The sequence below is a fragment of the Pseudorhodoplanes sinuspersici genome (genome assembly GCF_002119765.1).
Taxonomy (GTDB): domain Bacteria; phylum Pseudomonadota; class Alphaproteobacteria; order Rhizobiales; family Xanthobacteraceae; genus Pseudorhodoplanes; species Pseudorhodoplanes sinuspersici.
Genome location: NZ_CP021112.1, coordinates 4,138,112 through 4,193,654 on the forward strand (window position 1 = coordinate 4,138,112; position 55,543 = coordinate 4,193,654).

Annotated in this window: 57 protein-coding genes (2 of these 57 cut by a window edge); 26 read left to right on the top strand and 31 right to left on the bottom strand. The window is 60.7% G+C overall.

Going from position 1 to position 55,543, the window contains the following annotated elements:
• From CAK95_RS20050 to CAK95_RS20060, 3 genes are all read left to right on the top strand, one after another.
• Nucleotides 1–38, top strand: partial view of a GNAT family N-acetyltransferase gene (locus tag CAK95_RS20050; protein WP_086089520.1) — the 3' end only. 484 nt of this gene lie to the left of the window's left edge; the window shows 38 of its 522 coding nt (coding positions 485–522); its start codon lies beyond the left edge, outside the window; its stop codon occupies nt 36–38.
• An 87-nt stretch (nt 39–125) separates the two neighbouring features.
• Entirely contained in the window at nt 126–1,721 is a 1,596-nt protein-coding gene (gene cimA, locus CAK95_RS20055) for a citramalate synthase (protein ID WP_086089521.1), read from the top strand.
• Between the two features lie 6 nt (nt 1,722–1,727).
• On the top strand, nt 1,728–2,102 hold the full coding sequence (locus CAK95_RS20060) for a VOC family protein (RefSeq protein ID WP_086089522.1): 375 nt from the start codon (nt 1,728–1,730) through the stop codon (nt 2,100–2,102).
• 60 nt (nt 2,103–2,162) lie between these two features.
• On the opposite strand, the gene CAK95_RS20065 is transcribed toward CAK95_RS20060, so the two are convergent.
• The gene (locus tag CAK95_RS20065; RefSeq protein ID WP_086089523.1) at nt 2,163–2,768 is read right to left on the bottom strand and encodes an LOG family protein; all 606 of its coding nucleotides are present in this window, start codon (nt 2,766–2,768) and stop codon (nt 2,163–2,165) included.
• A 285-nt stretch (nt 2,769–3,053) separates the two neighbouring features.
• Here CAK95_RS20065 and CAK95_RS20070 point away from each other — a divergent pair, with 285 nt between their 5' ends.
• The 5 genes from CAK95_RS20070 (at nt 3,054) to CAK95_RS20090 (ending at nt 8,261) form a co-directional block, all read left to right on the top strand.
• Nucleotides 3,054–4,967: an ABCB family ABC transporter ATP-binding protein/permease gene (locus tag CAK95_RS20070; protein ID WP_245303470.1), complete on the top strand. Its 1,914-nt coding sequence runs from the start codon at nt 3,054–3,056 to the stop codon at nt 4,965–4,967.
• A 2-nt stretch (nt 4,968–4,969) separates the two neighbouring features.
• Nucleotides 4,970–5,668: a phosphatidylserine decarboxylase gene (locus CAK95_RS20075; protein ID WP_086089525.1), complete on the top strand. Its 699-nt coding sequence runs from the start codon at nt 4,970–4,972 to the stop codon at nt 5,666–5,668.
• Between the two features lie 55 nt (nt 5,669–5,723).
• Complete coding sequence (locus CAK95_RS20080; RefSeq protein ID WP_086089526.1) at nt 5,724–6,617, top strand: CDP-alcohol phosphatidyltransferase family protein; 894 nt, start codon at nt 5,724–5,726, stop codon at nt 6,615–6,617.
• 24 nt (nt 6,618–6,641) lie between these two features.
• Nucleotides 6,642–7,088 carry an urease accessory protein UreE gene (locus CAK95_RS20085; RefSeq protein WP_086089527.1) on the top strand — a complete coding sequence of 149 codons (447 nt, stop codon included), beginning with the start codon at nt 6,642–6,644 and terminating at the stop codon, nt 7,086–7,088.
• A gap of 114 nt (nt 7,089–7,202) precedes the next feature.
• Nucleotides 7,203–8,261 (top strand): TRAP transporter substrate-binding protein, encoded by a 1,059-nt coding sequence (locus CAK95_RS20090; RefSeq protein ID WP_198343743.1) that lies wholly within the window; start codon nt 7,203–7,205, stop codon nt 8,259–8,261.
• Nucleotides 8,262–8,314: 53 nt separating this feature from the next.
• Here CAK95_RS20090 and CAK95_RS20095 read toward each other — a convergent pair whose 3' ends face one another.
• Both CAK95_RS20095 and CAK95_RS20100 read right to left on the bottom strand, forming a co-directional pair.
• Nucleotides 8,315–8,959 carry a glutathione S-transferase family protein gene (locus CAK95_RS20095; protein WP_086089529.1) on the bottom strand — a complete coding sequence of 215 codons (645 nt, stop codon included), beginning with the start codon at nt 8,957–8,959 and terminating at the stop codon, nt 8,315–8,317.
• Nucleotides 8,960–9,048: 89 nt separating this feature from the next.
• Nucleotides 9,049–10,545: a CoA-acylating methylmalonate-semialdehyde dehydrogenase gene (locus CAK95_RS20100; protein ID WP_086089530.1), complete on the bottom strand. Its 1,497-nt coding sequence runs from the start codon at nt 10,543–10,545 to the stop codon at nt 9,049–9,051.
• 394 nt (nt 10,546–10,939) lie between these two features.
• On the opposite strand from CAK95_RS20100, the gene CAK95_RS20105 reads away from it, so the two are divergent.
• The 4 genes from CAK95_RS20105 to CAK95_RS20120 all read left to right on the top strand — a co-directional run bounded on the left by CAK95_RS20105 (nt 10,940) and on the right by CAK95_RS20120 (nt 16,963).
• Complete coding sequence (locus CAK95_RS20105; protein WP_086089531.1) at nt 10,940–11,713, top strand: motility protein A; 774 nt, start codon at nt 10,940–10,942, stop codon at nt 11,711–11,713.
• Between the two features lie 20 nt (nt 11,714–11,733).
• Nucleotides 11,734–12,561 (top strand): OmpA/MotB family protein, encoded by an 828-nt coding sequence (locus CAK95_RS20110; RefSeq protein ID WP_086089532.1) that lies wholly within the window; start codon nt 11,734–11,736, stop codon nt 12,559–12,561.
• A gap of 121 nt (nt 12,562–12,682) precedes the next feature.
• Nucleotides 12,683–14,632, top strand: a complete 1,950-nt coding sequence (locus CAK95_RS20115) for a potassium transporter Kup (protein ID WP_086089533.1) — start codon at nt 12,683–12,685, stop codon at nt 14,630–14,632.
• A gap of 186 nt (nt 14,633–14,818) precedes the next feature.
• A complete protein-coding gene (locus tag CAK95_RS20120; protein ID WP_147413472.1) occupies nt 14,819–16,963 on the top strand; it encodes a carboxypeptidase-like regulatory domain-containing protein in 2,145 nt (714 codons plus the stop codon).
• Between the two features lie 113 nt (nt 16,964–17,076).
• Here the strand turns inward: CAK95_RS20120 and nikR are convergent, their stop codons facing one another.
• Nucleotides 17,077–17,514, bottom strand: a complete 438-nt coding sequence (nikR, locus tag CAK95_RS20125) for a nickel-responsive transcriptional regulator NikR (protein WP_086089535.1) — start codon at nt 17,512–17,514, stop codon at nt 17,077–17,079.
• 182 nt (nt 17,515–17,696) lie between these two features.
• On the opposite strand from nikR, the gene CAK95_RS20130 reads away from it, so the two are divergent.
• The 3 genes from CAK95_RS20130 (at nt 17,697) to CAK95_RS20140 (ending at nt 21,316) form a co-directional block, all read left to right on the top strand.
• The gene (locus CAK95_RS20130; RefSeq protein WP_425349711.1) at nt 17,697–19,754 is read left to right on the top strand and encodes a TonB-dependent receptor; all 2,058 of its coding nucleotides are present in this window, start codon (nt 17,697–17,699) and stop codon (nt 19,752–19,754) included.
• Between the two features lie 98 nt (nt 19,755–19,852).
• A complete protein-coding gene (locus CAK95_RS20135) occupies nt 19,853–20,194 on the top strand; it encodes a rhodanese-like domain-containing protein (RefSeq protein WP_086089537.1) in 342 nt (113 codons plus the stop codon).
• Between the two features lie 12 nt (nt 20,195–20,206).
• Complete coding sequence (locus tag CAK95_RS20140; protein WP_086089538.1) at nt 20,207–21,316, top strand: polyamine ABC transporter substrate-binding protein; 1,110 nt, start codon at nt 20,207–20,209, stop codon at nt 21,314–21,316.
• Between the two features lie 36 nt (nt 21,317–21,352).
• Here CAK95_RS20140 and CAK95_RS20145 read toward each other — a convergent pair whose 3' ends face one another.
• The 7 genes from CAK95_RS20145 to CAK95_RS20175 all read right to left on the bottom strand — a co-directional run bounded on the left by CAK95_RS20145 (nt 21,353) and on the right by CAK95_RS20175 (nt 28,303).
• Complete coding sequence (locus CAK95_RS20145) at nt 21,353–22,255, bottom strand: lipid A biosynthesis lauroyl acyltransferase (RefSeq protein ID WP_086089539.1); 903 nt, start codon at nt 22,253–22,255, stop codon at nt 21,353–21,355.
• 16 nt (nt 22,256–22,271) lie between these two features.
• Nucleotides 22,272–23,294 carry a zinc-binding dehydrogenase gene (locus CAK95_RS20150; protein WP_086089540.1) on the bottom strand — a complete coding sequence of 341 codons (1,023 nt, stop codon included), beginning with the start codon at nt 23,292–23,294 and terminating at the stop codon, nt 22,272–22,274.
• An 81-nt stretch (nt 23,295–23,375) separates the two neighbouring features.
• A complete protein-coding gene (locus CAK95_RS20155) occupies nt 23,376–24,620 on the bottom strand; it encodes an MFS transporter (RefSeq protein ID WP_086089541.1) in 1,245 nt (414 codons plus the stop codon).
• 342 nt (nt 24,621–24,962) lie between these two features.
• On the bottom strand, nt 24,963–26,237 hold the full coding sequence (locus CAK95_RS20160) for a beta-ketoacyl-ACP synthase (RefSeq protein WP_086089542.1): 1,275 nt from the start codon (nt 26,235–26,237) through the stop codon (nt 24,963–24,965).
• A 3-nt stretch (nt 26,238–26,240) separates the two neighbouring features.
• Nucleotides 26,241–27,428, bottom strand: a complete 1,188-nt coding sequence (locus CAK95_RS20165; RefSeq protein ID WP_086089543.1) for a beta-ketoacyl-ACP synthase — start codon at nt 27,426–27,428, stop codon at nt 26,241–26,243.
• A 43-nt stretch (nt 27,429–27,471) separates the two neighbouring features.
• Nucleotides 27,472–27,957, bottom strand: coding sequence for a 3-hydroxyacyl-ACP dehydratase FabZ family protein (locus CAK95_RS20170; RefSeq protein ID WP_086089544.1), 486 nt, complete (start codon nt 27,955–27,957; stop codon nt 27,472–27,474).
• Between the two features lie 61 nt (nt 27,958–28,018).
• Nucleotides 28,019–28,303 carry an acyl carrier protein gene (locus CAK95_RS20175; RefSeq protein ID WP_086089545.1) on the bottom strand — a complete coding sequence of 95 codons (285 nt, stop codon included), beginning with the start codon at nt 28,301–28,303 and terminating at the stop codon, nt 28,019–28,021.
• Nucleotides 28,304–28,509: 206 nt separating this feature from the next.
• Between CAK95_RS20175 and CAK95_RS20180 the strand changes: the two genes are divergently transcribed.
• The 4 genes from CAK95_RS20180 to CAK95_RS20195 all read left to right on the top strand — a co-directional run bounded on the left by CAK95_RS20180 (nt 28,510) and on the right by CAK95_RS20195 (nt 31,807).
• Nucleotides 28,510–29,757, top strand: a complete 1,248-nt coding sequence (locus CAK95_RS20180) for a hypothetical protein (protein ID WP_086089546.1) — start codon at nt 28,510–28,512, stop codon at nt 29,755–29,757.
• Complete coding sequence (locus CAK95_RS20185; RefSeq protein ID WP_086089547.1) at nt 29,754–30,338, top strand: protein-S-isoprenylcysteine O-methyltransferase; 585 nt, start codon at nt 29,754–29,756, stop codon at nt 30,336–30,338. The genes CAK95_RS20180 and CAK95_RS20185 overlap by 4 nt, the downstream gene beginning before the upstream one ends.
• Nucleotides 30,339–30,511: 173 nt before the next feature.
• Nucleotides 30,512–31,273 carry a hypothetical protein gene (locus tag CAK95_RS20190; protein ID WP_157699688.1) on the top strand — a complete coding sequence of 254 codons (762 nt, stop codon included), beginning with the start codon at nt 30,512–30,514 and terminating at the stop codon, nt 31,271–31,273.
• A gap of 180 nt (nt 31,274–31,453) precedes the next feature.
• Nucleotides 31,454–31,807 (top strand): septal ring lytic transglycosylase RlpA family protein, encoded by a 354-nt coding sequence (locus CAK95_RS20195; protein ID WP_086089549.1) that lies wholly within the window; start codon nt 31,454–31,456, stop codon nt 31,805–31,807.
• A gap of 39 nt (nt 31,808–31,846) precedes the next feature.
• Here CAK95_RS20195 and CAK95_RS20200 read toward each other — a convergent pair whose 3' ends face one another.
• From CAK95_RS20200 to rpe, 7 genes are all read right to left on the bottom strand, one after another.
• Nucleotides 31,847–32,155, bottom strand: a complete 309-nt coding sequence (locus CAK95_RS20200; protein WP_086089550.1) for a hypothetical protein — start codon at nt 32,153–32,155, stop codon at nt 31,847–31,849.
• A 211-nt stretch (nt 32,156–32,366) separates the two neighbouring features.
• A complete protein-coding gene (locus CAK95_RS20205; RefSeq protein WP_086089551.1) occupies nt 32,367–33,071 on the bottom strand; it encodes an aquaporin in 705 nt (234 codons plus the stop codon).
• Nucleotides 33,072–33,260: 189 nt separating this feature from the next.
• Nucleotides 33,261–33,875, bottom strand: coding sequence for a carboxymuconolactone decarboxylase family protein (locus CAK95_RS20210; protein WP_198343744.1), 615 nt, complete (start codon nt 33,873–33,875; stop codon nt 33,261–33,263).
• A gap of 92 nt (nt 33,876–33,967) precedes the next feature.
• On the bottom strand, nt 33,968–35,275 hold the full coding sequence (gene purB, locus CAK95_RS20215) for an adenylosuccinate lyase (protein WP_086091538.1): 1,308 nt from the start codon (nt 35,273–35,275) through the stop codon (nt 33,968–33,970).
• 116 nt (nt 35,276–35,391) lie between these two features.
• The gene (locus CAK95_RS20220) at nt 35,392–35,781 is read right to left on the bottom strand and encodes a DUF930 domain-containing protein (RefSeq protein WP_086089552.1); all 390 of its coding nucleotides are present in this window, start codon (nt 35,779–35,781) and stop codon (nt 35,392–35,394) included.
• Between the two features lie 53 nt (nt 35,782–35,834).
• Nucleotides 35,835–36,356, bottom strand: coding sequence for a hypothetical protein (locus CAK95_RS20225; RefSeq protein WP_086089553.1), 522 nt, complete (start codon nt 36,354–36,356; stop codon nt 35,835–35,837).
• Nucleotides 36,353–37,036, bottom strand: coding sequence for a ribulose-phosphate 3-epimerase (gene rpe / locus CAK95_RS20230; protein ID WP_086089554.1), 684 nt, complete (start codon nt 37,034–37,036; stop codon nt 36,353–36,355). Before rpe ends, CAK95_RS20225 begins: the two co-directional genes overlap by 4 nt.
• Nucleotides 37,037–37,303: 267 nt before the next feature.
• Here rpe and CAK95_RS20235 point away from each other — a divergent pair, with 267 nt between their 5' ends.
• Nucleotides 37,304–38,551 carry an NAD(P)/FAD-dependent oxidoreductase gene (locus tag CAK95_RS20235; protein ID WP_086089555.1) on the top strand — a complete coding sequence of 416 codons (1,248 nt, stop codon included), beginning with the start codon at nt 37,304–37,306 and terminating at the stop codon, nt 38,549–38,551.
• A 28-nt stretch (nt 38,552–38,579) separates the two neighbouring features.
• On the opposite strand, the gene CAK95_RS20240 is transcribed toward CAK95_RS20235, so the two are convergent.
• Together CAK95_RS20240 and CAK95_RS20245 are read right to left on the bottom strand one after the other, a co-directional pair.
• Entirely contained in the window at nt 38,580–38,837 is a 258-nt protein-coding gene (locus CAK95_RS20240; protein ID WP_086089556.1) for a KTSC domain-containing protein, read from the bottom strand.
• A gap of 106 nt (nt 38,838–38,943) precedes the next feature.
• On the bottom strand, nt 38,944–39,948 hold the full coding sequence (locus CAK95_RS20245) for a P1 family peptidase (protein WP_086089557.1): 1,005 nt from the start codon (nt 39,946–39,948) through the stop codon (nt 38,944–38,946).
• Nucleotides 39,949–40,179: 231 nt separating this feature from the next.
• On the opposite strand from CAK95_RS20245, the gene CAK95_RS20250 reads away from it, so the two are divergent.
• From CAK95_RS20250 to CAK95_RS20260, 3 genes are all read left to right on the top strand, one after another.
• Entirely contained in the window at nt 40,180–40,923 is a 744-nt protein-coding gene (locus CAK95_RS20250) for a cytochrome c biogenesis CcdA family protein (protein WP_245303472.1), read from the top strand.
• A 329-nt stretch (nt 40,924–41,252) separates the two neighbouring features.
• Nucleotides 41,253–41,777 (top strand): hypothetical protein, encoded by a 525-nt coding sequence (locus CAK95_RS20255; protein ID WP_086089558.1) that lies wholly within the window; start codon nt 41,253–41,255, stop codon nt 41,775–41,777.
• 273 nt (nt 41,778–42,050) lie between these two features.
• On the top strand, nt 42,051–42,848 hold the full coding sequence (locus tag CAK95_RS20260) for a class I SAM-dependent methyltransferase (RefSeq protein WP_086089559.1): 798 nt from the start codon (nt 42,051–42,053) through the stop codon (nt 42,846–42,848).
• 156 nt (nt 42,849–43,004) lie between these two features.
• Here the strand turns inward: CAK95_RS20260 and CAK95_RS20265 are convergent, their stop codons facing one another.
• Nucleotides 43,005–43,481, bottom strand: a complete 477-nt coding sequence (locus tag CAK95_RS20265; protein ID WP_245303473.1) for a MarR family winged helix-turn-helix transcriptional regulator — start codon at nt 43,479–43,481, stop codon at nt 43,005–43,007.
• Nucleotides 43,482–43,668: 187 nt separating this feature from the next.
• Here CAK95_RS20265 and CAK95_RS20270 point away from each other — a divergent pair, with 187 nt between their 5' ends.
• Nucleotides 43,669–44,208, top strand: a complete 540-nt coding sequence (locus tag CAK95_RS20270) for a VOC family protein (RefSeq protein WP_086091541.1) — start codon at nt 43,669–43,671, stop codon at nt 44,206–44,208.
• A 303-nt stretch (nt 44,209–44,511) separates the two neighbouring features.
• On the opposite strand, the gene CAK95_RS20275 is transcribed toward CAK95_RS20270, so the two are convergent.
• From CAK95_RS20275 to CAK95_RS29330, 9 genes are all read right to left on the bottom strand, one after another.
• Nucleotides 44,512–45,228 (bottom strand): class I SAM-dependent methyltransferase, encoded by a 717-nt coding sequence (locus tag CAK95_RS20275; protein WP_120265347.1) that lies wholly within the window; start codon nt 45,226–45,228, stop codon nt 44,512–44,514.
• A 57-nt stretch (nt 45,229–45,285) separates the two neighbouring features.
• The gene (locus tag CAK95_RS20280) at nt 45,286–46,416 is read right to left on the bottom strand and encodes an ATP-dependent DNA helicase (protein ID WP_086089561.1); all 1,131 of its coding nucleotides are present in this window, start codon (nt 46,414–46,416) and stop codon (nt 45,286–45,288) included.
• Between the two features lie 283 nt (nt 46,417–46,699).
• Complete coding sequence (locus CAK95_RS20285) at nt 46,700–47,845, bottom strand: branched-chain amino acid ABC transporter substrate-binding protein (protein ID WP_086089562.1); 1,146 nt, start codon at nt 47,843–47,845, stop codon at nt 46,700–46,702.
• 102 nt (nt 47,846–47,947) lie between these two features.
• Nucleotides 47,948–48,370, bottom strand: a complete 423-nt coding sequence (locus CAK95_RS20290; protein WP_425349622.1) for a DUF6867 family protein — start codon at nt 48,368–48,370, stop codon at nt 47,948–47,950.
• Entirely contained in the window at nt 48,371–49,123 is a 753-nt protein-coding gene (locus CAK95_RS20295) for an ABC transporter ATP-binding protein (RefSeq protein WP_086089563.1), read from the bottom strand.
• Nucleotides 49,124–49,262: 139 nt separating this feature from the next.
• Entirely contained in the window at nt 49,263–50,168 is a 906-nt protein-coding gene (locus CAK95_RS20300; RefSeq protein ID WP_086089564.1) for an ABC transporter ATP-binding protein, read from the bottom strand.
• Nucleotides 50,165–51,541 carry a high-affinity branched-chain amino acid ABC transporter permease LivM gene (gene livM, locus CAK95_RS20305; protein ID WP_086089565.1) on the bottom strand — a complete coding sequence of 459 codons (1,377 nt, stop codon included), beginning with the start codon at nt 51,539–51,541 and terminating at the stop codon, nt 50,165–50,167. The genes CAK95_RS20300 and livM overlap by 4 nt, the downstream gene beginning before the upstream one ends.
• A gap of 1 nt (nt 51,542) precedes the next feature.
• Nucleotides 51,543–52,463, bottom strand: a complete 921-nt coding sequence (locus CAK95_RS20310; protein WP_183044163.1) for an ABC transporter permease subunit — start codon at nt 52,461–52,463, stop codon at nt 51,543–51,545.
• Nucleotides 52,464–52,790: 327 nt separating this feature from the next.
• A complete protein-coding gene (locus tag CAK95_RS29330; protein ID WP_157699689.1) occupies nt 52,791–53,009 on the bottom strand; it encodes a hypothetical protein in 219 nt (72 codons plus the stop codon).
• Nucleotides 53,010–53,169: 160 nt separating this feature from the next.
• Between CAK95_RS29330 and CAK95_RS20315 the strand changes: the two genes are divergently transcribed.
• Complete coding sequence (locus tag CAK95_RS20315; RefSeq protein WP_086089566.1) at nt 53,170–54,057, top strand: helix-turn-helix domain-containing protein; 888 nt, start codon at nt 53,170–53,172, stop codon at nt 54,055–54,057.
• 115 nt (nt 54,058–54,172) lie between these two features.
• Complete coding sequence (locus tag CAK95_RS20320; RefSeq protein WP_086089567.1) at nt 54,173–54,835, top strand: hypothetical protein; 663 nt, start codon at nt 54,173–54,175, stop codon at nt 54,833–54,835.
• Between the two features lie 2 nt (nt 54,836–54,837).
• Here CAK95_RS20320 and CAK95_RS20325 read toward each other — a convergent pair whose 3' ends face one another.
• Nucleotides 54,838–55,543, bottom strand: the 3' portion of a protein-coding gene (locus CAK95_RS20325; protein ID WP_198343745.1) for a flavodoxin family protein. Its footprint extends 389 nt past the window's final position; 706 of the gene's 1,095 nt are visible here — the last part of the coding sequence; the start codon falls outside the window, past its right edge — the gene reads right to left on this strand; the stop codon is at nt 54,838–54,840.

Genomic DNA, 55,543 nt, shown 5'->3' on the forward strand with positions numbered 1-55,543 from the left:
GTGACGGAAAACCTGGCGAAAGGGAAACACTCCAATGAATCTGCAGCGGCACCACATCATCGTCGGCACTGTTGCCATCATCGTCGCTGTCGCACTCGCCGCCAATTTTTATCTCTGGTGATTTAATGGCGCGCGAACGGCTCTATCTGTTTGACACAACGCTGCGCGATGGCGCGCAGACCAACGGCGTCGATTTCACCCTGGACGACAAGCTGGTCGTGGCGAAGATGCTGGACGACCTCGGCATCGATTATGTCGAAGGCGGTTATCCCGGCGCCAACCCGACCGACACAGACCTGTTCGCGCAAGACCGCGATCTGAACACGACCTTCACCGCGTTCGGCATGACACGGCGTCCAGGGCGTTCGGTCTCCAACGATCCGGGGGTGGCAGCATTGCTCGATGCCAAGGCGGACGCGATCTGCTTTGTCGCGAAGTCGTGGGACTATCACGTGCGCGTTGCGCTCGAAACCACGCCTGAGGAAAATCTTGCCTCGATCCGCGACAGCGTCACGGCGGCGAAGACGAAAGGCCGCGAGGTACTGGTCGATTGCGAGCATTTCTTCGACGGCTACAAGGCCAACCCGGACTACGCGCTGTCCTGTGCCAAGGCAGCCTATGAATCCGGCGCCCGCTGGGTCGTGCTGTGTGACACCAACGGCGGCACGCTGCCGCACGAGATCGAGGAGATCGTCGGCGCGGTGACGACAGTCATTCCTGGCGATCACGTCGGCATTCATGCGCATAACGACACCGAGCAGGCGGTGGCCAATTCGCTCGCGGCCGTACGGGCCGGGGCCCGGCAAATCCAAGGCACGCTGAACGGTCTTGGCGAACGCTGCGGCAACGCCAATCTCGTCTCGATCATCCCGACGCTGAAATTGAAGGGCGAATTCAACAGCCGCTTCGAGATCAGTGTTTCTGACGATCAATTGAAGGCGCTGGCGGCGGCTTCACGCAAGCTCGACGACATGCTGAACCGCGCGCCGAACCGTCACGCGCCTTATGTCGGTGACAGTGCGTTCGCGACCAAGGCCGGCATTCATGCCTCTGCGATCCTGAAGGATCCTGTGACCTATGAGCACGTTGCGCCCGAGGCGGTGGGCAATCGTCGGCGCGTTCTGGTGTCGGATCAAGGCGGCCGTTCGAATGTGATGTCCGAACTCGAACGCATCGGCATGAGCGTGGACAAGAACGATCCACGTATCGCCCGGCTGCTGGAAGAGGTGAAGGAGCGCGAAGCGCTCGGCTACGCCTATGAAGGCGCCGATGCGTCGTTCGAACTGCTGGCGCGGCGTATCCTCGGCAAGGTGCCGGATTATTTCGATGTCGAGCAGTTCGATGTGAATGTCGAGCAGCGCTACAACGCCCTTGGCAAGCGGGTCACCGTTGCGATGGCTGTGGTGAAAGTGAAGGTTGATGGGCAGACGCTGATTTCGGCCGGCGAGGGTAACGGCCCTGTCAACGCGCTCGACGTCGCCTTGCGCAAGGATCTCGGCAAATATCAGAAATTCATCGATGGCCTGAAGCTGACCGATTACCGCGTGCGCATCCTCAATGCCGGTACGGAAGCGGTCACGCGCGTGCTGATCGAAAGTGAGGATGAGGAGGGTGAGCGCTGGACGACGGTCGGCGTGTCGCCCAACGTCATCGAATCCTCGTTCCAGGCACTGATGGATTCCGTCGTGTTCAAGCTGGTGAAATCCGGCGCGACGGCATGAACTGATATGATCGATCACGTGTCCATCGCGGTTCGCGATCTGCAACGTGCGGCCACGTTTTACGAAGCGGTCCTTGGCGCGCTCGGTTACACAAAGCTTGAAACCCGCCCAGCCACGATTGCCTTCGGCAAGAAATATTCAGAGTTCTGGATCAATCATCGCCCCAACATGCCTGTGGTGTCACACGACAGCGGGGCGCATATCGCTTTGCGAGCGGTGAGTCCGGTTATGGTCGATGCCTTCCACGCCGCTGCGCTCGCGCAAGGTGGCGCATCGGACGGTGAGCCGGGTCTACGGCCGCAGCACGGTGATGGGTATTACGCCGCGTTCATCCGCGATCCGGACGGCAATCGCATCGAGGCAGTAACATTTATGAAGTGATGCGGCTCGCTGTTCATTCCGGCGCAAGTGGGATCCAGCCCTTACGATGTGGTTCCGAAGTCACAACCGCTCCGCCGTGCCCGATTCCATCAGCTTCTCGGCTTCCGCTACCGGAGCCGCAGCCTCCAGCAGCTTCGGCAGGATATCGTCGACCTTTTCGGCCACCAGCAGGCTGACCGATTGGCCAGTCCGGATGAAAGCCAGGTTCTGCATGTGCTCGAGCAGCGCGCAAAGCGGATCCCAGAAGCCGCCGATATTGGCGGCCAGAATCGGCTTCTTGTGCCGGCCAAGCTGAGCCCAGGTGAGCTGCTCGACCAGTTCCTCCAGCGTACCGACGCCGCCTGGCAGGGCGACGAACGCATCCGAGCGCTCGAACATAATGCGTTTGCGCTCATGCATGTCGCGGGTAACGATCAATTCCTGCGCGTCGGAAAACGGCCGTTCGCGGTCGGTCAGGAATTCCGGGATGATGCCGGTTACCCGGCCGCCACCCGCCATGGTCGCCGCCGCCACCGCACCCATCAGCCCGACCGAGCCACCGCCATAGACGAGACCGATGCTGTTCTCAGCCAGGATGCTGCCAAAGGCATGCGCGGCCTTGATAAAACCTGGGTCGGTCCCGGGTCCGGAACCGCAATAGACGCAGATATTACGAATCGTGCTCATTCATTCACTGTCGCATTGGCGGGGAAAGGCCGTAAAGGCGGGTTGCTGGATTGATGTATGCCCCTGATCCGCCTATTCCAAGGCGGCCGCAAGTCCCACAACGGGGCAGGAACCTGTCAGTCTGGCTCGAACTGCCGTCATAACCGGTACCAATCGATCCGAAGCGACCCTATATCAGCCCGTAACCCCTTAACTCCACAGGCCCATTCCGAGCTCATGAGCGACCCATCCGTCACGACCCGCGAGCTTTCCAGAGCACGGGTCTCCGCGCAGAAGGGCGCACTCATGCGGACCCTGATCGCCCTCTGGCCCTATATCTGGCCGGGCGACCGGGCCGACCTGAAATGGCGGGTGGCGTGGGCCATGGTGCTGCTGCTGGTGGCCAAGGTGGCCACCATCATTGTGCCCTTTACCTTCAAATGGGCGACGGATGCGCTGTCCGGCCATCCGAGTGCTCCGGTCTTTGCGGCATCCTGGCTGGGATGGGTCGTCGCTGCGCCGGTGATGCTGACCATCGCCTATGGCGGCATGCGCATCCTGATGGCGGTGCTGACGCAGGTGCGCGACGGCATCTTTGCCAAGGTGGCGATGCACGCGGTGCGGCGCCTCGCGATCCTCACTTTCAAGCACATGCACGAATTGTCCTTACGCTTTCATCTGGAGCGCAAGACCGGCGGCTTGACACGTGTCCTGGAGCGCGGGCGCAACGGCATCGAAACCATCGTGCGGATGGTGATCCTGCAACTCATGCCGACCATCATCGAACTGGCGCTCATCGTCGGCGTGCTGTTTTGGCAATTTGACTGGCGCTATGTCGTCGTGATCCTCGGCACCGTCGCCGCCTACATGCTCTACACTTATTATGCGACCGAATGGCGGATCTCGATCCGGCGCAAGATGAACGAGAGCGATACCGAGGCGAACACCAAGGCCATCGATTCGCTTCTCAACTACGAAACCGTCAAATACTTCGTCGCCGAGGAGCGCGAAGCCAAGCGCTACGACCGCTCGATGGAGCGTTACGAGGACGCCAGCGTCAAAACCTATACCTCGCTCTCCGTGCTCAATGCCGGACAGGCCGCGATCTTCACGGCAGGTCTTGGCATCGCCATGGTGATGTGTGCGATCGGCGTGCGCAACGGCACCAACACGGTCGGCGATTTCGTTATGATCAATGCGATGATGATTCAGCTTTATCAGCCGCTGAATTTCATGGGCATGGTCTATCGCGAGATCAAGCAGGCGGTGATCGATATCGAGATGATGTTCTCGATCCTGCAGCGCGATGCCGAGATCAAGGACAAGCCGAATGCGCCGGCCTTGCAGGCGGGCAAAGGGGCCGTCCGTTTTGAGAACGTCGTTTTCTCCTATGAGCCTGCGCGGCCGATTCTGAAAGGCGTCAGCTTCGATGTGCCGGCAGGCCACACGGTCGCCATTGTCGGTCCCTCCGGCGCCGGCAAGTCCACGATCTCGCGGCTGCTGTTCCGTTTCTACGACGTCTCCAGCGGCCGTATCCTGATCGACAATCAGGATATCCGCGATGTGACGCAGGTCTCGTTGCGCTCGGCGATCGGCATGGTCCCGCAGGACACCGTGCTTTTCAACGATACGCTGCGTTACAACATCCGCTACGGCCGCTGGGATGCGACCGACGCCGAAGTCGAGGAGGCGGCCCGCCTCGCACAGATCGATGCGTTCATCCGTCTCAGCCCCAAAGGTTACGAAACGGAAGTCGGCGAGCGCGGACTGAAATTGTCCGGCGGCGAAAAGCAGCGCGTGGCCATCGCTCGCACGATCCTGAAAGCGCCGCCGATCCTTGTGCTCGACGAAGCGACTTCGGCCCTCGACAGCCACACTGAGAAGGAGATCCAGGATGCGCTTGACCGCGTGTCCAGAGGCCGCACCACACTGGTGATCGCGCACCGGCTCTCGACCATCGTGCATGCCGACGAGATTATCGTGTTGGAATCCGGCCGCATTGCCGAGCGCGGCACGCATCATCAATTGCTGGCGCGCAATGGCCTTTATGCCAGCATGTGGAATCGCCAGCGCGAAGCGCAAGAAGCGCGTGAGAAGCTCGCGCAGGCTGGTGAGGATGATCTCGCTCCGAACCGCAATCCGCCGAAGGTGAAGGAGGATGATATTTCGGACGAAGAGGATATCGCGCCGCGCACACCCGCGGACGCTCTGGGGGGATAAACATGTCTGTCGTTAAATCGATCCAGTCGCAGCTCGTACCGATTCATCCGCAAGGCTTGCCGTTCATCGGCGCCTTCGCGCTGGCCAGCCTGATCCTGTTCTGGATCTGGTCGCCGCTCGGCTGGATCGGCACCATTCTGACCGTCTGGTGCACTTATTTCTTCCGCGATCCGCCGCGCGTCACGCCGGTGCGTGACGGCATCGTCGTCTCACCAGCCGATGGCCGTGTCAGTCTTGTCGCCAATGTGGTGCCGCCTAAAGAACTCGATCTCGGCGATCGTCCGATCCCACGCATCTCGGTATTCATGAGCGTATTCGATTGCCATGTGAATCGCAGCCCGGTCACAGGGCGCGTCGAGCGCGTCGTCTATCGTGCGGGCACCTTCCTGAACGCTGATCTGGACAAGGCGAGTGAGGACAATGAGCGCAACGCGCTGGTGATCGCAACGACAAGCGGACGCATCGGCGTGGTGCAGATCGCCGGTCTCGTCGCGCGTCGTATTCTCTGCTTCGTGCGGGAGGGGGAAGCGCTCGGTGCCGGCGACCGTTTTGGCATGATCCGGTTTGGATCGCGGCTCGATGTCTATCTTCCGGAAGGGGCGCGGCCTATGGTCGCCGAAGGACAGACGGCGATTGCCGGCGAGACCATTTTGGCCGATCTGAAGGACGGGGAAGGCCCCCGCAACTTCAAGGTAGGTTAACTGTTCACGCCGGCGTGTGATGGCGGCGCGCTGGCGACTTTGATAAGGTGCAGGCATGATATTCACACCCGTCGATCCCGAAGGCTCCGAGCCGCGCCGCCGGCGCTTCCGCACCATTCCGGTCCGCCTTTTGCTGCCGAACATGATTACGCTGCTGTCGCTCTGCGCAGGGCTGACGGCGATCCGGCTCGCCATCGAAGGCCGGATCGAATGGGCTTTGGGTGCGATCGTTTTCGCCGCGGCGCTCGACGGCATCGATGGCCGTGTGGCGCGCATGCTGAAGGGCCAATCACGCTTCGGCGCTGAACTCGACAGCTTGGCCGACTTCGTGAATTTCGGCGTGGTGCCCGGTCTTATTCTCTATTTCTGGGGCCTGAACGAACTCGGTGCCATCGGCTGGATCGCCGCGCTTGTGTTCGCGATCTGCATGAGCCTGCGTCTTGCGCGCTTCAACGTTATGGCCGACGATCCCAATCGACCGGCCTGGATGGCGAATTTCTTCACTGGCGTCCCGGCGCCCGCCGGCGCGATCATTGTGCTGCTGCCGATCTATATCAATCTGCTCGGCCTGCCGCGCTTGACCGCGTTGGCCTGTGTCTACACGCTGATCATTGCCTTTCTGTTGGTTTCGACGTTGCCGGTCTTCTCCGGCAAGAAACTCGGCAATCGCGTGCGGCCGGATCTGGTGCTGCCGATCTTTGTCGTTGTGGTGCTGTTCGTGGCTTTGCTTGTCAGCTATCCATGGCCCGTGCTGACGATCGGCACGCTGGCCTATCTCGCATCGCTACCGCTCGGCTGGATGTCGGCGCGCGATTACAGACGCAAGGATGCCGAAGCCGTCGCTGCTGCGGCTGAGCCGATCACCGCCTCGCATCAATCGGATGGGCCCAGCACCCATGTCGAGCTGTCGCATTCCGACGATGAGGAGCGGCCGAGCCGGCTGAACTGATTGCAGTCTGCGGCGAGCAAGGCAATGGCGCGGGCGGTTTCGGTGTTTCCGGCGGAGCGCGCGGAAGGGCTGACGGCCACCGACACCATTCTTCTCGACCAGGAGCAGCGGCGGATGCCGCGTGGCACCTTCAAGGCGTTGCGCGGGACGATGGTGGAGGTCGCCTTGCCTCAGGGCGACCGGCTCCGCAGCGGCGATGTCCTACGCCTCGATGACGGCAGCCTGATCGAGATCGTCGCAAAGCCCGAAGACCTGCTCGAAGTCCGCGCCACCGATCGGTCGGCATTGGCGCGGCTGGCCTGGCTGCTTGGCGACCACCACATCCCTGTCGAAATCCATGAACGGCGTTTGCGGTTGCATCGCTCGGACATGGCGCGCGCCTTGTTGCAGCCTTTCGGGCCGAAGCTGCTCGACATCGAAGCGCCGTTCGAGCCTGAGGGCGGGGCGTATGAAGCCCATACCCATCCCTGAGCAGCTGACTCGATAACGCGCTTGTGTCTCGATGTCCGCCCGTGCGGCAATAAGCGTGCTGGTCTGACAAATGAACGCCGCAAATAGCCGCAAATACCAGCGAGAAGGCAGCGCATGAGGGACAGTCTTATGACGATCGGCCGCCGCCGTTTACTCAATCTCGTCGGTGCCGCGGTGGCGTCGCCCGCGATTATCCGTGATGCCTTGGCGCAGATGCCGCAGGTCACGCTCAAGCTGCATCACTTCCTATCGCCGGTTGCCAATGCCCATACAAGGCTGCTGGTGCCGTGGGCGCGCAAGGTGGAGAAGGAGTCCGACAACCGCATCCGGATCGAGATCTTTCCATCGATGCAGCTCGGCGGCTCGCCGGCGCAGCTTTATGATCAGGCGCGAGATGGGACCGCCGATATCGTCTGGACACTGCCAGGCGCAACACCCGGCCGTTTTCCAAAAATTGAAGTATTCGAATTGCCGTTCGTCGCCAACAGGCGCGCAGTCGCAAATGCGCAGGCCGTTCAGGCGCTTTACGAGGCGCAGCTACGAGACGAGTTCAAGGAGGTGCGGCCGATCTGCCTGTGGGCGCATGATCACGGCGTCATTCATGCGAACAAGCAGGTGAAATCGTTCGAGGACATGAAAGGCCTCAAACTGCGGTCGCCGACACGCCTTGCCGGCGAAGCGCTGAAGGCGCTGGGTGCGAACGGCATTCAGATGCCGATCACGCTGGTGGCCGATGCGCTGAGCCAGCGGGCCATCGATGGCTGCATCGCGCCGTGGGAAGTCGTGCCGGCGATCAAGGTGCAGGAAGCGGTCAAATTCCACACCGATTTTGCCGCCTCGCCAACGTTCTATACGGCGACATTCATCCTGGCGATGAACAAGCGCAGATACGATTCCCTGCCTGCCGACCTGAAGAAGGTCATCGATCAGAATTCAGGTCAGGCCGCAGCGCTGCTGGCCGGCAGGATGTGGGACGAACAGGCCCTCGTCGTTGAGGACATGGTGACGAAGCGCGGCAACACCGTCACGCAGATCGAAAGCGCAGAAGCCGCTCGATGGCAGAAAGCAACGCAGCCGGTCATCGATGCCTGGCTGAAATCGTCGAAAGCCATCAACGGCGAGAAGCTGCTTGCGGATGCGAAGGCGCTGCTGACGAAATACGACAAGGCCTAGCGCGCGATCGCTGGCTTTGCTTTCGATCGCGCGCCAAATAAGGGCTGCGATGCTCAAGCCTTGATCGGATGTCCCGGCATCAGGTCGTAGGGATGCGCCCAGCCGGGCAGGGCCTTCATGCGCTCAAGCCAGGCACCGATATGCTTGTGCGTGCCGGGGATGTCAAAGCCGAATTCCTCGGCCGGGTAATAGAGATAACCCGTCAATGAAATGTCAGCGATGGTCGGATGATCGCCGACCACGAACGGCATGCGCGCCAGCCGCTTCTCCAGAATGCCGAGGGAATTGTCGATCCGGCCTTTCAGGAACGCCATGACCGCCGGATCGCCGGCGGGTTTGGCGAAATTGCGCAGGAAACGATACGGTCCGAGATAGCCGTTGAGCTTCTGGTTGTCGAAGATGATCCAGCGCAGCACTTCCAGCCGCTCGTCTTCGGTGAGCGGATGGAATTTGCCGCTATGCTCCGCGAGGTAGGTGAGGATCACGCCCGATTGCGCGAGCCGCTTGTCGCCGTGATCCAGCACCGGCACTTCGCCCATCTCGTTCACGCCTTCACGCCATTCCGGCGTGCGCGGCAGTCCCTTGCCAAAGAAATCGACGAATTCCGGCTGCCAATCGGCGCCGATCAGATTCAGCATCAGGGCAACGCGATAGGCGTTGCCGGACTGCGCGAAGCAATGAAGCGTATATTCGGCCATGACCCCGTCCCGTTATTTCCGGGCGGGATCATACTCATTTCGGAGCCTGGTGTTATCCAAAAATAGCTCCGCGTTTTCCGCGTCAAGCGCTACCGCATCGTTGGAATGCTGAACTCGGCGCCTTCCTTGGTCCCGGATGGCCAGCGCGCGGTCACCGTCTTGGTCTTGGTATAGAAGCGGATCGAATCCGGACCATGCTGGTTGAGATCGCCAAAGCCCGAACGCTTCCAGCCGCCGAAGGTGTGATAGGCGAGCGGTACTGGAATGGCAAAGTTTACGCCGACCATGCCGACATTCACCTTGCTGGTGAAGTCGCGCGCGGTGTCGCCGTCGCGGGTGAAGATCGAAACACCGTTGCCGTATTCGTGTTCGGACGGCAGCCGCAGCGCCTCGGCATAGTCCTTCGCGCGCACGACCGACAGCACCGGGCCGAAGATCTCTTCCTTGTAGATCGTCATGTCCTTGGTCACGTTGTCGAACAGGCAGCCGCCGAGAAAGTTGCCGTTCTCGTAGCCCTGCAGTTTGAAGTTACGGCCATCGACCAGGAGCTTGGCGCCTTCCTTCACGCCGGTATCGACATAGCCGCGCACCTTGTTGAGATGCGCCTTGGTCACCAGCGGACCGTAATCGGCCTGTGGATCGGTGGAGGGGCCGACCTTCAGGCTTTCCACGCGCGGGATCAGCTTTTGCACCAAGGCGTCCGCGGTCTTTTCACCGACCGGAACGGCGACCGATATCGCCATGCAGCGTTCACCGGCCGCGCCATAGCCCGCGCCCACCAGCGCATCGACCGCCTGATCCATGTCGGCGTCGGGCATGATGATCATGTGGTTCTTGGCGCCGCCGAAGCATTGTACGCGTTTTCCGTGCGCACAGCCGGTGGCATAGATGTATTCAGCAATCGGCGTTGAGCCGACAAAGCCGATCGCCTTGATGCGGGGATCGACCAGCAGCGCGTCCACCGCTTCCTTATCGCCGTTGACGACATTGAACACGCCCGCAGGCAGGCCGGCCTCGAGAAACAGCTCGGCAAGCCGCATCGGCACGGAAGGATCGCGCTCGGACGGTTTCAGCACGAATGCATTGCCGCAAGCGATCGCGGGAGCGGCTTTCCATAGCGGGATCATGGCCGGGAAATTGAATGGGGTAATGCCGGCAACGACACCAAGCGGCTGGCGCATCGAATAGAGGTCAATGCCGGGACCTGCGGAATCGTTGAACTCGCCCTTGAGGAGGTGCGGCACGCCGCAGGCGAACTCGACCACCTCAACGCCGCGCTGGATATCGCCCTTGGCATCGGAGATGACCTTGCCGTGCTCGGAGGCGAGCAGGGCGGCAAGCGAATCCATCTCCTTCTGGATCAGTTCGAGAAACTTGAACATCACCCGTGCGCGCCGCTGCGGGTTGGTCGCCGCCCAGGCCGGCTGCGCGGCTTCGGCATTGGCGATGGCGGCTTCGACCTCGGCTTTGCTGGCCAACGCAACCTTGGCCTGCACGTCGCCGGTTGAGGGATTGAAGACATCGCCGAACCGACCGGACGTCCCGCTGACCGTTTTCCCGCCAATAAAATGGCCAACCTCACGCATACTCGTCTCCATTGAAAATTTTGAGCTTTTCGCTCCGGCCGCGGCCGAACCCGTCTCTGGCGGTTCAGATAGCGCAGGCAATAGGCAAGCGCAAAGCTTTGCAGCTAGTGCCGTGCATATCAATGAATATGGCCGGCCAATAAATATGAGGTCATACGTCGAGCGCCGATTGGCCTCGCGCGTGAGCGGATAGCTTCATGTCTCTTGGTCGATTTGGCGCGAACCATTTTTCCAGAATGGTTCAATTCGCTTCCTCTCTTTTCCTTTCGCAGGTGCGGAAAGATCCAGGCAGGAAGCGTTAGCCTTTACCTGCCCTTAATGGCGCTCCGCCTAATCTACGGCATCGGGGTGTGGCCTCGCGTGTTCGTGGCATTGGCGTTTGGGGTGGCGTTTTATGGATATTGCAACCGGCTTGGGGCTGATTGCCGGCGTTATTGTTCTCTGCACATTGATCCTGATGGGCGGCGAACTGAGCATGTTCGTCGACGTCCATGCCTTCATCGTGATTTTCGGCGGCGCTTTCGCGGCGACCCTGATCCGCTTTCCGCTCAGTTCGATTTTCCACGGGCTTCCGCTCGGGATGAAATTCGCGTTCACGGTTCGCCGCATCACCCAGCGCGATCTCGTCGATGAAATCGCCGCTCTTGCCGAGATCGCCCGCAAGCAGGGGCCGATCGGACTGGAAAAGGCCGAGATTTCCGATCCCTTCCTCGCCAAGGGCGTGCGCTATGTCGCCGACGGTTATGACGCCGACTTCATCCGCGATAACCTCGAACGCGACCGCGACAACTTTCTCATGCATCTGAATGAAGGCTCGAAAGTGTATCGCGCGATCGGCGATTGCACGCCGGCCTTCGGCATGGTCGGCACGCTGATTGGCATGGTGCAGATGTTCGCCAACATGACCGATCCGTCAAAGCTTGGTCCCTACATGGCGGTGGCGCTGCTTGCGACCTTCTACGGCGCGACGGTCGCCAACCTGTTCTGTCTGCCGATCGCCGACAAGCTGCATGTGAAGCTGGTCGATGAGGAGATCAACCGGACGCTGATCATCGACGGCATTCTGATGATGCGCGAATCCAAGAGCCCGGCCTTGGTACGCGAAATGCTGCTCGCCTATCTGCCCGAGAAGCATCGCCACGAAGCCGAAGAACTGGCCGCGGCGTAACGCCGTGCGGGATTGATCCAATGGCCAAGAAAAAACGCGATGAGGCGCATGGCGGTCACGGCTGGTTCGTGACCTTCGCCGACCTGATGGCGCTGCTGGTCGCCTTCTTTGTGATGCTTGTGGCATTCTCTTCACCCGACAACAACAAGATGCAGGTTGTTGCCGGATCGATGCGCGATGCTTTCGGTGTACAAAACAACGCGCGTTATTCCGGCGTGATCGAGGTCGATGGCATTCCTACCCGTCCCAAGGTGAAGAACGTTGCCAAGATCAATCCGAGCGACGCTTCGGCGACGCCATCGCCGAACGACAGCGATTTTACCAAGGAATACGGCGTGCGGCTGAAGCGGGACAGCGCTTTCGCGCTGGCGTCTGCATCCCTGCGACAGGCATTGCAGGAAATGCCGGAGATCACCGAGATATCAAAGAACATCATGATGATCGAGACCGATGAGGGACTTAATATCGAGATCGTCGATCAGGATGGTCGCTCGATGTTTCCCGAAGGCTCGAAAATGCCCTTCGAGCGCACGCGCCGCCTGATTCAGAAGCTCTCGACGCAATTACGGGCGATGCCGTACCGCCTGTCGATCGCCGGCCACACGGCAGTATCCCGGACACCCGCCAAGCCGGGCTACGGCCCATGGGATTTGTCGGCCGAGCGCGCCAACGTGGTCCGCCAGATTCTGGACGAGAGCGGCGTACCGACGGGGCATTTCTACATGGTGGCCGGCCGCGCCGACACCCAGCCGCTGTTTCCGGATGACCCCTATATGGCGGCCAATCGCCGCGTGACCATTACCCTGATGCGGGAAGCGCCGCCGGTTCCGGCGAATCTGAAACCTTAGCGAGGTCAGGATGTTGCGGCGGAGATGCGCTGATATTGCGACAACGCCGCGCGGCATACTTGCGGCATTATTGGCTCTGCGATAAGCGGGCTTTTCTTTGCGGCAACCTCCAAGGGTAAGTATGACCCAAAGTACCGATGCCTCGCCGGCCGATGCCGGCGTGCAATCCGCCGACCGAGGCGCCGCCGACGGTCAGGCGAGCAGTTCTTCTCATGGCAGAGCCCATTTTTGGAAGCTGACGCTCGGGAGTATCGGTGTCGTCTATGGCGATATCGGCACCAGCCCCCTCTATGCATTTCGCGAGGCCGTGAATGCTGCGAGTGGCGAGGCCATCGCCACGCCGACTGTTGTACTCGGGGTCCTGTCGATGATCGTGTGGTCGCTGATCATCGTCGTCACGTTAAAATACATTACGATTCTGCTGCGCGCGGACAATAACGGTGAGGGCGGTACGCTTTCGCTCACGGCGCTCGCTTTTCGTGCGCTCGGCAAACGCACGTTCCTGGTATTGATTCTGGGGATCGTCGGAGCAGCCATGTTTTACGGCTCATCCTTGATCACGCCGGCCCTGTCCGTCATGTCCGCGATTGAGGGGCTGAAGACCCGTACGCCGGCCTTCGAGCCGTTTGTGTTGCCGCTGACGGTTCTTATCCTTGTGTGTTTGTTCGCTGTGCAGTCACACGGAACGGGACGCGTGGCGGCGCTGTTCGGTCCGATTACGGCAGTCTGGTTTGTTGTGATCGCGTTCCTCGGGGCGCTGCATATAGCAGATTATCCCGGTGTCCTTCACGCGCTGAATCCTCTGTATGCGGCGACTTTCCTCGCAACGAACGGGTGGATCGGCCTGACCACGCTTGGCGCGGTCTTTCTCGTGGTGACCGGTAGCGAAGCGCTCTACGCGGATTTGGGTCATTTCGGTCGCAAGCCGATCCAGACGGCTTGGATTTTCCTCGTACTGCCGGCCTTGCTGATCAATTATTTCGGTCAGGGAGCGCTTGTGCTCTCTCAGCCGACAGCCATCGAAGATCCATTCTATCGCCTCGTGCCGGATTCAATGCTGGTGCCGATGGTCATTTTGGCTACGGCTGCGACGGTGATTGCCAGTCAGGCGGTGATTACCGGTGCCTATTCGATCACGCAGCAAGCGATCCAACTCGGGCTGCTGCCACGTTTTGCGATCCGGCACACCTCCGCGCTGCACTACGGCCAGATCTATATGCCACGCGTCAATACAGCGCTTCTGGTCGGTGTGCTGCTGCTGGTGTTCATGTTCCGCACGTCGAGCGCGCTCGCCCACGCTTATGTGCTTGCGGTTGCGGCGACAGGCCTTTCAGCGACGCTGCTCGGCGTCATCGTGATATGGAGGCTGTGGGGCTGGCGGCTGTGGGCCGTCATTCTGCTAATGGCTCCGTTCATCCTGGTCGACAGCGCCTTCCTCTTCGCGACACTGCTGAAACTGGTCGAAGGTGCGTGGGTTCCGGTTCTCTTCGGCGGCGTCATCATTCTCGTCATGTTCACGTGGCGGCGAGGGACACGCATTCTCGCCAACAAGACCCACCGCACCGAGGTGCCGCTTGAGTCTCTGCTGCGTAATCTTGAGAGGAAGCCGCCGCATCGCGTGCCCGGTACCGCTGTGTTCCTGACCAGCGATCCGGGATCGGCGCCGACGGCGCTGATGCACAATCTCAAGCACAACAAGATCCTGCACGAACACAACGTCATTTTGACCATTGTCACTGCCGACACCCCACGCGTACCGGAAGAAGACCGGGTTGTCATGACGCCGGTGAGCCCGCATTTCAGTACGGTGACGTTGAAATTCGGCTTCATGGAACAGCCGAATGTGCCGAAAGCGTTGGCGATTGCGCGCAAGCAGGGCTGGAGCTTCGACATCATGTCGACGTCATTCTTCCTGTCTCGGCGCGCGCTCAAACCATCCCCGCAATCGGGGATGCCGCTGTGGCAGGATCGGTTGTTCATCGGCCTTGCCAAGAGCGCCAACGACGCAACGGACTTCTTCCAGATCCCCACTGGCCGCGTGGTGGAAGTCGGCACGCAGGTGACGCTCTAACCCGTCAATCCGCGACGGGTTCTGCTCGCCGTCCATTACTTGTGCCTTTGTCGCCCCAGCCCCGCTGTGGAAGCCGCGGTATGCGGGTGATGTCAAGATTGCCGCGCGGCGCTGCTTTTGCGATCCGGCAATTTGTATAAGATCGGGCCAACCGGTCTGAAGATCGCAGGCATGGAGGAACGGCAAATGCGGTTTCGGCATTGTCTTGTTTCAAGCATCGCTCTCGGTGCTGTTACGTTCGCCTTATCGTTTCCGGATACGCTGCATGCGCAGCAGTCGTCGGTCTCCGTCGATGCCGACGACATTGGCGGCGTTGTGACCGGCCCGAACGGACCGGAGCCGGGCGTCTGGGTGATTGCCGAAACCACAGATCTTCCGACACGGTTCACAAAGAGCGTCGTAACCGACGATCAAGGCCGTTACGTCGTTCCCGATCTGCCGACCGCCAATTACCAGGTCTGGGCGCGCGGCTACGGCCTGGTCGATTCGCCGAGGATGCGGGCGAAGCCGGGTGAGATGCTCAATCATACGGCAGTGCCGGCGCCGGATGAACGCAGCGCCGCGCACTATTATCCCGCGATCTACTGGTACACGATGATGAAGATGCCGCCGGCCAAGGATTTCGGCGGCGCATCCGATATCCCGAAAGATATCACGCAGGATGTCTGGCGGATGCGGATGAACAATGTCGATTGCGTCGGTTGCCATCAACTCGGACAGGAATCCACACGCACGATCCCGGCCCAGTTCGGGCAATTCGAATCCGGAGAAGAGGCGTGGATGCGCCGCATCGCCGCCGGCCAGTCCGGTGAGATGATGACCAATCGCATCGCCGGGCAGCTTGGCGGCGTACCTTACAAATATTTCGGTGACTGGACCGACCGCGTCGCCAAGGGCGAATTGCCAAAGAACAAACCGACACGGCCGCAGGGGCTCGAGCGCAATATCGTCGTCACCACGTGGGACTGGTCGACGCCGGACAAATATCTCCACGATCTGATTTCGTCGGACCGGCGCAAGCCGACCGTGAATGCCCATGGAAAGCTTTTCGGCTCGCCGGAATATTCCACCGACATGATGCCGATCCTCGATCCGAAAACGCACACGGTGTCGTATTTCAAATTGCCGGTGCGGGATCCGGACATGCCAGTTTCGCTGGGTCCGGGACATGCCGGCGCCATCAAGCCGACGACGCCGTCGGCCTATTGGGGTGATGCGGTCCTGTGGGATACACGCGCCAACAACCACAATGCGATGTTCGACGACAAAGGTCGGCTATGGCTCGCGGCCAGTGTCCGCGGAATGGCCAATCCCGCCTTCTGCAAGGCTGGATCGGATCATCCGTCGGCTAAGGTCTTTCCACTCGAGACCAGCGCCCGGCAGGTGGCGATGCTTGATCCGGCGACCATGAAGTACTCCTTCATCGATACCTGCTTCGGCACGCATCATCCGCAATTCGGCTACGATGCCGACAACACGCTGTGGCTCAGCGGTTCTGGGCCGGTGGCGGGCTGGGTCAATACCCGCATTTTTGACGAGACTGGCGACGCCGCCAAAGCGCAGGGCTGGGCACCATTCGTGCTCGACACCAGCGGCAACGGCATCCTCGATACCTGGACCGAGCCCGGCAAGCCGGCGGAAACTGGAAAGGATATGCGGATCACCGGCGGCTCGGGTCCTTATGCGGTGATGCCGCATCCGACCGACGGTTCGATCTGGTACACGGTCGGTACATTCGGCGGGCAGCCCGGTTTTCTGCGCTTCGATCCGAAAACCAAGCTCAGCGAGTTCTATGCCGTCCCCAAACCGGGTTTCGGGATCCGTGGCGGTGATATCGACAAGGAGGGCGTGCTCTGGGGGTCGGCCTCGAGCGGTCATCTGGTGAGCTTTGATCGCCGCAAATGTAAAGGTCCACTCAATGGGCCGGCTGCGACCGGCGGTCACTGCAGGGAAGGTTTCGCGTTCCATCGCTATCCCGGGCCGGGTTTTGAAGGCTTTGAGGAATCCAGCGCCGAGGCGAGCTATTACACCTGGGTAGACCAGCACAATGCGGTCGGGCTCGGCGAGAACGTGCCGATCTCGACGGCCAATCTCCAGGATGGCTTTGTCGCGTTGAAGGACGGTCAGATGGTCCTGATGCGCGTTCCATACCCGATGGGCTTTTATGCCAAGGGCCTGGACGCGCGGATCGACGATCCGGCCGCCGGCTGGAAGGGCAGGGGCCTGTGGAGTGCGAGCGGCGATCGCACGCCCTGGCTCAACGAGCTCGGCAAGGGCGCGCGTCCGATGGCAGTGCAGATTCAGGTTCGGCCCGATCCGCTGGCCAAATAGATTTTGGAAACGATAGAAGTTGTACGCGGCAAAAGAGGACGAACAGCGCGCGATCTGAAAGTGCGCTTTCGCAGCAGGTTTCTTCATGACGGCCTGATGGCAACTATCGCAGCTCAGTCGTGGTGATGGTGCTTGCGCCTTTCCGTCGCGCCTGCAACAGGAATCATGACCAGCCGTCCGTAGCGGACGCCGCGTTCGGCGATGATGTGGTCGGAAAAGTTTCTGACCTCACGGGTATGGCCTTTCAGGGTGGTGACCTCAAGGCAGCTTTCGTCATTCAGATGCACATGCAACGTCGCAAGCGACAGGTCATGATGGCCGTGGAAATTCTGGACCAGCCGCTGCGCCAGATCGCGAGCCGCATGGTCATAGACATAGACAAGCGCTGCGACGCAATCGCCGTTGCCGCCCTCGTCCTCCTTCGCTTGCGCTAGACCCGCGCGAGCAAGATCGCGGATCGCTTCCGAGCGGTTCTGATAACCGCGCTTTTCCATTAGCGCATCGAGATCGGCGAGCAGATCTTCATCCAACGTGACAGTGACACGCTGCATTTTGAGCTCCGGGGGTAAGTATGATCTTTTGTTGACAACATCATACTGAGAAAGAGATGATCCGCCCGGCCCGTTTGCCGGAACGGGTCAGGGGGCGTCGTTTGAAGTTCAATAAATGCGTTGCGTCGCGCCGCAAAGGGCGCGCGGCGACGGTCGTTTTTGAAATCTCCTCGATCACGACCATTGGTCTGGCGATCTTGCATTCTCCCGCCGCGGCCCAGCGGGCGGTCGTGCTGCCGGAAATAGCAGTTTCGTCGGGAACGCAGGGCACACCGTCCGGCAGTTCGTCGTCTTCGACAACGGGCGAACCGCAGCCGGACAATGCGGCCAGCGAAGAGCGCGTCTCCGGCGACCAGATCAATTCGATGCCGATTGCGCGTCCCGGCGAAGCGCTGGAAATCACGCCCGGCCTCGTGGTGACCCAGCATAGCGGTGAGGGCAAGGCGAACCAGTATTTTCTGCGCGGCTTCAATCTCGATCATGGTACGGATCTCGCCATTACCGTGGATGGCATGCCGGTCAATATGCGCACCCATGGGCACGGCCAGGGATACGCCGATATCAACTTTCTCATCCCTGAACTGATTTCGTCCATGCTGATCCGCAAAGGTCCATATTTTGCTGACCTTGGTGATTTCTCCTCCGCCGGTGCCCTCGACATCGATTACGCACGCCGCTTTCAGAAAAACTTTGTCGGTGCGACCTATGGCAGTTTCGGATACCAGCGAGGCCTCGCCATCGGCTCGACGCCGCTCGGCGACGGCACACTCCTGTCCGCGCTCGAGGTCCACGGTTATGATGGCCCATGGGACGTGCCGGACAAGGTCCACAAGATCAATGGTGTCGTGCGCTACAGCCAGGGCACGATCAGCGACGGCTTCACGCTGACGGGCATGGCCTATTCCAATCGCTGGACCGCGACCGATCAGGTGGCACAGCGCGCGATCGACAACGGGGTGATCGGACGCTTCGGCTCGCTCGATCCGACCGATGGCGGACGATCCAGCCGCTACAGTCTTTCAACCCGCTGGTCGCGATCGACAGCCGCGACGCAGTCGAAGGTTGAGGCTTACGCGATCAACTCGTCGATGACGCTGTTCAACAACTTCACGTATTTCCTCGACGATCCGGTCAATGGCGATCAGTTCAGCCAGACCGACCGGCGCACGCTGATGGGGCTCAACGCAAGCCATCTGATGAAAGGAAGAATTGGCGATGTCGAGACGGAGAATCTGATCGGCATCCAGACGCGCTATGACGACATTCATCTCGGTCTGTTCAAAACCGCGCAACGCATGACGTTGTCCACGGTTCGCGACGACGCCGTTCGCGAGGGCAGTGTCGGCATCTATGGTCAGAACACCACCCGCTGGACCGACTGGTTCCGCACCATTGTCGGCCTGCGCGGTGACTTCTACGGGGCCAGGGTCAACAGCGATATCCCGGAAAATTCCGGTAGCGCCAGTGCCGGCATCGGCAGTCCGAAAGTGGGCGTCGTGTTTGGTCCTTTTGCCAAGACCGAGATCTTTCTGAATGCCGGCATGGGCCTGCACAGCAACGATGCACGCGGCTCGACCATTACCGTCGATCCGAATGATCCTGCATTACCGCTGCAGAAATCGCCCTTGCTGGTACGCTCGCGCGGCGCCGAGGTCGGCATCAAGAGCAATGCGATCCAGGGACTGGAAAGTTCGGTCGCGCTGTTCATGCTGAATTTCGATTCCGAGCTGCTGTTCGTCGGCGATGCCGGCACGACGGAAGCCAGCCGTCCGAGCCGCCGTGTCGGTATCGAATGGACCAACCGTTATGCGGTCACGCCCTGGCTCAGCCTCGATCTCGATCTCGCCTTCACGCGAGCCCGTTTTACGAATGACGATCCCGCCGGCAATTTTATTCCTGGCGCCCCGGATGCTGTCGTCAGCGCAGGTCTCGTCTTTGGCAAGGATACGGGATGGTACGGTTCCGCCAAGCTGCGCTACTTTGGGCCGCGCCCTCTCAACGAGGATGACAGCGTCCGGTCCTTGGCCAGCACGGTTATCAATGCTCGGCTCGGCTACAAGTTCGAGAACGGCCTGCGCGTTCAGCTCGACGCTTTTAACCTGTTCAATGCGAAAACGAACCAGATCGAATATTTTTATACATCGCGGCTTCCGGGCGAGCCGCTCGCCGGCGTCGACGACCGGCATGTTCATCCCATCGAACCGACCGCGGTCCGGCTGACACTGGCTGGCCAGTTCTGAGGGCGTGCGGTCAGGCAATCCAAAACTGCCGCTATTTTAGCCTGTTGACGGGCGGGACGAGTGGTGCTTCCACTCACGCAACAAGCGGGAGAAAGCCGATGGGCTGGTTCAAGCAAAAGCAGCCGGTGGTGCACGATCTGAAGCCGGCGGATGTGGCGCGCGGGATCGCCGAAGGCCGCGTGCTGCTGGTTGATGTGCGCGAGCCGAACGAAGTAGCGATCGAAGCCTATCCGGATGCCGTCGTCGTACCGCTGTCGTCGTTCGAGCCGACGGAGATACCAGATCCCCGTGGCCGACAGGTGGTGTTCGCCTGCCGCTCGGGACGCCGCTCCGTCACCGCTGCACTCGCTGCGCAGGAAGCCGGCCTGCCGTACGACTCTCATCTTGAAGGCGGCATCTTGGCCTGGAAAGAGGCTGGACTGCCGACCAAAACCGGATAGGCCGAAGAGACCATGCGATCGACGCCGAAACTCGCGTCCGCTGTTGCGACAGCCGGGCTTGCGCTTGCCGCTTTTGTATGGCCCGCCGCCGCGCAAAAGGAGCGAATCCTCAACGTCTATAACTGGTCCGACTATATCGACCCGGCGGTGCTGCAGGACTTCACCAAGGAGACCGGCATCAAGGTCCGCTATGACACCTTCGATTCCAACGACACGCTGGAAGTGAAGCTGCTCACTGGCAGATCCGGCTACGATATCGTCGTGCCGACCGCGTATTTTCTCGAGCGCCAGATCAAGGCCGGGCTGTTCCAGAAGCTCGACAAGAGCAAGCTGCCGAACCTGCAGAATGTCTGGCCGGCCATTGCCGAACGGTTGGCGACATACGATCCGAATAACAATTTCGCGGTCAACTATATGTGGGGCACCACCGGCATCGGCTACAACGTCAAGAAGGCGAAGGAGATCCTGGGCGGCGGCGTGCCGGATTCATGGGACATCGTGTTCAAGCCGGAAAATCTTGCGAAGTTCAAGGATTGCGGCGTGATGATGCTCGATTCCGCCGACGACATCATGCCGGCTGCGTTGCAGTATCTCGGTCTCAATCCCAACAGCACCAGTCAGGCCGATCTCGAAAAGGCGGCCGATTTGTTGAGTAAGGTACGGCCTTCCGTCCGCAAATTTCACTCGTCCGAATACCTCACCGCACTCGCGACCGGCGAGATTTGTCTTGTCGTCGGCTGGTCTGGCGACATCAAGCAATCGCAGAAGCGCGCCGCCGAAGCCAAGGGCGGCGTCGAAGTCGGTTATGCGATCCCGAAGGGCGGCGCGCAGATGTGGTTCGACAATTTTGCGATCCCGAAGGATGCGAAAAACGTTACCGAAGCACATGCTTTCATCGATTACATGATGCGTCCCGACATTGCGGCGAAGAACTCGAACTTTGTCGCCTATCCCAACGGCAATCTTGCCAGCCAGACGCTGATCGATCCGGTGGTGTTCAAGGACACGACGATCTATCCGGACGATGCGACGATGAAAAGTCTCTACACCGTCACCGCGCGCGATGCGAAGACGCAGCGGATCATGAACCGGCTGTGGACGCGCGTGAAGACGGGGAAATAATGCCGAAGACCCTCTCTGGAAGGAGAGGGTGAAGATTCACCGCCACCTGCGATGCAGCCATAGCCACTGGTCCGGATTCTCCCGGATCCAGCCTTCGACCACGTCGGTGATCTTCTGCATCGTGCCCTGTACGTCGATCTTGCCGTCGGCGTCGCGCACGGGCGGGACTTCCGGTGTCAGCTCGACGAAAAAACGGTGGTTGGGCTTGCGAACCACGCGCACGCCATGGATCGGGCATTCCACCTGCCGTGCCAGTCGCGCAATGAGCGGGTTGGCGTTGGTCTGCCGCCCGAAAAACGTCACCGGCACGCCGCGCACGTAATATTGGTCGACCAGCATGCCGACATGCAGGCCTTCCTGCAGCGCTTCGCCGGCTTTCAGCGCGCCATCAAGACCGGTCTTGATCAGCCGGCCCATATTCACGCCGCGGGTCGCCATCACCATGTCGGCGATCGCGCCGATATTTGGTGCGCGGTAAACCGCAGCGCTCGGCAGGTTATGAGCCGGGCCGGGCAGGGCCGGCATCTCCCAATTGGCCAGATGCGCCGCAAACACGAGCGCCGGCTTGCCATCATCGCGCAACTGGATGAAGCGCTCCTCGGAAGCCGGATCGAAATCGATGTGGCTGCTGCCGCGATTGTCCGGATCGTGATCCCAGATGCGATCGAGATGTGCGAACTCGATGCCCAGACGTCCGAGATTGTCCCATACGCCGAGAAGGATGTCCTCGATCTCGGCGTCCGATTTCTCCGGGAAAGCCATCCGCAGGTTGTTGCGGCCGATCTTGTGCTCACGCAGCTTCGGTCCGACCTTGCGCATGACCTTGGCCGCAAAGTCCGACATGCGATGCGGATCGGTCCAGCGCAGCATCTTGATCAGGCCGACCGCGGCATTGCCGACGACCACATCGCGAACGGCGTTCGGAACGCGGATGCGCATCAATCAATCCGGCGGATCACAGCGTCACAATCACTTTGCCGAACACCTGCCGCGTTTCGAGGCGTTCGAGACCGCGCTCGAATTGCTCCAGCGGCACTTCCATGTCGATGACAGGCGTCAATCCCGCTGCCATCTTGTCGAGCCCTTCGGAGATGTTGCGCATGGTCGCGCCGAACGAGCCGAAGATCTTGTATTGCTGCTGGAACAGCTGCATCAGATTCATCTGCACCGTCGGCCCCGCGGTCGAGCCGCAGGTGACCAGCCGGCCGCCGCGCTTCAACACCAGCAGCGAACCGTTGAAGCCTTCGCCGCCGACATGTTCGAACACGACGTCGACGCCTTTCTTCGCCGTGAGCTTGCGCGTCACGCTCTCGAACCGGTCCTTGCGGTAATTGATGACGTGATCGGCCCCCAGCGCCTTGGCTTTCTCGATCTTGTTGTCGTCGCCGACGGTGGTGATGACCGTGCAGCCGATCGCCTTTGCCATCAAGATGGCGGCGGTGCCGATGCCTGAACCCGCGGCATGGACCAAAATCGTTTCGCCCGGCTGCAGCTTGGCATTATCGAACAGCATGTGCTGGACGGTCGAATAGGCGACCGGCGTGCAGGCGGCGTCGCGCATCGATACGCCCTTCGGCACCGGGATGACCAGCCGCTCTTGCATGTTGACGATTTCGCGCGCGAAGCCGTCGACATGGAAGCCCATCACGCCGTTGACGTTTTCGCAGAGATTGTCGCGGCCTTCCTTGCAGGCCTTGCAGACGCCGCAGGTCAGCGCGCCATACATCACGACAGGGTCGCCGGCCGAAAAGCGCGTGACGCCATCGCCGACCGACATCACTTCGCCGGCCGCCTCGACGCCGACAACCACGGGGAAAGCGCGCTTGGCGAAAGCCATGCCGCGATAGCCCCAGAGGTCGAGATGGTTGAGCCCCACCGCCTTGATGCGAATCTGTACCTCGCCGGCGCCAGGCGGAGGCGGCGGGGGGAGATCGACCAGGTCGAGCTTGCGGTCAGCAATCAGGGCGAGCGCACGCATCAGCGCTGGTCTCCGGTCATGGGCGGGAAGGGTTTCGGGCGCTTTGCCTATCGCCCGTATGCGGGCGGCGTCAACCCGCTTCTAGTCCTGCACTTCGGGCGCGGCCGCCGCTTCGTGGGCCAGCGGCGCGGCCTGCGGGGCCAGGATATCGAAGGTCCGCTCCTGGCGTTCCGGCGGTGCCGTCGTCCGGGTCCGGTAGACCGCGACGATGGCCAGCACCAAGCCGGCACAGGCCATCATGTACAAAATGCCGTCGATGCTGTGACGCTGGATCAGGACCGAGCCGAGGAGGGGGCCGAGCACGGAACCGATGCCGCTCGCCAGCAGGAGGCGGCCGCTGACGGCGACGATGCTGTCGGCCGGCATCCGGTCATGCGCATGGGCGACGCTCACCGGGTAGATGGTCGACATCAGACCACCGAACAATGCTGCGACCGGCAGGATCACGCCCAGGATAGGGGGGAGCCGTAGCATGATGACGGCCGTGATCATCAGGCCGGCGCCAAGGACCGCTACGACGATCCGGCGGTCGAAACGATCGGAGATCCGGCCGATCGGAACCTGGAAGGCGAGGCCGCCGAGGACAGCCGCCAGCATGAACAGCCCAATGGTCCCACGATCGACATTCTCGTCCTGCATCCAGGCTGGGACGAGGGTATAGAACGCGCCGCTGATGAAGCCGCTTAACAACGCGCCTGCGACCGCAACCGGCGCTTCACGCGACAATTGTCCATAGGGGAGAAATGCGGTCGCAATGATCTGGGGCTGTTCGGCACGCGTCATGCTGACCAGCACCAGGGCAATGGCGAACAGCACAATGACGATATTGAACGGTCCCGCGGTTTCGATCTCGACCCGGCTGATCAGCAATTGCCCAAGCGCGAGCGCTGCGAAACAACCGACCATGTAGATGGAAAAAACACGGCCACGCTCTGTTGGATCTGCCTTGGCGTTCAGCCAGCTTTCCGTTGTGACAAAGAGGCCGGCGCAACCAAAGCCAATGATCGCCCGTAGAATGGCCCAGGGCGCTGGTTGTTCCATGAGGGCCATGGCCGCTGTCGCAGCGATGACGATGCCGCCGAAGGCCGCATAGACGCGGATATGTCCGAATCTTTCGATGATGTTTTTGCAAAACAGCGCGCCGAGGGTGAAACCGGCGAAGTAACTGCTCAGGACCACACCCGCGACGAGTCCGTCGAAATCGGCAAGTGCGACGCGGAGCGCGAAAAAAGTTCCAAAAAATCCGATCGCGAGTTGTACGGTGCTGGTCGCGACGATGAGTGTACCAATTTGCGCTTTGGCTTTGACGGACTGGCCAGATTGCATTGCACCACCTGACCAGTGTCGTGGTTCAGAAATTCGCTTTATTAGTCGCGGCGAGTCTTTCAAGCGAATTTCTGAACCAAACGACACTGGAATGTTGAATTTGCCAGTATCCCATCGAATCCGATGTTCGCTCCCGAGGGCGCTGCAAAATCAAGCGAACCTCGGATTCGGGACACTAGGCAGCCAATGCATTGTCGCTCACGTCCGGCTGCGCGCGTCAGTATCGCCGCAACTGTATCAATATCGTGGTGAGAGCCGCAAAAATTCCAGAAAAGTCACATCGTGCCGTCCTCAGAGAGGACGGCACGGCAACAGGTCAGAACGGTGCAGTGATGTGACGCGTTACGCCGGCTCACCGGTGACGACGACGCAGGTATTCTGCCCGCCGAAGCCAAAGGAGTTGGAAATCACCCGCCGCACCTTGGCGTCGCGTGCGACATTTGGCACGACGTCCAGCGGGATGGCCGGATCAGGGACTGCATAATTGATGGTCGGCGGGATGCGCTGATTGATGATGGTCAGCGCCGAGACCACAGCCTCGATCGCGCCGGCCGCCGTCAGCGTGTGGCCGATCATCGACTTGTTAGACGAAATCGGAATGCCCTTCAGCCGCTCGCCGAACACGGTCGAGACGCCGAGATATTCCATCTTGTCATTCTCGGGTGTCGAGGTGCCATGCGCGTTGATGTAGTCGACGTCTTCCGGCGTCACACCGGCATCGTCGAGCGCCCTGCGCATGCAGGAGATCACCGGCTTGCCGTCGGGGCTCGATCGCGTGCGGTGGAAATTGTCGGCCTTCTCGCCGACGCCCTCGACGACGGCGAGAATTTTCGCCCCGCGCGCCACCGCATGATCGTAGCTTTCCAGCACGACAGCGCCCGCGCCTTCCGCCAGCACAAAGCCGTCGCGGTTCTTGGAGAAGGGGCGCGACGCGCCTTGCGGCGCCGTATTGTTGGTCGAAAGAGCCGAGAGCAATGAGAAGCGCACGACGGACTCAGCGGTGATCGATCCGTCCGCGCCGATCGCAAGCGCCGCCTCGCATTCGCCCCGTTGAATGGCTTCGACGCCGAGCTGGATCGCCGTTGCGCCCGAGGCGCAGGCTGTGGTCAGCGAGATCGGCGAGCCCTTGGTGCCGAAATGCTCGGCGAGCCGTTCCGGTACGACACCGTATTTCGATGCTTCGTAGAAGGAGCTGAATTCAGGTTTGGTCGCGACACGGACAAGATCGGCATATTCGATCTTCTCGTTGGTGCCGGAGGCGGCGGCGAGCGCATAGCGCTGCGACCATTCGATTTCGAGCGGCGGGAAGGCCAGGAAGAACGGGCCGGGGAAATCGCCCTTGCCGATGCCGGATTCCTCGATCGCTTCAGTGCCGGCAAGACGCGCGAGCTTTTCCGAAAGCTCGGACGACACCATGCCGTCCTCATAGACGTGATCGACGGCACCAGCGATGGTGGTACGCAGGCCTTCGGTTGCAAATCGTGTGATGGACCGGATGCCGGATTCGCCCGCGGTGAGACGCTGCCAGTTATCTTCCTTGCCGGTGCCAAGCGGGGAGACGATGCCCATCCCGGTGATGACGACGACCGGACGGCCTTTCTTGTCGCGCAATGCCATGCTTCACCCCACACGTTCGATCAGCGCCAATCCCTCGCCGCGCCAGTGACCGACCGAGGTCACAACGGCCTGGGAAATACCGCCTGCTGGCGCATCGCCCGTGTCGCCACTGCCGGACGCCGGAAACAGCGTGCCCTTGCGCACAGCCTGGCAGCCGATGGCGATATTGGCAAGAAACTGCGCCTCCATCCCGTTGCCGATATAGGTGGTCGTGGCGCGGACCGGGAGACCGATCTCGGACAAAACCTTGCGCTCTTCGGAAGTTGCCGGCTCGGCCCCGGAGGCGCCGGAAATGACCACGGCGCTATCGCGGTTCACCGCGTTTTCGAGGCTCGACCATTCGGCCTGCAGCGTGGCTGCGGTATCGCCGGGCTTGCGGGGGTTGCGGTTGGACAACACGCGCGAGAGCTTGGCGATCGGTTTGGCGCCGCGTTTCTCTGCGTGCTCGCGGCTCTCCAGCACGACAAAGGCGCCCATCGCGGCAAGCGCCAGCGCGCCATTGGGGCCACGATCCCAGACGGGACGGAATGGCGCTTCCAGCAGCGGCGTTCCGAGCCGGAACAGCAGCACCAGATCCCAGCGTGTGCCGTTATAGGCGCCGCCGACAAGGCTGATGTCGCTTTGCCCGGCCGCGATACGCGCATGGGCGATGTTCAGTGCATCGGCGCCGGACGCTTCCTCGCCCATGAAGGTGCGCGAGGAGCCGACCACGCCATGCACCAGCGAAATATTCCCGGCGAGAAGATTGGGAAGCTGAGCCAGAAAGAGGGTGGGGCGCAGGTCGCTCATCAGCCGTTCGTTGACGAACGCGTCGCGCTTCTCAGCGTTGCGCACATCCGTGAGGATCGCGGTATCGACTGTCACGTCGCGCTCGCCGCCGCCGGCGGCGACGATCATGTCGGTCCTGTCGAGGATCTCGGTATTCTTGGCGACGCCGGCATCGGTCAGCGCGAGGCCTGCGGCATAAACGCCGATGCGCTGCCATGCTTCCATCTGCCGCTGATCCCTTTTGGGAATCTGCGTATCGTATTCAATCGGACCAACGGGGAAGGTGATGTAAGGCGCAAACGTCTTGTCGTCGTACGCGGGCGTTCCGCCGGCCATCAGCTTGTCCCAATGCTGATCGAGCCCTTCGCCAAGCGCAGAGACAAGACCAATACCGGTAATCCAGACGTCGTGACGATCGCTCACTGAAACACGCTAATCCTTGAACGCACTCCGATGCCGTCCGGCATCATGATTTGCTGTCGACCTTGCGGAAATCGTCGAGCGGAAAATCGAGCTGCCTGGCCCAGGTGACCATGGTGTTCTGGAATTCCGGGCTTGGGTAGGGGATGATCCGGTAGGTCAGGCGGGCATCGGCAATCGCCGTCGTGCCGGATTTGATTTTTCCGTCAGCAATGGCGAAACCTGATCCGTCGTGAATGATCTTGCCCTCGGTCGAAAGCTCCATGCCGGGAAACACGGCGCCGCGGACTTTCGCTTCCTTCACGCCGGCGAGAACCGGCAAGCCGGTAAAGCCGGTGATGGCGCTGACGAGCCAGCCGCAGGTCTGTGCCATATTCTCGATCAAGAGGACGCCCGGCATCAGCGGATAGCCGGGGAAATGCCCTTCAAAGACCGGGCTTTCCATCGGCACCTTGCTCTCGGTGCGAATCCAGCGCTCGTCGGCTTTCACCTCGACGAAGCGGTCCAGCATCTGGAAATATTCAAGCCGCATGGACGCCTGCCCCGTGTTGGAAGGACAATGAGGCGCAACTGGTCTTCGTCATCCGCCCGTCTCAGGCAGAGTTTTTCGCCGCGATCAATTCGTCGATGCGGGCGCACAGATTTTTCAGGACGAAATACTGATCCGTCGTCGCCTGACCGTCATTGATCTGCTGGGTCCATTGCTCCAGAGGCAGCTTGATCCCAAAGGCTTTGTCGATCGCAAAGGCGATATCCAGAAAATCGAGGCTGTCGATTTTCAGATCGTCGATGGCATGGCTTTCCGGCGTGATCGTATCGCGGGGAATATCGCACGTCTCGGCAATGATATCGGCGACTTTATCGAAAGTGGTGGACATCTGTGCTCTCAAGGATCACGGGCAGGCGGCTGTCAGCCCAGGGAAGGGGACGGCTAGAGTCTGCCGTTTTTGGGATTTGAAGCCCTATAGCGAAGGCGGGGCGCAAGTTCAACGGCGCCGCGTCATCCGCGGCTTTCTGTGCCCCTCCCTTGTGCAAAGGGGCCCAATTTCCTAACCAGCAGGTCGCCTTCCGGCGGCGGTGGACGATGAGCGAGCCAAAAAACAGCGAACCCACGGTCAAAAAGCGCTGCGTCTTCTTTCTGGGCGGCTATGAGCCGATCCCGCCGCAGCGCCAGCACGAACGGTTTATCCGGGAACTGGCCAGGTCCGAAAAGGCCTGGTCGGCCAAGGCCGAGGTCGGCCCACTGGAGGTGTCTCCGGACGGGCGGGTCGGCCTGTGGAGAATCGCGACGGGCGGCCCGAACTGGTCGACAAAGGCCGAATACCGGTCGCTCCTGTGGCACGACATCGTCATGACCGATTTCGGCCGCCCGGCGTGGCGCCGGGTGCTGCAGAGCATCGTGGCTTTCGGCGATTTCATCCTGACCGGCACCGCCTTCCGCTATCTCGCGGTCAATTGGCGCTATGGGCTGTTCTTTCTCTATCCGGTCATTCTGCTGGTCGGTTTTGCAGCATTGGCGGCCTATGGGGCGGCCTATCTCACCGGCCTCGGATTGCCCTTGCCGTATCTCCTTGGGCCGCTGATCGCATTGGCGATTTTCTCGATCCTGATTGTCTGGCCGGGCCGCTTCCTGCTGCTCGACTACATGATGGATGACTGGATCTTTGCGCACGAATTTGTCCACAGGTCTCGCGCGGGCCTCGACGCGCGGCTCGATGACTTTGCGAAGAAGCTCGCCGATGTCCTGCGCGAGGGGGGCTACGACGAGGTGGTCTTTGCCGCGCACAGCCTTGGTTGCGCGTTGAAAGTGGCGGTGGTCGATCGCGCGCTGCAGATGGTGCCGGGTTTCGGCAAGAATGGAGAGCGCCTTGTTTTGCTCTCGACCGGCTCGTCGGTTTTGAAGATTGCCTTTCACCCGAAGGGATTATGGATGAAAGAGGCCGTCGCCCGGGTCTCCGCGAATCCGGCGATCTTCTGGGTCGAGTATCAATCGATGGCCGACCCGATCAGTTTCTATAAAGTCGACCCGATCGCGGCGCTGAAATTACCGGCGACCGGTCGGCCGATCATCCGGCGGGTGCATATCCGCGACATGCTGCAGACGGCGACCTATAGACGATTCAGGGCGAACTTCTTTCGTCTGCATCGTCAGTTGGTCATGGGGAACGAGAAACGGTACTTCTACGACTATTACATGATCTGTTGCGGCCCGTTGCGCCTTGAGACGCGCGTCACGAAGCCGGAAACAATCGTCGCCAGTTTTGCCCCGGACGGCGCTCTGATAGAGCCAAAAGATCAATCTTTTCAACCACAAAGGACCAATGCTTCATGACGCCCGCCATCGCCAAAGCCATTCTCGTGATTGGCGCGGTCTCCTGGTTCGTGATTCGGCTGCCGCATCAAAAGCGGTCGTGGAAAACCGCCACCCGCATCAACCAGCGCACCTCCCGCGAGAAGTTGCTTTTAACCTGTTCTTTCATGGGGTTAGGCGTCATTCCTTGCATTTATGTTTTCGCCGGCGTGCCGCGATTTGCCAATTATCCGTTCCAGCCGATCCTCGCCTGGCTCGGCACGGCCGTGTTTGCGGCTTCGCTCTGGCTGTTTTTTCGGGTGCACAAGGAGCTCGGCCGCAACTGGTCCGATTCGCTGGAAGTGCGCGAAAAGCACGTGCTCGTCACCGAAGGTCTCTACCACTACGTAAGGCACCCCATGTACACGGCATTTTTCATGTGGGCGGTGGCGCAATTGCTGCTGTTGCCGAACTGGATTGCCGGCCCTGCGGGCCTCGTCGGTTTCGGTATTCTTTTCTTCTTCCGCGTCGGTCGCGAGGAGCAAATGATGCTGGAAACCTTTGGTGAAGACTATCGGGCTTATATGCAACGGACAGCCCGTCTAATCCCCGGAATCTACTAGAGATTGACGTGGCAACACGGCAACACAGTTAAAGCTTCACGTTGAAAACGTTCCAGCAATGTGGCGTTTCGCGGGTATGGCGTTGTACACCGGAATGTGTCGGCGGGCGGTTCTCAATGACGCGGACCGAGCCATGAACAGAATGCGGAGCATCGGGTCCGATGAGGGGGAGCTTGCGGAACTGGGCATTTTTGCCCGTTGTGGCGCTGATTTTGGCCGTTATCGCGAACGGGCCGGTATCGGCGCAGAATACAGCCTCGATTGAACGGTCCACCAAATCGCCTTCCAAGCGAATCGCGCAGAGCGCGGGACACGTTTATCTGCTCCGCGGACTTTTGAACGTCTTTTCGCTCGGCATGGATGACCTTGCCGCCAAGATCCAGGCACGCGGTATCAGCGCCAGCGTCCATAATCACTCCGAATGGCAGACGCTGGCGGACGATATCATCGCAAAATACAAGGCCGGTAACCGCGCGCCGATCATTCTCGTCGGGCATTCGCTCGGTGCCGATGCTGTGATGTTCATGGGCGAATATCTTGGGAAGAATCGCGTGCCGGTTGCGCTGATCGTGCCGTTTGACGGCACCGGGTCTTTCGCGGCGTCGAGCAATGTCGCGCGCGTGATGAATCTGACCCAGCGCGATTATGCGCATATGCGGCGCGGTGCTGGTTTCCGTGGCGAATTATCGAATATCGACATGAGCGGCCAGCCCGGCATCGATCATGTCAATATCGACAAGTCGGCGCGTCTGCACACGATGGTTCTGAACAAGATCCAGGCGGTGCTCCGACGTGGTGGCAGCCGCACGGCCGCACCAAAAGCTCAACCGGCGCCGGAAGCAGCTGCCCCTGCTGCCCCGCAGTCGCCCCCTGCCGCCACTGCAAGCACGTCGGGTGCTTCGACGGCGCCGACCGATGCGAGCTCCACGCGGTAATTCAGAACTCTAAGCCCAAATCAGCGTTAGCGCGCGTCGCCTCGGAGGCGCGCTCTCTGCCTGCGATCAATCGGGACGGAACGCCGACTGATCGCAAACTTTCCACGTTTACGCCTGGCTTTGGAACGAATCGGTTTTTACCGCGACCCTCACAAGTCAACGAGATGTGAGGTGTCACGGATGCTGGCTCGGGGGATCAGCCGTATTCTTTTTGCTTCTTTCGCATTCACAACAACGGCTCTTGCCGACAACCGTCCTTCGATGAGCGGTATTGCTTCCGTCTACGGATATCGGGGAGAAAAGACAGCCAGTGGGGAAATGGCCCGGCCGCGCGGCCTGACCGCGGCGCATCGGAGCCTTCCGTTCGGAACGAAAGTTCGCGTCACCCACAAAAGAACCGGAAAGTCGGTGGTTGTTCGCATCAATGATCGCGGCCCCTTCATCAAAGGCCGTGTCATCGACCTGACCCCGCGCGCGGCATCAGCGATCGGTTTTTCGGGCCTCGCTCCCGTCGATCTTAAGGTTGAAAATTGAAAAACAGTCTCGGCCAAGCGCGCGGCCGCTGCTTCGCTGTCAGCGTGTCTTGATCGGCGTTTCGACCGGTGTGCAGCCGCGCATGCCGGACAGAACGCAGTCCTGGTCCTTCCGCATCGTCGCGATTGAATTCGCGAGCCACAAAGCTGAGACCACCAGAAGCGTCACAAAGCCGAACGCGATCAAGTTCACCAGCATCCGATGCCTGAAATCATCGGGCTCGTCGTTATGCGCAAATTTTTCCAGCTCTCCGGCCGGAGGCTCTGCAAGACTGGGCGCCGGCCGGAACGGACGCCGGGTGCGAATATTGACCACTTTATCGCTGGTCGATGTCGGATGCTCCGGCATCGTATTCACTCACTTTGATAAGTCTGGTCTTGTATCATACTTGGCGAGACATTGGGTATTCCAACGCCATCAGCTCGCAGCTAACGCCGCGATTGCGGCAGCGCAAGATGCGCAGGCTAAGCGAACAAAATTGATGGGACCGATTTTCTGAGACGAAAGCGCAGACGCCGGATTTCTTATCCGGCGTCTGTCATGTCTGCTCTTAGGACTTTCAGGCCTTGTCTGCTTCCAGCAGCCCCGACCCGAAAAACAGCCCGGCAACGCCGGCGCCAATCAGCGGAGCGACGATAAACAGCCAGAGCTGTGCGACTGCGTGTGGTGCAGTGCCGTAGCCGATCAATGCCGGGCCAATCGAGCGAGCCGGATTGACCGAGACACCGGTGACGTTGATGCCGACGATATGGATGGCCGTCAGCGTCAGGCCGATAGCCAGGCCCGCAAATTGCGATGGGGCGCCACGCTGCGTCACACCGAGAATGCAGACGAGGAAAATAAATGTTGCTACGGCTTCGAAAACGAAGGCTGAGGTGAGATTGTATTGGCCCAGATAGCCTTCGCCCCAGCCGTTCTGGCCAAGACCGCCATTCCAGCCCTCGGCCTTGCCCGACAGGATGAGATACAGCACCGCGGCTCCGGCGATGGCGCCAAGAATTTGCGCGATCGCGTACGTGATGAAATCACCGACCGACATGCGGCCGGCGAGCAGCACGCCGAAGCTCACAGCCGGGTTGACGTGGCAACCCGACACCGGACCAATGCCATAGGCCATTGCAACGATCGCAAGGCCGAACGCAAATGCGATGCCGAGGATATCGATTGAAGTCGGGCCAGTGCCCATGCCGGCAATCACTGCGGCACCGCAACCAAACAAGACGAGTGTGAAAGTCCCTATGAATTCTGCAACTGCTTTCTTCATGCATGCCTCTGGCCGTTTGCTTAATACGCAATCATCAACAATGTGCGCGATGATACAAAGCGCATATTGATCATCGCAGATTCGCGCAAACGGCGGGGGAGAGCTTGCTTGCATATCAGCGCTGTGGATGAGCGCCAGGATAGGCCGCCGATGCAAGCGTCGTGGACTTTTGTGATTGATGAAAACGGATCAGCGCTTTGCCCGTTTGGACTTGGTCTTGGACTGAGACTTCGTCTTTGATTTTGATGCTGTTTTGGCTTTGGCCACACGCTTTGCGGCCATTCCGGGTTCGCGGAAGGGATACGTTTCGCCATCCGGCAACGGCACGCGAAACACATTCAACGTCATTGCAACGAGCGTGTAGTATCCGAGTATTCCAACGAACTCGACCATGCCCGCGTCACCGAACATGGCATGCACGCGGCTGTAAGTCTTGTCTGAGACCCGCTTTGTGCGGTGCAGTTCGGCAATGAAGTCATAAATCGCGCGCTGCTCCTTGCTCAGCTTCGGCGCGCGCCCGGTGCGCAGAGCATCGATCGTTGCCGCCTTGACGCCGGACCTTTGCGCGATCGGCGCGTGAACCCAGAATTCGTATTGCGATCGCCAGATGCGTCCCAGCACCAAGATGATGAATTCCGACAGATGCGGCGGGATGCTGGTGTTGTACCTGCAGAAGGCGCCGAGCTTCTGGGCGAGATCGCCGTAATCCGGCGCTTCCAGGAAAACTGCGAAAGGCCCGCCGAGCGCACCCTTGCCGCGCGACATCTCTATGTCGGCCAACAGCGCAAGCTGCTTGTCGCTCATCTTAGACTTATTCGGGATTTGCAGGCGAGGCGCAGGGATAGGGGCCGGCATTGAACGGTCCTCGATGCTTTTGCTCGGTCGGGAATGGATGCTCAGGCTTCGCCAAACACGCGCTTGAAGATCGTGTCGACGTGCTTGAAGTGATAACCCAGATCGAAATTCTCCTCGATCTCGGCATCGCTCATTTTCGCGGTGACACGCGGGTCGGCTTTCAGGAAGGCGAGGAAGTCACCTTCGCCGCGCCAGACCTTCATCGCGTTGTCCTGGACGATCCTGTAGGCATCCTCGCGCGCGACACCCTTGTTTGTCAGAGCGATCAAGACGCGCTGCGAATGCACCAGTCCGCCGAGCCGGTCGAGATTCTTCTGCATGTTCTCGGGATAGACGATGAGTTTATCGATGATGCCGGCGAGCCGGTTCAGCGCAAAGTCGAGCGTTACCGTCGCATCTGGTCCGATCATGCGTTCGACCGACGAATGCGAGATATCGCGTTCATGCCACAGCGCCACATTCTCCATCGCCGGGATCGCATAGGAGCGGACCATGCGGGCGAGGCCGGTGATGTTTTCCGACAGCACCGGATTGCGCTTGTGCGGCATCGCCGACGAGCCCTTCTGGCCCTGCGAGAAGAACTCCTCGGCTTCAAGCACTTCGGTGCGCTGCAGATGGCGGATTTCCGTCGCCAGCCGCTCGACCGATGAGGCGACAACACCAAGCGTTGCAAAATACATCGCGTGCCGGTCGCGCGGGATCACCTGCGTCGAGATCGGCTCGGGTGTTAGGCCCATGGCTTTGGCGACATGCGCTTCCACGCGCGGGTCGATTTGCGCGAAAGTGCCGACAGCACCGGAAATGGCGCAGGTCGCGATCTCCTTGCGGGCGGCGATCAGCCTTGCCTTGGCGCGATCGAATTCGGCGTAGGCCTGCGCCAGTTTCAGGCCAAACGTGACCGGTTCGGCATGGATACCATGCGAGCGGCCGATGGTCGGGGTCAGCTTGTGTTCGAATGCGCGCCGCTTCAGCGCCGCGAGCAGCCTGTCGACATCGGCAATCAGGATATCGGTCGCGAGTGCAAGCTGGATGCTGAGACAGGTGTCGAGCACGTCCGAAGAGGTCATGCCCTGATGGACGAAGCGCGCATCAGGGCCGACGATTTCGGCAAGGTGGGTCAAAAACGCGATGACGTCATGCTTGACCTCGGCTTCGATGGCGTCGATGCGTGCGACATTGAACGTCGCCGCTTCGCCTTTCTCGCGAATCGTTTTCGCGGCTTCCTTCGGGATCTGTCCCAGCTCCGCCATGGCCTCGGCGGCATGCGATTCGATCTCGAACCAGATGCGGAATCTCTGCTCGGGCGACCAGATGGCCGCCATTTCCGGCCGGGTGTAACGGGGAATCATGGGCTGCTCACGATAAGCACGAAAAGGATATCGGCCGTCGCGTAACACGCCGCCGCCGCCCGGCAAACCCCTGTCAGGCCCTCAGAAAGTGCTTTTGCAGCCGTTTTCCGCCTGCGTCAGCGGTAGAGCCCGTAGGTCTCCCACTTCTCTTCCGGGATAGGTTTGCCGACCTTGTAGGTGAAGGTGGACACCTTCATGCGGTCGGGCGTCGCCTTGCAGGTGAAGGAATATTGGTACCACTTGCCCTTGCTGCGGAAGGCGCCGCCATCGCCAGTCACTGTGTCGCCGCGGAGCTTCGGCTTCGACAGGGCATAGATCACCGCCCGATCCGGCCGGTATGGATTGGCGTCCTTGTTGACCCTGGCCATCGTCTCCACGGCGCAGACCTGCTCTAGCCGGGTGGTCGGATCAAGGTGGGCCAGGCTGCGGTCGAAGCGGGTATTTCCGGCATGCGAGGGGGCCGCGAATAGCAACATGGCGCAGGCGGTCAGGACAATCTGCTTCATTTCAGCTTCCGGGAATCAAAGGCTATTGGGATGGGCAGACGAGGGCATTTTCCTTATTGGCGCTTTCTGGCGGCCTCCAATTGTGCGGCGGCGGTTTGAACATCGGCCAGATCGCGGAATGCGAGTTTGCCGGTGTAATCGACATCCCGCATTTTTGTCGACATGTTTGATGCGAAATACAGATGCCCGCTTTCGCCACCTGCGCTCATGATTTCGAGTTTTTCGTCCATGCGATTGAACGGGCAGGAGACCGTGCTCGGCCGCAGGCCGGTCCGGACGATCAGCGCTCGCCGGTCGGTGATCGCGTAAATTGTGTATTGGGTCTCGATGGCGAGGATGATGGGCGCTGCAAGCATTGCGAGCCCTATCATGGCAAGGGGGATGAAAATCCCCCACGTCGTGCGTCCGGCCAGGAACAGTCCGAAAATCGCGATGCACCAGGGCACCCCGATCCACAACAGAAAGATCTTGTTGCGGATGGTGGTCCAGATGTCGGGGCGCACCGCGTAGATCACCCGTTCGCCGGGTTCAAGGTCGTTGGCGAGCAGCGTCAGCGCATGGGCCGGCGCGATCACGCCGCTTCGCCGCGTGTCAGGGCGGCAGCATGGCGAATGGCCGAGATGTTGTCGCCATAGGCGGACGGACCGCCTTTGAACACCGCCGAGCCGGCCACCAGAACATTGGCGCCCGCGGCCACGACTTTCGGAGCGGTGTCGGCGGTGATGCCGCCATCGACTTCGAGATCGATCGGCCGCCCGGCAATCATTGAACGGACTCGTGCAATTTTTTCGCTCGCGGACGGAATGAAAGCCTGGCCGCCGAAACCCGGATTGACCGACATGATGAGGACGAGATCGACCAGATCGAGCACATATTCGATGCTGCTTTCCGGCGTTGCCGGATTGATCGACACGCCAGCCTTTTTCCCGAGGGCGCGGATCGCCTGCAATGACCGGTGCAGGTTGGGCCCGGCCTCCGCATGAACGGTAATGATATCGCAGCCGGCTTTGGCAAAGGCTTCGAGATGCGGGTCGGCCGGCGCGATCATCAGATGCACGTCAAAGATTTTCTTCGAATGCGGCCGGATCGATTTGATCACGTCCGGCCCGAAGGTAATGTTGGGCACGAAATGCCCGTCCATCACGTCGAGATGGATCCAGTCGGCGCCGGCGGCATCGGCGGCACGCACTTCCTCTCCGAGTTTGGAGAAGTCCGAGGCCAGGATCGATGGCGCGATCAAAAGGGGGCGGGGCATGCTGTCCTCATCAAACCTTGCCGCGTCAAACGTCGCTTACTGAATCGTGAGCGGCCCGTCTAACACCCCCGCCTTGGGCGGGCAAACCGTGGATTTTGAGAGCGTGGCGACGGCTTTTCCCGCATAACTGGCCGCTGCGGCAAATGTGGGCAGAGTCACGACACCTGCACGAATCCTGCATTGCGCCTATATGGATGTCAGATTTCTGCGCCACCATCCCCCGGCAGCCGGCCAGCCGCGGTCTCTTAGGCTATTCTCGAGGAATTCATGGCTCGTACTGATGTGATTGTTCTCGGCGCCGGCGTCGTCGGCGTGTCCGCCGCCCTTCACCTTGCCAAACGCGGTCTGTCCGTCTCGCTGATCGATCGAAAGCCCGTGGGTGAGGAGACCTCATACGGCAATGCCGGGATTATCGAGGGCAATACGTATTTCCCGTATCCGTTTCCGCTGAAGATTTCCGCGTTGTTGAAGATCGCTTTCAAACAGGCGCCAGAAGCGAATTATCACTTATCTTATCTGCCAAAGATTGCGCCGTGGCTGTTTGCCTATCTTCGGCATTCGCGCGGCGCGGCGATGTTCGAATTTGCCGCAAAGATGCGGCCGCTCTTTGCCAATTCGATTGCCGAGCATGAAAAGCTGATGCGGGAAGCCGGCGCGGAGCGCTATCTGCGTACCAATGGTTGGCTGAAAATCTATCGCACGACGCAAGCCTTCAATGACGCCAAGCCCGATCTCGATGCCATTGCCGCTGCCGGCCTCGCATTCGAGGCGCTGGATACGGCGGGGTCGATGGTGCTGGAGCCAGGACTTTCGCCGATTTTCGAGCGTGGGATCTATTGGCCGCAGGCCGCGAGTGTCAACAATCCGCTTGCGGTGACGCGCGCCTATGCCGAGCGTTTCAAGGCGCTGGGCGGGGTGATCGTGACCGGCGATGCGCGGTCACTGCACCGAGCCGATGGCCGCTGGCGTGTCGATACGACCGAAGGACCGGTGGATGGCGCGCAGGCGGTGGTCGCGCTTGGCCCATGGGCGCAGGATGTTCTCGATCCGCTCGGCATCAGGCTGCCGCTCGAAGTGAAGCGCGGTTATCATCGACACTTCAAGCCCAAGGGCAACAAGGGCCTGAACCGTCCGGTGCTGGATGCCGAAGTCGGATACGCGATGGTGCCGATGGAGCAGGGGCTGCGCCTGACCACGGGCGCGGAATTCGCCGCGCGCGATGCGCCGCCGACGCCGGTGCAGTTCGATCGCCTGATGCCGCAGGCGCGCGCGCTGTTTCCCATTGGCGAGCCGGTGGAAGACGAGCCGTGGATGGGCCGGCGTCCGTGTTTTCCGGATTCCATGCCGGTGATCGGGGCTGCGCCGGGGCAAAGCAATCTTTGGCTCGATTACGGCCATGCGCATTGGGGGCTAACACTGGGGCCCGTCAGCGGCCGCTTGCTCACGGAACTGATGATGGGCGAAACGCCCTTCACCGATCCTGCGCCTTATCGTGCGGAACGGTTCATGAAGTAATGGTTTTGCGAAAAATGATGTTCGAAATCTAATGAGCCGTGCGTTCGCTGAACGGCAGGATTTCGTGGAAGTGATAGCGGCCGCGAATGGCGATGTTGAAGAACGCGCCTTTCGACGACGACGCCAGAAAGGCTTCGTAGATAGATTGCGGGACATTCGCGTAGGCATATTGGCGGCCGGACACGAACGTGATGCGCAGCTCACGCTTGTCGGCGGCATAGACCGTCTCACGAATGACGGAGGATTCAACGGCTCTCGCCTGGGGCGGAATATATTGCGAACGCATAACCACACGCTTTCCTTGTTGGTATTTATTTCATGAACAACGCCGATGAAAGCGGGCAGTTCATGTTTACCGTCAGGATCGTCGCGGATGGTTTATCCGTGGGGTTTTAGGCAAATTTGCCGCGCTCGAATGTGTCGCGCCATGATGGGAGTGCATTGTCGAAGGGCAGGGCTTTTGCTTCGTAGACGCCACGGGCGATAGCACGTGCCAGCACATTGGCTGCGAGAGCGCCGAGCGTCGTCAGCGACATCAGCGGGTCTGCGAGAGGCTTTCGACCCGTTGCGGCCGCAAAGACGACATCGCCGTCAAGCGGCGTGTGCACGGGATAGATCGCGCGGGCGCAACCGGTTTGCGCCATAACGGCAAGGCGGTTGGCCTGCGCGCTGGTGAGAACGGCATCGGTCGCAACCAGCGCAATGGTGGTCGCCTGGCGTGGTGCGCCGCCTTTGGTGCGAATGACGAGATCGTCCGGCGTGAATTGCTTTGGCCAGCCGCGTCCGCCGAATTCATTGTCACGTTCAAACGGCGCCGCCCAGAAATACGGGCCGTCGCCGATGGTGACGCTGCCGACCGCATTGACGATGACGAGCGCGCCGACGGTGTGACCTTCATCCGTGGTCGCCGATGCCGAGCCGACACCGCCTTTCAGGTTGACCACAGTCGCGCCCATGCCGGCGCCGGCGCTGCCCAATGCGAAGGTATCCGAGGCCGCCGAGGCCGCCCGATAGCCAAGCTCCCGGTAGGGTGAGAATCGGCCCCAGTCCTTGTTCCCGCCTGCCAGCAGATCGAAAACGATGGCCCCGGGCACAATCGGCACGCGTGCCGGTCCGATGGCAAAGCCACGGCCTTGCTCACGCAGCCAGGCCTGTGCGCCTGAGGCGGCATCAAGCCCGAAAGCGGAGCCGCCTGAGAGTGTAATCGCATCGACCTGCTCGACGGTTGTTTCCGCGGCCAGAAGCTCGGTTTCGCGTGTGCCCGGTCCGCCGCCGCGCAAATCGACGGAGGCGATTGTGGGCTCGTCAAAAATAATGACGGTCGAACCCGAGCCGAGCACTGCGTCATCGGCATGGCCGACCTTCAATCCCGCGACGTCGGTGATCAGATTGCGCAATGGCCTGCTCCACGTTGTCTCCCGCGGGCTCGACCCGCGGGTCCATCTTTTTCGAATGATGATTGCATCAGACGCGGGCCTGCCCGCGTCTGACCCTATCAATTCCACAAGTCGGGTAAACCCGACTTGCGGGTCAAGCCCGGCAAATGACGAGCAGTAACATGACAGCCCTGCGGTCACATCACAGAGAGGCGACGGGCGATCCGCTTGCGTCGTGCCCCGCAGCCATGCATGACAACATCCATGCCGGACGTGTCTTTCCTTGCCGCGTTATTCGCGGGCCTGATCAGCTTCCTGTCTCCTTGCGTGTTGCCGCTGGTGCCGCCTTATCTCGTCTATCTGGCGGGAACCTCGCTTGAGCGGCTGGCCGACAAGGAGCCAGAACCGCGTGTGCGGCTGGAAACGGTGTTTGCGGCCTGTCTGTTCGTGGCGGGATTTTCGACCGTCTTCATCGCGCTGGGAGCGAGCGCCACCCTGATCGGCGGGCTGCTGCGCGCCTATTCGGATGTTCTGGCGACGGTTGCCGGCATCGCCATCATCATCATGGGCCTGCATTTCCTTGGGCTGACGCGCATCTCGTTTCTGCTGCGCGAAAAACGCGTCGGTATGGCCAAGCCGATCGGGCTGTGGGGCGCCTATGTGATGGGACTGGCCTTCGCCTTTGGCTGGACGCCATGCATCGGACCGATCCTGGCCGCGATCCTTGCGGTTGCTGCGTCCGAAGCCACCGTGGCCAAAGGCGCCTCGCTGCTGGCCGTTTATTCGCTCGGTCTTGGTATCCCGTTCGTGCTGGCCGCCTTCGCGGCCGAGCCTTTCGCGGCGTTCCTGTCGCGTTTCCGCGCGCATCTGCAGAAGGTTGAGATGGCGATGGGCGCGCTTTTGGTTCTGACGGGGATCATGTTTCTCACCGGAACGATCACGACCATGAGTTTCTGGCTGCTGGAGACATTCCCGGCTTTGGGCCGGATCGGGTGACGCGCGAAAACAGCAGGAAAACAAGGGCCTTTGCCCGGCCTGTTTCACGTGAAAATATTCCTATGGCCCGCTATTCGTCCGTTTTCATGCTCGTAGAAGATGCTTTGCTCGGTCGCGGAAGAGACCGCAACATGCGTGTTCGCCCGTGTCGTCGTCTGTCATCGAACGCAGAGCAGCACCTGTAACGCGCTTTGACGCCGTGGCGTGATCCAATCCGGCACAGGTTCCGCATTGGCGGTGCGACACGTTGCATTGTCGAACGGGAGATGATCGCCATCTAAACTCGATGCGTGCGGGCGTTCGCCCGATCAGCAGGGAGGCAAGTCCCGATGGCCATCAGACGGAAAGAGGAAGAGCGTGCGCTCGACGCCGACGAGCGCGACCTCGTGGAGAAGACGCATCACCCGGCGCTTCAGGAGCTATCCGACCGCGAATTGTCTGATCTGGTGAAACTCGTGCGCGAACGTCGTGACAGGGCGAAGACGCAGGCCAATCAGCGGCGGCGCGAGATGCGTGGCAAGGCCGCGCCCAAGGGGGCGACGCCATCGAAATCCGATGAGGGATCAAAAGCCAAGCTGGCCGTGCTTGCGATGGCCGTCCGCCGTCTCAATAGCGAAAGCGAACGCCGCCGCCGCATGATGGCCGCCGTCACTCATGTCGAGAATGCAAGGAAGGCACTCGCGATGAAGCAAGCGAGCGAGGCCGGTAACGAAACCGGCTTCAACACCCGGCAAGCCCATAACGGCATGCGCAACATCGCCACGGAGCGACGGAAATCACTGATCCGTCCGATGGAGCGCGGGCGTCTGCGCAAGGCCGCCGCGGTGGCTCAGGCCAAGCGCGATGCGCGCTGATTGACGGCAAGAGAGCCTTTCCGGCTTTGATGGCTTCGCGGATGAGGCCGGTAATAGGACCGGCCTGTGCGGCGGTTTTCCATTGTTGTTTTCCGTATGGATGTGCTCTTGCTTTGCCGCCAGATCACGATGATTTTGGATCGGATCGATCCAAAATCATAAACGTGATCGATTCTCATAAGTTAGAGCATGATGTTGTCCGAAAACCGCTTCGCACTTTTCGGCATCATGCTCTAGGCGAAGCGAAATAGCATTGCCCCGGTGTGAAACACGATGTTGAAGCGTTTTTTTCAACGGCAGCCTTCTCCCCACGGCGCCGATCGCTCCCGTTTCGAGACGCGGGCGCCGAGCCATCAGAATGCGCTTGATATTTTTTCCGGTGGCTGGGCGTCCGATCTGTCGCCGGTGTTGCCGGGCGCAATCAGTGGCGATGTCCCGCTCTTTGCCGATACGAGACCCAAGGCCGCGGCAACAGGACTTGGCCGCAACGGGCGCCTCGACGGCATGCGCATTCTCGAACTTGGGCCACTCGAAGGCGGGCACAGCTATGCGCTGGAACAACTCGGCGCCGATGTGCTGGCGATCGAGAGCAACGCCGACGCCTATCTGAAATGCCTCATCGCCAAGGAAATCACCGGGATCAAAGCCAAATTCATGCTGGGCGATGTGACTGAATTTCTCAAGTCAACACGCGAGCGCTTCGACCTGATTTTTGCCTGTGGCGTCCTCTATCACATGCGCGATCCGATCACCGTGATCGAGGATATCAGCCGCGTCACCGACCGCTGCTATGTCTGGTCGCACGTGTTCGATGAAAAGCATTATCATGGTCCGCCGCGCCGCAAGCTGTTCGATCCGCGTCATGCGGACATGGAATTGTGGGAGACGAATTACGGACGTTCGTCGAAGGATCCGAAATTCTGGGGCGGCAACGGTGCTTATGCGCGATGGATGCGGGCGAACGATATGCTGGCGCTGTTCGATCGCCACGGACTGAAGGCGTTCGGCCTTGCATACGACATGGCCAGTCCCATTGCGACGGCGATCAGCTTCTGCGCGCAGCGGGGCTAGAGTCTCTCCGCTCGTCGCCGCGGAGGCGGGGACCCAGAAAACAAACAGAGCTGGATTCCCGCCTTCGCGGGAATGAGCGGCGAGAGACCGAGACCTTCTGCCAAACGAAGAGCGGCTATGACACCACGTGTCCAGCCACGGCGCGCAGTTGTCGTTTCAGCCTCTTTCGATCAGCCCTTCTGCTCGCGCCAGAATCTTGTTCATGATCCGCTCCAGCATGAGACGTTCGTCCGCGTCGAGGGCGCCAAGGAGATAGTCTTCTCGGGCACGGACGAGCGGGACAATCTTCTGAAACAAGCTGCGACCGGCCGGAGTCAGTTCGAGAATCTTGGCTCTCCGGTCGGTGGCATCCTCCCGGCGCTCGATGAAACCTTCCTCTTCGAGTCGCGCGACGGCCCGGCTCACCTGCATCTTATCGAGCGCCGAATAAGGCGCGATGTCTTTGGCTGCCATTCCGCTGTGGGTGCCGAGCGCCGCCAGGACGCGCCACTCGACGCGGCTGATATCGAAGCGACCCGCATAAAGCTGTGAGATCGCAAGCGAAACGCGCTCAGCCAGGGCCGCAAGTTGGTAGGGGAAAAAGCGCCCCAGTTCGAAGCGGTCACGGGACATGGTCATCACCTGTTCGCCCATTGGCCAGACGCCTGCATCGGCGGCACCCAAAATTGTATCGTATGTTAGTGATTTTAATACGTTTTGTCCAATTGCCGCTGGCGCGTTCCCCCTTATTACATCGAAAATCCTGCTTGGTCGTCTTCTTGGCCTTGCGCAAATTAGTAACATTTGTTACTTTATGGATCAGGAAACCAAGGAGGGCATCATGCTCATCGAAAAGATTCATCACGTCGCCTACCGCTGTAAGGATGCCAAGGAGACAGTCGACTTCTACAAACGCGTGATGGGGATGGAGCTTGTTGGCGCCATTGCCGAAGACAAGGTTCCCTCAACCAAGGAGCCCGACCCCTACATGCATATTTTTCTCGATGCCGGCTCGGGCAACATTCTCGCTTTTTTTGAGCTGCCAAAATCGCCGCCCATGAGCCGCGATCCGAATACGCCGGATTGGACGCAGCACATCGCCTTTCAGGTCGCCGACGTCGCCGCTCTCGAAACCATCAAGGCCAAAGCCAAGGCTGAAGGCCTGGAGGTCGTTGGCCCGACCGACCATGACATCTTCAAGTCGATCTATTTCTTCGATCCGTCCGGTCATCGTCTCGAACTTGCAGCATGGACGACCACGCCCGAGACCATGGCGAAACTCAAAGCTGTGGCGCCGGCCATGGTTGAGGAATGGGCGGCGACCAAGAAGCCGCCGCGTCACGCCGCCTGGCTTCATGAAAAGGAGTTCGCCGCGCATTGAGTGCCCTTTGCGCCTATAGCGTTTTGGTCGTCCCCGCCGGAGCCTGTCATCGGGCGCGCGACCGATCTCGGGCCTGCCCGAGATCGGCAAATGAATATGACCTAAGTCGGCAACAGCCGACTTAGGTGCGCGGCCCGTTGGCGGGACGACAGCGACTTATTTTGAGGTTTCCATCAAAACACGAAACGCTTTTAGGGCAGGGGAGCGTGGATGCCCGGCAACGCAGACAAGTTTACGCAGTCTGCGCACGTTTGACTGCAGGGCCGGGAAGGATAGTGACGACCTCAAGCTCGAACAAAGCCCCTAGGGCTTCACACCATAGGTGATGATCATCGGCCCAAGCTCGGCCTGATTGATGCGCTTGAAGCCGGCGCGCTGGAAGTAGATCGCGATCTCCTGCGGCGTCGACATCTTGCTGATGCTGGGCGGGCGCTGCGCCGGCGGGATCCTGGTGTGCTCGATGAAGATGTTCCAGCCCTGGTCGCTGGCGAGGCTGATATTGTCGACGATCATCCGGCCGCCTGGCTTCAGAATACGGAAGCCTTCGACGATGTAGTTGTAGCGCTCCCACTCGTCGAGATGCATGAACACCGTCGTGCAGTAGACCATATCGGCCGATGCGGTTGCGATCGGCGACAGGTCGAAGCCGTTGGTCGCGATCGCCTCGACATTCTTGTGATCCGCGAGCCGCTGTTTGATCACGGCGATCATGTTCTCGGAGACGTCGGTGCCGATCCAGCGCTTGCAGAGCGGCGCGACGAGTTCTCCGACGCGGCCGAAGCCGGCGCCGATATCGACGATCACATCGTCGGGGTGAATACCGACATGGCGCTGCAGCCATTCCAGGGTCTGCTCTGCCGAGCGCTGGTGCTCGACCTTATCCAGCGTGCCGCTGACCGCGAGCTTTGCCTTGTCCTCGGTCGGCGCGACGGCGTTCCAGACCGACTTGTATTCGAACCTGGCATAGCTATCCCAAGGCCGCGGCTTCAGGCCGGTAGCCCTCAAAACACGCTGAAGCATTGTGATGTCCTCCTGTCGGAAAGCATGAGCGATCGCCACAGCCGGGTCAATCACGCTTCAAGACACCACGATGCTGAGCCGCTTCGCCGCGCGGGTGATACCGGTATAGAGCCAGCGTTCGCGACTGTCAGGGAAGGCGAAGCTTTCGTCGAACAAAACGACATCGTCCCATTGTGAGCCTTGCGACTTGTGCACGGTGAGCACATAGCCGTAATCGAATTCGTCGTATTTCTTGCGCTGGGGCCAGTCGAAATCTTCGATGCCGCCCAAGAAACACTCGCGGCGCACGGAGACTTTCACCGCTTTCACGCCAAGCGCGGCGCCTGACACGTCGGCTTCGGGTGTTATACGCATGGTGATGACGCTGCCGGATTTGCCGGCGGCGCGTTCCTTCACCACCCACAATCCGCCATTGAACAGCGCCTTGCGGCGGTTGTTGCGCAGACACACGAGCTTGTCGCCCGCCACCGGCAGACCTTCCTCGCGGCCAAGCCGTTCACGCAGCCGCGTGTTGTAAGCTCTGCGCGTGTTGTTGCGGCCGACCAGGATCTGGTCGGTCTCAAGCACGCGGTCGGGATCGAAATCGCTGCGCAACACGACTTCGGTGTCGCCATAGCGGCCGGGTTCGAGCCGTCTGCCTTCGCGCACCATCATGGAGAGGCGAACGATCGGATCATCCTGCGCCTGGCGATGCACTTCGGTCAGCATCGCGTCGGGCTCTGCCTCGGTGAAGAAGCCGCCGCCCTGGATCGGCGGAAGCTGCGCAGGATCGCCCAGCACCAGCACCGGAATGCCGAACGACATCAGGTCGCGGCCGAGTTCGGCATCGACCATCGAGCATTCGTCGATGACGATCAGCGCCGCCTTGGAGGCGGGGGCGTCGTCCCAGAGTTCGAAGCTCGGCGTTTCCGCGCTGCTTTCCCGGGTCTTGTAGATCAGCGAATGAATGGTCGAGGCGCCGTAGCAGCCCTTGGAGCGCATCACCAGCGCCGCCTTGCCGGTGAAGGCCGCGAACGAGACCTTGCCATCGACGCTTTCGGCGAGATGCCGGGCGAGGGTGGTCTTGCCGGTGCCGGCAAAGCCGAACAGCCGGAAAATCTGCGGGGTGTTGCCGGTGCCGGGCTTGGCTTTCAGCCAGGCCGACACGGCGCGGAGGGCATCGTCCTGTTGCGGGGAGAATTCGGGCATGGGGCGGTGTGTAGAGCGATTTGGGGCGCGATGTAACCCTGACTCGTGTCAGTCCCAAACTCCGCTCATTCCCGCGAAGGCGGGAATCCAGTCTTGTGACTCTGGGGTCCCCGCCGGAGCCGTCATCGAGCGCGCGACGGTCTCGGGCTTGCCCGAGATCGGCAAATGAATATGACCTAAGTCAGCAACAGCCGACTTAGGTGCGCGACCCGTTGGCGGGGACGAGCGGAAACAAAAAAGCCCGCTCGGAAACCAAGCGGGCTTTTTTGCGCGAGGGCGAAAATCAATCCTCGAAATAGCTGAGCTTGCCGTCCGGGCCCTTCTTCCAGGTGTAGAGCACGTAGCGGTCTTTCTTCTTGCCATCGACGATGTAGCCGTCATTCGACACGTCGCCGTTCTTGTCGAAGGCGATGTCGCCGAGCACGGTCTTGAACGGCTTTCCGGCCCGCAGAACGTCGGCCACCTTCTTCGGATCAAGCGACTTGGCCTGTTCGGCCGCGGCCTTGATGAGCTGCAGCGCCGCATAGCTGTAGAGCGTGTAGGCGTGCGGCTCGAAGCCCTTCTTGCGGAACACCTCGACGATTTCCTTGTTGGCCGGATTGGTACGCGGATCGGGCGAGAAGGTCATCAGCGTACCTTCGGCGCCGGGGCCGGCAATGGAGGCGAACTCGTCATCGGTGATGCCGTCGCCGCCCATCAGCGGTGCCTTCACGCCCTGGTCGCGCATCTGGCGCACGATCAGGCCGCCGGTATCGTGCAGGCCGCCCCAATAGAGCAGGTCGATATTGGCGGCCTTCAGTTTGGAGACGAGCGCGGTGAAGTCCTTGTCGTCGCGGTTGACGCCTTCATAGAGGACTTCCTTCACGCCGCCCTTGTTCATGGCCTTGCGCGTTTCGTCGGCGAGGCCCTGACCATAGGTGGTCTTGTCATGCACGACGGCGACGCGCTTGCCCTTGAACTTCTCCGCGATGAGGTTGCCGGCAACGCCGCCCTGCTGATCGTCGCGGCCGCAGACGCGAAATACGTTCCACATCTTGCGATCGGTGATCCGCGGATTGGTCGCGGCCGGCGTGATCGAAAGGATGCCGTTTTCCTGATAGACCTCGGAGGCCGGCATGGTGACGCCGGAATTGAAGTGGCCGACCACGAACTTCACGCCATCCGCTGCGAATTTGTTGGCGACCGAGACGCCTTCCTTCGGGTCGCCGCGATCGTCGCCGACGAAGAGCTGAATCTTCTGGCCGTTGATGCCGCCGGCGGCATTGATGTCGGCCACCGCCTGTTCGACGCCGTTTTTCAGTTGCAGGCCGAAGGCGGCGCTGCCGCCGGTGATCGGGCCGGCGACGCCGATCTTGATTTGCGCCGTCGCAGAACTCGTCGCGGCTACGGCAAAGCCGAGCGCAAGGCCGAGTACGATTGTCCGTTTCATTCAAAACTCCCCTCGAATGCGTGGCGGGCTGGTTCCGCCGCAAGGATGCTGGTTGGACGGTATTCGCCTTACGTCGATTCTAGCGCCAAACCGGGAAAAAGGTCAGCCGGATTTGGATGCTGCGGCGTTTCGCGCAACTCTTTTTGCCGCCCAATTCAGGAGGCCGGCCCGCCGGTAGATCCAGCCATATTGTTCCGCCATCTGACCGGCTCTGGTCATGCGGTAACCCCACAGACCAAACAACAGGCAGAACAGGGTATCGACCGCGTAATAATACGGTGCCAGCAGCGTGCCGCCGAACAGGGCGAAGTGGAAGAAGCGGACCGCGCCGCCAAGCGCGAGAGCCGCCAGAAACACCTGCCATGACGGCCGCCAGGTGCCGGCAATGGCCCGGCCGGACAGAAAGGCGGCGCCGCCCCCGAGAAAGATCGTGACCAGCAGGAAGACGAAGAAGGAATCCTCTTCATAAAAGAGCGAGGCGATGACGCGCAGAAAAATAAAGACGGGGACCAATACCAGATCCATCTAGCTGGCCTCCCGCCGTCCGCCTTCCAGATAGGCGGCTTTGATCTCGGGTCTGTCGAGCAGTTCGCGGCCGGTTCCGGACATGGTGATTTCGCCATTGACCATCACGTAGCCGCGATGGGCGAGGCGGAGCGCATGAAAGGCATTCTGTTCGACCAACAGCACGGTCAGACCCGTGCGCCTGTTGAGATCGGCGACGGCATCGAAAATGTGCCGGGCCACCAGCGGCGCGAGGCCAAGCGAGGGTTCGTCGAGCAGAAGCAGGCGCGGCCGCGACATCAAGGCGCGGGCGATCGCCAGCATCTGCTGCTCGCCGCCGGAGAGCGTGCCGCCGCGTTGGGCGATGCGCTCCTTGATGCGCGGAAACAGCATGAAGATGCGTTCGAGGTCTTCCTCGAAATGCGCGTTGCCAATGACAGCCGCGCCCATCTGCAGATTTTCAAGCACCGTCATGCGCGAGAAAATCCGCCGGCCTTCCGGCGATTGCGCGATGGACAGACGCGCGATCTCGTGCGTCGGTCTATGGGTGATGTCATGGCCGTCGAAGACGATCTGGCCTTCGGCCGCGCGCGGATTGCCGAAGATCGTCATCATCAGCGTCGACTTGCCGGCGCCATTGGCTCCGATCAGCGTGACGATCTCGCCCGGATCGACATGCAGGTCGACGGAGCGCAGCGCGGTGATATTGCCATACATCGTGGTGACGCCACGAATGGCGAGGAGGGGTGAGAATGGGCTGGCGGGCGTGCTCATGATGCACTCCGCAAGTCAAATATAACCCGCTCGTCCCCGCGAAAGCGGGGACCCAGAGCCGCACCGCAAAATGTATCTGCCGAAGACTGGGTCCCCGCTTTCGCGGGGGCGAACGGAGTGTGGAGCGAGGCCCGGTGATTCACAGCCCGACCTCCGATGCGACGGCTTCCACCTCTTCCTGTTCGACGCCGAGATAGGCGGCGATGACGTTCGGATCGTTCTTGACCTGATCGCGGGTGCCGTCGGAGATCTTCTCGCCGTAATCCAGCACGACGACGTGATCGGAAATCTGCATGACCACTGACATGTCGTGCTCGATCAGGAGGATCGAGGTCCGGTGCCGGTCGCGGATCTGGATCAGCAACTCGGACAGTTCTGCGCTTTCGCGTGGATTGAGACCCGCCGCCGGTTCGTCAAGGCACAGCAGCACCGGATCGGTGCACATGGCGCGCGCGATTTCGAGCCGGCGCTGATCGCCATAGGGAAGATCGCCCGCCGGATCGTCGGCGCGATCGATAAGATTGATGGTCTCGAGCCATTGCACGGCCTTGTCGATGGCGATGGCCTCGGCATTGCGGAATGGCGCCAACCCGAAGATGCCGAAGATGGAAAAGCCCGAGGCCCGCATCAGCGGCTTGTGCTGGGCGACCAGAAGATTTTCCAGCACCGTCATGCCGCGGAACAGACGGATATTCTGAAACGTGCGTGCGACCCGCGCATATTTGGCGACGTCGTGGTCGGCCATGCGTTCCAGCAGAAACAACGAACCGTTGCGGCCGGTGTCGCTTTGCTTCGGGCTGGCCGTCAATTCTTCGAGACGATCCCAAGCGGCAGGCTCGCCGCATTGCAGCGCGATGCGGCCTTCGGTCGGCTTGTAGAAACCGGTGATGCAGTTGAACACGGTGGTCTTGCCGGCGCCGTTCGGGCCGATCAGCGCGGTGATGTCGCCGTGCTTGGCCGTGAAGGACAGGTCGTGCACCGCGATGAGCCCACCGAACCGCATGGTGAGATGCTCGACGCGGAGGATATCGTCGGAAGCGCTCATCCACGGCCTTCCTTGACGAACTTGGCGGCGATGGTCTTGCGCTCATGCAGGAAGGCGGTGGGATCACGCGTCGAGATCAGGCCGCGCGGCTTCCAGATCATGATCAGCACCATCGCCGCGCCGAACAGCAGCATGCGGTATTGCGTCGGATCGAACTGACTGCCGAAAATGGTTTTCAGGAAGTCGAGCTCGCGCAGATATTCGGTGCCGCCAATCATCAGGATCGCGGCGATGGCGACGCCGAAGGCGCTGCCCATGCCGCCGAGCACGACGATGGCGACGATCATCGCCGATTCCATGAAGGTGAAGGATTCCGGCGAGATGAAGCCCTGGCGCGCGGCGAAAAAGGAGCCGGCAAAGCCGCCGAACATCGCGCCGATGGCAAAGGCCGAGAGCTTGGTGTTGGTGGTGTTGATGCCGAGCGCGCGGCAGGCGATCTCGTCTTCGCGCAAGGCCTCCCAGGCGCGGCCGATCGGCAGACGGCGCAGCCGCATGGTGACGAAGGCCGTCAGCAGCGCGAGGCACAGGATCAGGTAATAGAGAAAGATGGTGCGATAGAGCGGCGAGAATTCAAGGCCGAACACCGCGGCGAAGCCATCGTCATCGGCGTTGAACGGAATGCCGAAAAAGCTCGGCCGCGGAATGCCGCTGATGCCGGCATAGCCGTTGGTGAGATCGACCCAGTTGATCAGCACAAGGCGGATGATCTCGCCGAAGGCCAGGGTAACGATGGCGAGATAGTCGCCGCGCAGGCGCAGCACCGGAAAGCCGAGCAGGATGCCCCAGAAGGCGGCGAGAATGCCGGCGAGCGGCAGCAGAATCCAGAACGAAAAACCGAAATTCTGCGACAGCAGCGCATAGGAATAGGCGCCGACCGCATAGAAGGCGACGTAGCCGAGATCGAGCAGGCCAGCGAGGCCGACGACAATGTTCAGGCCCCATCCCAGCATGATGTAGATCAGGATCTGGATGCCGAAATTGTCGATCCACTTCACCGAACCCTGCCAGCCGGCAAGCTGAATCGCGACGACCGGATAAAGAAACGCAAAGCCAAGCGCGAATGGCATAGCGAATTTTGCGATCGCTGCGCGCCGGTGAGCGGCCTTGAGGCTTGTGCTCTCCGGTTTTGCGGCGGCTCGCCTTTGCGCCAGCGGCCGGATGACGAACGAGACGATCAGGCTGATGACGACAACGCCCAGCACCATCGCCGCCAGCAGGTAAGGCCGTTCCTGCAGGATCAATTCGTTGCGGATGTTGACGGTGGTCTGCAGGCCGATCAGCGGCAGCAGCAGGCCGAAGGTCACAAGACCTGCCAGGAGGGCGTCTCTCAATCCGCGCAGCACATCGATGCGCGGCTGTACCTTCTCCACCATGTCAGACCTTTTCGACCTCGGGGCGGCCGAGCAGGCCTTGCGGCAGGAAGATCAGCACGACCGCCAGGATCGAGAATGCGGCAACATCCTTGTAATCGGTCGAAAAATAAGCCGACCAGAATGTCTCGATCAATCCGATCAACAGACCGCCGATCACCGCACCGGGCAGCGAGCCGATGCCGCCGAGCACGGCGGCAGTGAACGCCTTGATGCCGGGCACGAAACCATCGGCGAAACTGATCACGCCGTAATACATCAGGTACATCGTGCCGGCGACGCCGGCGAGGGCCGCACCGATGATGAAGGTGATGGAAATGGTGCGATCGACATTGACGCCGAGCAGCGACGCCATTTTCGGATCCTGTTCGCAGGCGCGTTGCGCCCGGCCGAGCGAAGTTTTGGTCACGACATACCAGAAGATCGCCAGCACGAGCGCGGTGACGATCCAGATAATCAACTGCCGATATGACAGTGTGACCTGATAATTGCCGCGATCAATCAGCACGATGCCGTCCTGCACGATCGGCGGTATCGATTTATGCCGCGGACCCTGCGCGACCTGAACGAAATTCGACAGGAAGATCGACATGCCGATGGCCGAGATCAGCGGCGCCAGACGAAACGAGCCGCGCAGCGGCCGATAAGCGACACGTTCGATGCCCCAGCTCAATAGCGACGTCACCAGCATGGCGACCAGGAGCACGATCAGCAGTACGAGAAAGATCGACGACATGCCGAGCCAGCTCGTCAGCACCAGTACCGTGATCAGCGCAACGAAGGTCGAGACCATGAAGACATCGCCATGGGCGAAATTCACCATGCCGATAATGCCGAACACCATCGTGTAGCCGATGGCGATCAGGCCATAGATCGAGCCCAGCGTGATGCCATTGACGAGTTGCTGGACGAAACCTTCCAACATTCGACGTGCCTTTCCCCAAAGTCCCGTAGCCCGGCTCGTCGAACGGACGCCGAAACGACATCCGATGACCCATGTTTCATAGCAGCGGCACCCCGGCGCAGCAACGCAGCGCTGGCTGAAACGATATTCCGATCAAATACCTGTGGACGTCGAATGCCCCCTGCGGGATCCCGCCGCTCAACCAACCGGACGCTGAAATTTTGCGCAGTCTTTAGGCGAAGGCGAGTGGTCTTCTGCTGAAAAAAGGCCAAGACCGCCGATGACCCTCCAGGAACGCCGAGGCTGCGCCGCGCGTTGTGAGTGCTGGGCAGGGGCCCTTCAAGGAGCCTAAACATGGGTAAGCAACAGCAGCAGAATAACCCAAACCAGGGTGGCCAGCACGGAGGCCAGCAGCAGAAACCTGGTCAGCAGACCCAGCAGCCCGGCCAAGGCGGCCAGCATGGCGGTCAACATGGTGGACAACAGAAGCCAGGGCAGCATGGCGGCCAGAGCCGTTAGGACGGCATCGCGGCAAGCTTCTGCTGAATAAGGCTGAGCTTGGACCATGGAAGCCCCGCCATTTCGCCGGCGGGGTTTTCATTTTGGGCGCGATCGTGGTTCCAGTATCCTAGCCGTGTCGGCGAACGCGTTATTTCTGATCCTTCAAAGGCAATGATGTTTCCGAAACCGCTTCACACGTTTCGGCATCCTGTTCTAGTCTGCCCGAATGACGGCCGGACTTCCCTTATTCCATCTCTATGGCGATCCGCCCGACGAACAGGCGTTCGACTTCATCCATGTCGAAACCATCGCCTCGCGTTCATCGATCAACGATTGGCTGATCCGCGTGCATCGGCATCGCAACCTGTTCCAGATTCTGGTCATCGAACGCGGCGGCGGCGAGATGACCTGCGAAGCGTCGATCAAGCCTTTTACCGCGCCGTGTATCATCGTCGTCGCGCCGAGCATGGCGCATGGCTTTCGCTTCCATGCCGACGTGACCGACGGCTGGGTGATGAGCTTCAGCGACGATGTTGCGCTGATCCTAGGAGAGCGGTCCGGCGAAGCGATCGCGCAATTGAATGCGATGGCGGCGGAGCCGGTCATGGCATTCGACCCGGCGCGGGATGGCGGAAGGCTGGTGCAGCTCTGCAAGGATCTGCATCAGGAAACGTTCCTGGCGCGCGACGGCTACAAGCTGGCGATGCGCGCTTTGCTGGCGCTGATTGCGATCGAAATTGCGCGGCAATCGGCGAGCCGGGCACGGAGCGGCGCCATGACCCTGATGCCCGCCGATGCGACGGTGGAAGCGCTGAAGCGGCTGGTGGACAAGAATTTCCTGACAGAGCGGCAGATCGGATTTTACGCCTCGGCCCTGGCGATGACGTCCGATCGGTTGAATGACCATGTGAAGCGTGCCACCGGCGTCACCGCCGGCCATTTGATCCGCCAGCGCGTGCTGACGGAGGCAAAGCGGGACCTGGTTTTCACCGGCCGGCCGATCCACGACATCGCCTATGCCCTGGGATTCACCGATCCGTCCCATTTCGCGCGTTTTTTCCGCAAGCAGACCGGCACCACGCCGCAGGAATTCCGCGCCGCGCAGTTGCGGTGATCGGGCCGCGGCGGCCGCGATTAAGGTAAACAAAAGCTTACCATTGAAGGCGCAATTGGAGACGCGCAGACTCCAGCCCTACGTCCGAAGTAAGGACGGCGGCAGGAGCGAAGCGATGCGGTGGACGCCGAAAGTCATTCCTATTCTGATTGCGGTGATTGCGCTCGATTTCGCCCTGGTCTTTGGATTCGAGGCCTGGCGCATTCTGTCTTCGCCGACGCTCGGACTTGAGCGGCTGGGCTTTGCCAACACCGTTTACGCGATCGGCAAATGGGCCGGCTTGCAGACGACGCAGCATCTGCCGCTGGCGGCATTCTTCGGTGTCATGAGTCTTGCGATCGCGATCATGTGCAGCTGCCATCTGGCAACGCGGATCGGTACATTGCGCGGTCATCGCATCTCGCACGACATGCTCGATGCCGGGTTGATCCTCATTGTTGTTTCAACACTGGTCGCGGCAACGCCTGCGATGCTGAGCGGAGCAACCGAAATACTGATCCATGAGCGTCTGCCGCTCTGGCTGGTCGGTCTTGCCGCGACGCTGTCGATGATCGAACGGCTGTACGAGCCCGAATATCAGCACAAGCCCGGCTTCCTCGATCGATGGGTGTCGCGCATTGCGGCTCGCCGAAATATCAAGCCGGAGGATTTCGTGTCTCCTGCTATGCGCGAGGGGATATCGGCCCGCTGGGATCGCCTGCGTGACGAGGCTGGTTATGTCGTCAAGCCCGCACCGGTGAAGGCATGCGGCCCCGCTTACAGCATTTACGGAAGGTAGGGTTATTTCGGCCGGACGTCGCGCAGCTTGCGGTCGGGCTCTTTCAACTCGCCGTTGTGCATCTGCCGCACGCCCTGCATGAGCGCCCGCGCGCAATTGCGCACCTCATCCTGAAACGACGTGTCGCGGTCGAGATCCTCGTGGCTCGTCGCATAAGGCTTGTAGTAACCGACATAGCGATCGATCGCGGCAAGATGGCCCGCGGAGATCAATCCGATGTCCTCCAGCCAGTCGCACAGGATGCGCCGCAGATTTTCCGCGCCGCTGGCATCGCCATGGACAACGACGGAAAACACGCGGCCGGCCAGATGGCGCGGATAATCCCAACCCTTGAGTTCGATCTCTTTTGCCAGCGCCGGGTCCTTGCCTTGTGTCGTGGTCGGATCGGGATTGCCACCGTCGGCGCAGACCAGCCGGTCGATCATCAGCTTGAGGCTGGACGGCGCCTGATACCAGTTCACCGGACACAGGATCATGATGCCGTGCGCGGCCACCCATTTGGGATAGATCTCCGCCATCCAGTCGCCGGTCTGCCCCATCGCGTGATTGGGATAACAGGAGCACGGCCAGTGGCAGAGCGGCATCGCCGTCGAGACGCAGGATTTGCACGGATAGATGACGCGCCCGTATTCCGAGGCGAGGCGCGACAGATCGAGCAACTCGGTTTCATATCCGCCCCCATCGTCGATGACGGATTTAGCAATCTCC

Excerpts from the sequence above, each read along its gene's own strand:
- cimA (WP_086089521.1), top strand. The coding sequence starts at position 126 with ATGGCGCGCGAACGGCTCTATCTGTTTGACACAACGCTGCGCGATGGC.
- CAK95_RS20060 (WP_086089522.1), top strand. The coding sequence starts at position 1,728 with ATGATCGATCACGTGTCCATCGCGGTTCGCGATCTGCAACGTGCGGCC.
- CAK95_RS20065 (WP_086089523.1), bottom strand. The coding sequence starts at position 2,768 with ATGAGCACGATTCGTAATATCTGCGTCTATTGCGGTTCCGGACCCGGG.
- CAK95_RS20070 (WP_245303470.1), top strand. The coding sequence starts at position 3,054 with ATGCGGACCCTGATCGCCCTCTGGCCCTATATCTGGCCGGGCGACCGG.
- CAK95_RS20075 (WP_086089525.1), top strand. The coding sequence starts at position 4,970 with ATGTCTGTCGTTAAATCGATCCAGTCGCAGCTCGTACCGATTCATCCG.
- CAK95_RS20080 (WP_086089526.1), top strand. The coding sequence starts at position 5,724 with ATGATATTCACACCCGTCGATCCCGAAGGCTCCGAGCCGCGCCGCCGG.
- CAK95_RS20085 (WP_086089527.1), top strand. The coding sequence starts at position 6,642 with ATGGCGCGGGCGGTTTCGGTGTTTCCGGCGGAGCGCGCGGAAGGGCTG.
- CAK95_RS20090 (WP_198343743.1), top strand. The coding sequence starts at position 7,203 with ATGAGGGACAGTCTTATGACGATCGGCCGCCGCCGTTTACTCAATCTC.
- CAK95_RS20095 (WP_086089529.1), bottom strand. The coding sequence starts at position 8,959 with ATGGCCGAATATACGCTTCATTGCTTCGCGCAGTCCGGCAACGCCTAT.
- CAK95_RS20100 (WP_086089530.1), bottom strand. The coding sequence starts at position 10,545 with ATGCGTGAGGTTGGCCATTTTATTGGCGGGAAAACGGTCAGCGGGACG.
- CAK95_RS20105 (WP_086089531.1), top strand. The coding sequence starts at position 10,940 with ATGGATATTGCAACCGGCTTGGGGCTGATTGCCGGCGTTATTGTTCTC.
- CAK95_RS20110 (WP_086089532.1), top strand. The coding sequence starts at position 11,734 with ATGGCCAAGAAAAAACGCGATGAGGCGCATGGCGGTCACGGCTGGTTC.
- CAK95_RS20115 (WP_086089533.1), top strand. The coding sequence starts at position 12,683 with ATGACCCAAAGTACCGATGCCTCGCCGGCCGATGCCGGCGTGCAATCC.
- CAK95_RS20120 (WP_147413472.1), top strand. The coding sequence starts at position 14,819 with ATGCGGTTTCGGCATTGTCTTGTTTCAAGCATCGCTCTCGGTGCTGTT.
- nikR (WP_086089535.1), bottom strand. The coding sequence starts at position 17,514 with ATGCAGCGTGTCACTGTCACGTTGGATGAAGATCTGCTCGCCGATCTC.
- CAK95_RS20135 (WP_086089537.1), top strand. The coding sequence starts at position 19,853 with ATGGGCTGGTTCAAGCAAAAGCAGCCGGTGGTGCACGATCTGAAGCCG.
- CAK95_RS20140 (WP_086089538.1), top strand. The coding sequence starts at position 20,207 with ATGCGATCGACGCCGAAACTCGCGTCCGCTGTTGCGACAGCCGGGCTT.
- CAK95_RS20145 (WP_086089539.1), bottom strand. The coding sequence starts at position 22,255 with ATGCGCATCCGCGTTCCGAACGCCGTTCGCGATGTGGTCGTCGGCAAT.
- CAK95_RS20150 (WP_086089540.1), bottom strand. The coding sequence starts at position 23,294 with ATGCGTGCGCTCGCCCTGATTGCTGACCGCAAGCTCGACCTGGTCGAT.
- CAK95_RS20155 (WP_086089541.1), bottom strand. The coding sequence starts at position 24,620 with ATGCAATCTGGCCAGTCCGTCAAAGCCAAAGCGCAAATTGGTACACTC.
- CAK95_RS20160 (WP_086089542.1), bottom strand. The coding sequence starts at position 26,237 with ATGGCATTGCGCGACAAGAAAGGCCGTCCGGTCGTCGTCATCACCGGG.
- CAK95_RS20170 (WP_086089544.1), bottom strand. The coding sequence starts at position 27,957 with ATGCGGCTTGAATATTTCCAGATGCTGGACCGCTTCGTCGAGGTGAAA.
- CAK95_RS20175 (WP_086089545.1), bottom strand. The coding sequence starts at position 28,303 with ATGTCCACCACTTTCGATAAAGTCGCCGATATCATTGCCGAGACGTGC.
- CAK95_RS20180 (WP_086089546.1), top strand. The coding sequence starts at position 28,510 with ATGAGCGAGCCAAAAAACAGCGAACCCACGGTCAAAAAGCGCTGCGTC.
- CAK95_RS20185 (WP_086089547.1), top strand. The coding sequence starts at position 29,754 with ATGACGCCCGCCATCGCCAAAGCCATTCTCGTGATTGGCGCGGTCTCC.
- CAK95_RS20195 (WP_086089549.1), top strand. The coding sequence starts at position 31,454 with ATGCTGGCTCGGGGGATCAGCCGTATTCTTTTTGCTTCTTTCGCATTC.
- CAK95_RS20200 (WP_086089550.1), bottom strand. The coding sequence starts at position 32,155 with ATGCCGGAGCATCCGACATCGACCAGCGATAAAGTGGTCAATATTCGC.
- CAK95_RS20205 (WP_086089551.1), bottom strand. The coding sequence starts at position 33,071 with ATGAAGAAAGCAGTTGCAGAATTCATAGGGACTTTCACACTCGTCTTG.
- CAK95_RS20210 (WP_198343744.1), bottom strand. The coding sequence starts at position 33,875 with ATGAGCGACAAGCAGCTTGCGCTGTTGGCCGACATAGAGATGTCGCGC.
- purB (WP_086091538.1), bottom strand. The coding sequence starts at position 35,275 with ATGATTCCCCGTTACACCCGGCCGGAAATGGCGGCCATCTGGTCGCCC.
- CAK95_RS20220 (WP_086089552.1), bottom strand. The coding sequence starts at position 35,781 with ATGAAGCAGATTGTCCTGACCGCCTGCGCCATGTTGCTATTCGCGGCC.
- rpe (WP_086089554.1), bottom strand. The coding sequence starts at position 37,036 with ATGCCCCGCCCCCTTTTGATCGCGCCATCGATCCTGGCCTCGGACTTC.
- CAK95_RS20235 (WP_086089555.1), top strand. The coding sequence starts at position 37,304 with ATGGCTCGTACTGATGTGATTGTTCTCGGCGCCGGCGTCGTCGGCGTG.
- CAK95_RS20240 (WP_086089556.1), bottom strand. The coding sequence starts at position 38,837 with ATGCGTTCGCAATATATTCCGCCCCAGGCGAGAGCCGTTGAATCCTCC.
- CAK95_RS20250 (WP_245303472.1), top strand. The coding sequence starts at position 40,180 with ATGACAACATCCATGCCGGACGTGTCTTTCCTTGCCGCGTTATTCGCG.
- CAK95_RS20255 (WP_086089558.1), top strand. The coding sequence starts at position 41,253 with ATGGCCATCAGACGGAAAGAGGAAGAGCGTGCGCTCGACGCCGACGAG.
- CAK95_RS20260 (WP_086089559.1), top strand. The coding sequence starts at position 42,051 with ATGTTGAAGCGTTTTTTTCAACGGCAGCCTTCTCCCCACGGCGCCGAT.
- CAK95_RS20265 (WP_245303473.1), bottom strand. The coding sequence starts at position 43,481 with ATGGGCGAACAGGTGATGACCATGTCCCGTGACCGCTTCGAACTGGGG.
- CAK95_RS20270 (WP_086091541.1), top strand. The coding sequence starts at position 43,669 with ATGCTCATCGAAAAGATTCATCACGTCGCCTACCGCTGTAAGGATGCC.
- CAK95_RS20275 (WP_120265347.1), bottom strand. The coding sequence starts at position 45,228 with ATGCTTCAGCGTGTTTTGAGGGCTACCGGCCTGAAGCCGCGGCCTTGG.
- CAK95_RS20280 (WP_086089561.1), bottom strand. The coding sequence starts at position 46,416 with ATGCCCGAATTCTCCCCGCAACAGGACGATGCCCTCCGCGCCGTGTCG.
- CAK95_RS20285 (WP_086089562.1), bottom strand. The coding sequence starts at position 47,845 with ATGAAACGGACAATCGTACTCGGCCTTGCGCTCGGCTTTGCCGTAGCC.
- CAK95_RS20290 (WP_425349622.1), bottom strand. The coding sequence starts at position 48,370 with ATGGATCTGGTATTGGTCCCCGTCTTTATTTTTCTGCGCGTCATCGCC.
- CAK95_RS20295 (WP_086089563.1), bottom strand. The coding sequence starts at position 49,123 with ATGAGCACGCCCGCCAGCCCATTCTCACCCCTCCTCGCCATTCGTGGC.
- CAK95_RS20300 (WP_086089564.1), bottom strand. The coding sequence starts at position 50,168 with ATGAGCGCTTCCGACGATATCCTCCGCGTCGAGCATCTCACCATGCGG.
- livM (WP_086089565.1), bottom strand. The coding sequence starts at position 51,541 with ATGGTGGAGAAGGTACAGCCGCGCATCGATGTGCTGCGCGGATTGAGA.
- CAK95_RS20310 (WP_183044163.1), bottom strand. The coding sequence starts at position 52,463 with ATGTTGGAAGGTTTCGTCCAGCAACTCGTCAATGGCATCACGCTGGGC.
- CAK95_RS29330 (WP_157699689.1), bottom strand. The coding sequence starts at position 53,009 with ATGGTCCAAGCTCAGCCTTATTCAGCAGAAGCTTGCCGCGATGCCGTC.
- CAK95_RS20315 (WP_086089566.1), top strand. The coding sequence starts at position 53,170 with ATGACGGCCGGACTTCCCTTATTCCATCTCTATGGCGATCCGCCCGAC.
- CAK95_RS20320 (WP_086089567.1), top strand. The coding sequence starts at position 54,173 with ATGCGGTGGACGCCGAAAGTCATTCCTATTCTGATTGCGGTGATTGCG.